The 57046-nt window shown below is 67.6% G+C and carries 53 protein-coding genes and 1 tRNA gene (1 of these 54 cut by a window edge); 27 read left to right on the top strand and 27 right to left on the bottom strand.

Features of this window, described 5'->3' with window-relative positions; all coding sequences use genetic code 11:
* Positions 1-807, top strand: partial view of an AMP-binding protein gene (locus AC1D1W_RS08725; protein WP_476943453.1) — the end only. It extends 1101 nt beyond the left edge of the window; 807 of the gene's 1908 nt are visible here — the last part of the coding sequence; its start codon lies off the left edge, out of view; its stop codon occupies positions 805-807.
* A gap of 18 nt (positions 808-825) precedes the next feature.
* Here AC1D1W_RS08725 and AC1D1W_RS08720 read toward each other — a convergent pair whose 3' ends face one another.
* Positions 826-1764: a LysR family transcriptional regulator gene (locus AC1D1W_RS08720; protein ID WP_459385980.1), complete on the bottom strand. Its 939-nt coding sequence runs from the start codon at positions 1762-1764 to the stop codon at positions 826-828.
* Positions 1765-2005: 241 nt separating this feature from the next.
* Here AC1D1W_RS08720 and AC1D1W_RS08715 point away from each other — a divergent pair, with 241 nt between their 5' ends.
* Together AC1D1W_RS08715 and AC1D1W_RS08710 are read left to right on the top strand one after the other, a co-directional pair.
* The gene (locus tag AC1D1W_RS08715; protein ID WP_243179566.1) at positions 2006-3124 is read left to right on the top strand and encodes a PrpF domain-containing protein; all 1119 of its coding nucleotides are present in this window, start codon (positions 2006-2008) and stop codon (positions 3122-3124) included.
* A 10-nt stretch (positions 3125-3134) separates the two neighbouring features.
* Positions 3135-4580, top strand: a complete 1446-nt coding sequence (locus AC1D1W_RS08710) for an SLC13 family permease (protein ID WP_476943449.1) — start codon at positions 3135-3137, stop codon at positions 4578-4580.
* A 337-nt stretch (positions 4581-4917) separates the two neighbouring features.
* Here AC1D1W_RS08710 and AC1D1W_RS08705 read toward each other — a convergent pair whose 3' ends face one another.
* Together AC1D1W_RS08705 and AC1D1W_RS08700 are read right to left on the bottom strand one after the other, a co-directional pair.
* A complete protein-coding gene (locus AC1D1W_RS08705) occupies positions 4918-5637 on the bottom strand; it encodes a response regulator (protein ID WP_476943448.1) in 720 nt (239 codons plus the stop codon).
* The gene (locus AC1D1W_RS08700; RefSeq protein ID WP_243179563.1) at positions 5634-7349 is read right to left on the bottom strand and encodes a sensor histidine kinase; all 1716 of its coding nucleotides are present in this window, start codon (positions 7347-7349) and stop codon (positions 5634-5636) included. Before AC1D1W_RS08700 ends, AC1D1W_RS08705 begins: the two co-directional genes overlap by 4 nt.
* A gap of 137 nt (positions 7350-7486) precedes the next feature.
* Here AC1D1W_RS08700 and AC1D1W_RS08695 point away from each other — a divergent pair, with 137 nt between their 5' ends.
* Entirely contained in the window at positions 7487-8854 is a 1368-nt protein-coding gene (locus tag AC1D1W_RS08695) for a cation:dicarboxylate symporter family transporter (protein WP_476943447.1), read from the top strand.
* Between the two features lie 137 nt (positions 8855-8991).
* Here the strand turns inward: AC1D1W_RS08695 and AC1D1W_RS08690 are convergent, their stop codons facing one another.
* The 3 genes from AC1D1W_RS08690 to AC1D1W_RS08680 are packed head-to-tail and all read right to left on the bottom strand — an operon-like array spanning position 8992 to position 11984.
* Complete coding sequence (locus AC1D1W_RS08690) at positions 8992-9741, bottom strand: ABC transporter ATP-binding protein (RefSeq protein ID WP_476943446.1); 750 nt, start codon at positions 9739-9741, stop codon at positions 8992-8994.
* Entirely contained in the window at positions 9734-10807 is a 1074-nt protein-coding gene (locus tag AC1D1W_RS08685) for a FecCD family ABC transporter permease (RefSeq protein ID WP_476943445.1), read from the bottom strand. Before AC1D1W_RS08685 ends, AC1D1W_RS08690 begins: the two co-directional genes overlap by 8 nt.
* Positions 10797-11984 carry an ABC transporter substrate-binding protein gene (locus AC1D1W_RS08680; RefSeq protein WP_476943444.1) on the bottom strand — a complete coding sequence of 396 codons (1188 nt, stop codon included), beginning with the start codon at positions 11982-11984 and terminating at the stop codon, positions 10797-10799. Before AC1D1W_RS08680 ends, AC1D1W_RS08685 begins: the two co-directional genes overlap by 11 nt.
* Positions 11985-12179: 195 nt before the next feature.
* On the opposite strand from AC1D1W_RS08680, the gene AC1D1W_RS08675 reads away from it, so the two are divergent.
* Complete coding sequence (locus AC1D1W_RS08675; RefSeq protein ID WP_476943443.1) at positions 12180-12950, top strand: DUF6390 family protein; 771 nt, start codon at positions 12180-12182, stop codon at positions 12948-12950.
* Positions 12951-13019: 69 nt separating this feature from the next.
* On the opposite strand, the gene AC1D1W_RS08670 is transcribed toward AC1D1W_RS08675, so the two are convergent.
* The 11 genes from AC1D1W_RS08670 to AC1D1W_RS08620 are packed head-to-tail and all read right to left on the bottom strand — an operon-like array spanning position 13020 to position 22092.
* Positions 13020-13277 (bottom strand): HypC/HybG/HupF family hydrogenase formation chaperone, encoded by a 258-nt coding sequence (locus tag AC1D1W_RS08670; RefSeq protein WP_230008283.1) that lies wholly within the window; start codon positions 13275-13277, stop codon positions 13020-13022.
* A 13-nt stretch (positions 13278-13290) separates the two neighbouring features.
* Positions 13291-13863, bottom strand: a complete 573-nt coding sequence (locus tag AC1D1W_RS08665) for a hydrogenase maturation protease (protein ID WP_476943442.1) — start codon at positions 13861-13863, stop codon at positions 13291-13293.
* An 8-nt stretch (positions 13864-13871) separates the two neighbouring features.
* A complete protein-coding gene (locus AC1D1W_RS08660; protein WP_018772298.1) occupies positions 13872-13991 on the bottom strand; it encodes a DUF6893 family small protein in 120 nt (39 codons plus the stop codon).
* Positions 13988-15502, bottom strand: coding sequence for a hypothetical protein (locus AC1D1W_RS08655; protein ID WP_476943441.1), 1515 nt, complete (start codon positions 15500-15502; stop codon positions 13988-13990). Before AC1D1W_RS08655 ends, AC1D1W_RS08660 begins: the two co-directional genes overlap by 4 nt.
* Positions 15499-16140, bottom strand: a complete 642-nt coding sequence (locus tag AC1D1W_RS08650; protein ID WP_476943440.1) for a DUF6084 family protein — start codon at positions 16138-16140, stop codon at positions 15499-15501. Before AC1D1W_RS08650 ends, AC1D1W_RS08655 begins: the two co-directional genes overlap by 4 nt.
* Entirely contained in the window at positions 16133-16912 is a 780-nt protein-coding gene (locus AC1D1W_RS08645) for a DUF5947 family protein (protein ID WP_476943439.1), read from the bottom strand. The genes AC1D1W_RS08650 and AC1D1W_RS08645 overlap by 8 nt, the downstream gene beginning before the upstream one ends.
* A gap of 1 nt (position 16913) precedes the next feature.
* Entirely contained in the window at positions 16914-17888 is a 975-nt protein-coding gene (locus tag AC1D1W_RS08640) for a NifU family protein (protein WP_476943438.1), read from the bottom strand.
* Positions 17889-17894: 6 nt separating this feature from the next.
* On the bottom strand, positions 17895-19688 hold the full coding sequence (locus AC1D1W_RS08635; protein ID WP_079553867.1) for a nickel-dependent hydrogenase large subunit: 1794 nt from the start codon (positions 19686-19688) through the stop codon (positions 17895-17897).
* A gap of 25 nt (positions 19689-19713) precedes the next feature.
* Positions 19714-20772 (bottom strand): NADH-quinone oxidoreductase subunit B family protein, encoded by a 1059-nt coding sequence (locus AC1D1W_RS08630; protein ID WP_026538777.1) that lies wholly within the window; start codon positions 20770-20772, stop codon positions 19714-19716.
* A gap of 55 nt (positions 20773-20827) precedes the next feature.
* Entirely contained in the window at positions 20828-21760 is a 933-nt protein-coding gene (gene hypB, locus AC1D1W_RS08625; RefSeq protein WP_476943437.1) for a hydrogenase nickel incorporation protein HypB, read from the bottom strand.
* A 2-nt stretch (positions 21761-21762) separates the two neighbouring features.
* Positions 21763-22092: a hydrogenase maturation nickel metallochaperone HypA/HybF gene (locus AC1D1W_RS08620; RefSeq protein WP_476943436.1), complete on the bottom strand. Its 330-nt coding sequence runs from the start codon at positions 22090-22092 to the stop codon at positions 21763-21765.
* Between the two features lie 307 nt (positions 22093-22399).
* On the opposite strand from AC1D1W_RS08620, the gene AC1D1W_RS08615 reads away from it, so the two are divergent.
* The 9 genes from AC1D1W_RS08615 to AC1D1W_RS08575 all read left to right on the top strand — a co-directional run bounded on the left by AC1D1W_RS08615 (position 22400) and on the right by AC1D1W_RS08575 (position 30707).
* Positions 22400-23299 (top strand): ParA family protein, encoded by a 900-nt coding sequence (locus AC1D1W_RS08615; RefSeq protein ID WP_018772307.1) that lies wholly within the window; start codon positions 22400-22402, stop codon positions 23297-23299.
* 44 nt (positions 23300-23343) lie between these two features.
* Entirely contained in the window at positions 23344-24222 is an 879-nt protein-coding gene (locus tag AC1D1W_RS08610; protein ID WP_476943435.1) for a segregation and condensation protein A, read from the top strand.
* Between the two features lie 86 nt (positions 24223-24308).
* Complete coding sequence (gene scpB, locus AC1D1W_RS08605; RefSeq protein ID WP_156945075.1) at positions 24309-24917, top strand: SMC-Scp complex subunit ScpB; 609 nt, start codon at positions 24309-24311, stop codon at positions 24915-24917.
* A 110-nt stretch (positions 24918-25027) separates the two neighbouring features.
* A complete protein-coding gene (locus AC1D1W_RS08600; RefSeq protein WP_476943434.1) occupies positions 25028-26326 on the top strand; it encodes a pseudouridine synthase in 1299 nt (432 codons plus the stop codon).
* Positions 26327-26328: 2 nt separating this feature from the next.
* Positions 26329-27438: a prephenate dehydrogenase gene (locus AC1D1W_RS08595; RefSeq protein WP_459384367.1), complete on the top strand. Its 1110-nt coding sequence runs from the start codon at positions 26329-26331 to the stop codon at positions 27436-27438.
* Positions 27438-28181: a (d)CMP kinase gene (gene cmk, locus AC1D1W_RS08590; RefSeq protein WP_028275911.1), complete on the top strand. Its 744-nt coding sequence runs from the start codon at positions 27438-27440 to the stop codon at positions 28179-28181. The genes AC1D1W_RS08595 and cmk overlap by 1 nt, the downstream gene beginning before the upstream one ends.
* Positions 28182-28254: 73 nt before the next feature.
* Positions 28255-28935 (top strand): lysophospholipid acyltransferase family protein, encoded by a 681-nt coding sequence (locus AC1D1W_RS08585; RefSeq protein WP_028275910.1) that lies wholly within the window; start codon positions 28255-28257, stop codon positions 28933-28935.
* Positions 28932-30482: a ribosome biogenesis GTPase Der gene (gene der / locus AC1D1W_RS08580; RefSeq protein ID WP_028275909.1), complete on the top strand. Its 1551-nt coding sequence runs from the start codon at positions 28932-28934 to the stop codon at positions 30480-30482. Before AC1D1W_RS08585 ends, der begins: the two co-directional genes overlap by 4 nt.
* Positions 30483-30630: 148 nt before the next feature.
* Positions 30631-30707, top strand: a tRNA-Pro gene (locus tag AC1D1W_RS08575).
* 101 nt (positions 30708-30808) lie between these two features.
* On the opposite strand, the gene AC1D1W_RS08570 is transcribed toward AC1D1W_RS08575, so the two are convergent.
* Entirely contained in the window at positions 30809-31678 is an 870-nt protein-coding gene (locus AC1D1W_RS08570) for an Fpg/Nei family DNA glycosylase (protein WP_243179545.1), read from the bottom strand.
* Between the two features lie 195 nt (positions 31679-31873).
* Between AC1D1W_RS08570 and gcvH the strand changes: the two genes are divergently transcribed.
* From gcvH to AC1D1W_RS08545, 5 genes are all read left to right on the top strand, one after another.
* Positions 31874-32260 (top strand): glycine cleavage system protein GcvH, encoded by a 387-nt coding sequence (gene gcvH / locus AC1D1W_RS08565; RefSeq protein ID WP_028275907.1) that lies wholly within the window; start codon positions 31874-31876, stop codon positions 32258-32260.
* Between the two features lie 160 nt (positions 32261-32420).
* Entirely contained in the window at positions 32421-32897 is a 477-nt protein-coding gene (locus tag AC1D1W_RS08560; RefSeq protein WP_028275906.1) for an FHA domain-containing protein, read from the top strand.
* Positions 32898-32914: 17 nt separating this feature from the next.
* Positions 32915-33637, top strand: a complete 723-nt coding sequence (ftsR, locus tag AC1D1W_RS08555) for a transcriptional regulator FtsR (protein WP_028275905.1) — start codon at positions 32915-32917, stop codon at positions 33635-33637.
* On the top strand, positions 33637-34140 hold the full coding sequence (locus AC1D1W_RS08550; protein ID WP_028275904.1) for a bifunctional nuclease family protein: 504 nt from the start codon (positions 33637-33639) through the stop codon (positions 34138-34140). Before ftsR ends, AC1D1W_RS08550 begins: the two co-directional genes overlap by 1 nt.
* Positions 34141-34491: 351 nt before the next feature.
* Positions 34492-35088, top strand: coding sequence for a MerR family transcriptional regulator (locus AC1D1W_RS08545; protein WP_028275903.1), 597 nt, complete (start codon positions 34492-34494; stop codon positions 35086-35088).
* Between the two features lie 118 nt (positions 35089-35206).
* Here AC1D1W_RS08545 and AC1D1W_RS08540 read toward each other — a convergent pair whose 3' ends face one another.
* On the bottom strand, positions 35207-36088 hold the full coding sequence (locus AC1D1W_RS08540; protein ID WP_476943433.1) for a ParA family protein: 882 nt from the start codon (positions 36086-36088) through the stop codon (positions 35207-35209).
* A 317-nt stretch (positions 36089-36405) separates the two neighbouring features.
* Between AC1D1W_RS08540 and AC1D1W_RS08535 the strand changes: the two genes are divergently transcribed.
* Positions 36406-39801, top strand: a complete 3396-nt coding sequence (locus AC1D1W_RS08535) for a pyruvate carboxylase (RefSeq protein WP_243179543.1) — start codon at positions 36406-36408, stop codon at positions 39799-39801.
* A gap of 212 nt (positions 39802-40013) precedes the next feature.
* Here the strand turns inward: AC1D1W_RS08535 and AC1D1W_RS08530 are convergent, their stop codons facing one another.
* Entirely contained in the window at positions 40014-41837 is a 1824-nt protein-coding gene (locus tag AC1D1W_RS08530) for an AMP-dependent synthetase/ligase (protein WP_028275900.1), read from the bottom strand.
* A gap of 223 nt (positions 41838-42060) precedes the next feature.
* Here AC1D1W_RS08530 and AC1D1W_RS08525 point away from each other — a divergent pair, with 223 nt between their 5' ends.
* On the top strand, positions 42061-43155 hold the full coding sequence (locus tag AC1D1W_RS08525; protein WP_476943432.1) for an ROK family glucokinase: 1095 nt from the start codon (positions 42061-42063) through the stop codon (positions 43153-43155).
* 57 nt (positions 43156-43212) lie between these two features.
* On the opposite strand, the gene AC1D1W_RS08520 is transcribed toward AC1D1W_RS08525, so the two are convergent.
* Genes AC1D1W_RS08520 through AC1D1W_RS08510 form a run of 3 tightly spaced genes read right to left on the bottom strand, consistent with a single transcriptional unit; the run spans position 43213 to position 45528 of the window.
* A complete protein-coding gene (locus AC1D1W_RS08520) occupies positions 43213-43935 on the bottom strand; it encodes a hypothetical protein (RefSeq protein WP_243179540.1) in 723 nt (240 codons plus the stop codon).
* Positions 43928-44731 (bottom strand): alpha/beta hydrolase, encoded by an 804-nt coding sequence (locus AC1D1W_RS08515; protein WP_476943431.1) that lies wholly within the window; start codon positions 44729-44731, stop codon positions 43928-43930. The genes AC1D1W_RS08520 and AC1D1W_RS08515 overlap by 8 nt, the downstream gene beginning before the upstream one ends.
* Positions 44728-45528: an alpha/beta hydrolase gene (locus AC1D1W_RS08510; protein WP_476943430.1), complete on the bottom strand. Its 801-nt coding sequence runs from the start codon at positions 45526-45528 to the stop codon at positions 44728-44730. Before AC1D1W_RS08510 ends, AC1D1W_RS08515 begins: the two co-directional genes overlap by 4 nt.
* Before the next feature lie 112 nt (positions 45529-45640).
* On the opposite strand from AC1D1W_RS08510, the gene AC1D1W_RS08505 reads away from it, so the two are divergent.
* Positions 45641-46483 carry a lysophospholipid acyltransferase family protein gene (locus AC1D1W_RS08505; RefSeq protein WP_476943429.1) on the top strand — a complete coding sequence of 281 codons (843 nt, stop codon included), beginning with the start codon at positions 45641-45643 and terminating at the stop codon, positions 46481-46483.
* 84 nt (positions 46484-46567) lie between these two features.
* Positions 46568-47962 (top strand): class II 3-deoxy-7-phosphoheptulonate synthase, encoded by a 1395-nt coding sequence (locus AC1D1W_RS08500; RefSeq protein WP_243179595.1) that lies wholly within the window; start codon positions 46568-46570, stop codon positions 47960-47962.
* 145 nt (positions 47963-48107) lie between these two features.
* Here the strand turns inward: AC1D1W_RS08500 and AC1D1W_RS08495 are convergent, their stop codons facing one another.
* Together AC1D1W_RS08495 and AC1D1W_RS08490 are read right to left on the bottom strand one after the other, a co-directional pair.
* Complete coding sequence (locus tag AC1D1W_RS08495) at positions 48108-50264, bottom strand: Stk1 family PASTA domain-containing Ser/Thr kinase (protein ID WP_476943428.1); 2157 nt, start codon at positions 50262-50264, stop codon at positions 48108-48110.
* 121 nt (positions 50265-50385) lie between these two features.
* Positions 50386-51780, bottom strand: a complete 1395-nt coding sequence (locus AC1D1W_RS08490) for a lytic transglycosylase (RefSeq protein ID WP_476943427.1) — start codon at positions 51778-51780, stop codon at positions 50386-50388.
* 307 nt (positions 51781-52087) lie between these two features.
* Here AC1D1W_RS08490 and AC1D1W_RS08485 point away from each other — a divergent pair, with 307 nt between their 5' ends.
* A complete protein-coding gene (locus AC1D1W_RS08485; protein WP_026266238.1) occupies positions 52088-52441 on the top strand; it encodes an Rv2175c family DNA-binding protein in 354 nt (117 codons plus the stop codon).
* 152 nt (positions 52442-52593) lie between these two features.
* Here the strand turns inward: AC1D1W_RS08485 and AC1D1W_RS08480 are convergent, their stop codons facing one another.
* Both AC1D1W_RS08480 and AC1D1W_RS08475 read right to left on the bottom strand, forming a co-directional pair.
* Entirely contained in the window at positions 52594-53688 is a 1095-nt protein-coding gene (locus tag AC1D1W_RS08480) for a polyprenyl synthetase family protein (protein WP_476943426.1), read from the bottom strand.
* Positions 53685-54212, bottom strand: coding sequence for a RodZ family helix-turn-helix domain-containing protein (locus tag AC1D1W_RS08475; protein WP_028275890.1), 528 nt, complete (start codon positions 54210-54212; stop codon positions 53685-53687). Before AC1D1W_RS08475 ends, AC1D1W_RS08480 begins: the two co-directional genes overlap by 4 nt.
* Positions 54213-54327: 115 nt before the next feature.
* Between AC1D1W_RS08475 and dinB the strand changes: the two genes are divergently transcribed.
* The 3 genes from dinB to mraZ form a co-directional block, all read left to right on the top strand.
* Positions 54328-55584: a DNA polymerase IV gene (dinB, locus tag AC1D1W_RS08470; RefSeq protein ID WP_476943425.1), complete on the top strand. Its 1257-nt coding sequence runs from the start codon at positions 54328-54330 to the stop codon at positions 55582-55584.
* Between the two features lie 293 nt (positions 55585-55877).
* Positions 55878-56249, top strand: coding sequence for a DUF3040 domain-containing protein (locus AC1D1W_RS08465; protein ID WP_243179532.1), 372 nt, complete (start codon positions 55878-55880; stop codon positions 56247-56249).
* A gap of 435 nt (positions 56250-56684) precedes the next feature.
* Positions 56685-57046, top strand: a 362-nt coding sequence (gene mraZ / locus AC1D1W_RS08460; protein WP_476943424.1) for a division/cell wall cluster transcriptional repressor MraZ, incomplete at its 3' end; no start/stop codon positions are given.

Raw genomic sequence — 57046 nt, 5'->3', positions numbered from 1 at the left:
ACCCTGTTCGCGGCCGGCGAGCGGCTGGACACCGATACCTTCCACTGGGCCTCCCGGGTGCTCGGTGTTCCGGTGGTCGACCACTGGTGGCAGACGGAGACCGGCTGGGCCATCTGCGCCAACCCCCGCGGCCTCGGCGGACTGCCGATCAAGGCCGGGTCGCCGAGCGTCCCGATGCCCGGCTTCCGGCTCAACGTCGTCGACGGCGCCGGCGGGGACGTCGAGGCCGGCATGGAAGGCAACATCGTCCTGGGCCTGCCGCTGCCGCCTGGCACCCTGACCACGCTCTGGCGCAACGACGACCGCTACATTTCCTCCTACCTCCAGGCGTTTGAGGGCTACTACGCCACCGGTGACTCCGGCTACCGGGACGAGGACGGCTACGTCTTCGTCATGGGCCGCACAGATGACATCATCAACGTCGCCGGACACCGGCTCTCCACCGGCGCCATGGAACAGGTGATCGGCCAGCACCCGGCAGTTGCCGAATGCGCCGTGATCGGCCTCGCCGACCCGCTCAAGGGCCAGCGGCCCAGCGGCTATGTGGTCCTCAAGTCCGGGGTTGACGTGCCCGAGGACGTCCTCGTCAAGGACCTGATCGCCCTGGTCCGGCGCGACATCGGGGCCGTGGCGGACTTCAAGCACGTCACCGTGGTGGACGCTCTGCCGAAGACCCGTTCGGGAAAGATCCTGCGCAAGACCATGCGCCAGATCGCCGACGGCGAGACCTACGTGGTGCCCTCCACGATCGAGGACGCCGGCGTGATCGACGCGCTGATCGACACCCTGCGCCCCGGCCCTGCGTGACCGGAGCAGCCTCGTGGTCTAGTGATAGTCGCCGGCCCGTTCGCGGGCGATTTCCAACAGGGTGGAGTGGAAGGCCACCTCGGCCGGGGCATAGACCTTGTCCTCCCGCTGCGCCAGCAGTATCCTCCGCAGCGGGGCAGCGGAWCCCAGGCTCAGCACCTTCACGTCGGGATGCTGAAGTGCTACGGCGGTCTTGGGCACCATGGCCACGCCCATTCCCACGCTGACCATGGCCTGGGCCTCCTGGTAGTCGTTGGCCAGGAAGGCAATCTCCGGTTCGAATCCGGCGTCGTGAGCGGAGCGCTGCAGCACCTCCACGACGGGGTGGGCCTCGGCGCGCACGATCCAGGACTCGTTGCGCAGGTCGTCCATGCTTACCTGCTCACGCTCGGCGAGCGGGTGGCTGCGGGCCACCAGGATGACGGTGCTCTCCCGGAAGACCTCGGTTACGCGGATGGAATCGTCCCGGAACGGGTTCCAGGGGTAATCCCAGAGCAGGCACAGACCCGTGACTCCGGACTGCAGATCTGCGACGAGTTCATCGAAGCGGGCGCTGCGCAACGAGAGGCTGATGGCCGGGTAGCGCTTTTTGAAGGTCCGGATGACGATGGGCAGGAAGGATCCGGCCAGGGTTGGGAACGTACCCACGGTCAGGGAACCGCGTCTTAGGCCCGCAATCTGGCCCAGGTCGGACCGGGCTGCCTGCATCTGCCAGACGATCTTGCGGGCGTGGCCGGCCAGAACCTGGCCGGCCTCGGTGGGCACCACCCCGCGGGAGCGACGGGTGAGCAGAGGCTGCCCCACCTCCTGCTCGAGCTTGCGCAGCTGCTGGGAGACGGCCGAGGGCGTGTACATCATCAACTCGGCCGCCGCGGTGATCGAGCCCTGCTCCACCACCTCCAGCAAAAGCGCCAGCCGCCTTATATCGAACAAATCCTGGCCTTCGTCCTTTAGCAACGCTTCACCCTTCTTCGCCTTTGGTTCATTCCCTGCCGGGACCGGGCCTCCCTTGAGGACTTCGAGCACTTTTCCTGGCAACGGACGCTTTGCAGCTGGGGAATAATCCTCCAGCGCTCTATGAGTTAAGCAATCCTACATCCCCCTGAAAAAATCCAACATTGTCTAAAGTTGTGATCTGGCTCAATCTCTTTTCAGGTCCTCATTCAAGTCTGAGGCACGAGGAGAAGCGGGAAAAACCATGAAGATCGAAGCCCAATGGATGCGCGGAGGCACCAGCAAGTGCTGGGTGTTCGAAGCGGAACATCTTCAGGCGGGCGGCACCAGCCTCGATGTGCTGCTGCCGCGGCTGTTCGGCAGCCCGGACCCGCGCCAGATCGACGGCGTCGGCGGCGCCACCTCGACCACCAGCAAGGCCGTGATCCTGCACCGGCCCGTCAGTGGGGACATCGACGTTGAGTACACTTTTGCCCAAGTGGGCGTCGAAGAGGCCGCGGTGGACTGGGGCAGCAACTGCGGGAACGGCTCGGCGGTGGTGGGTCTGTACGCCATCGAGAAGGGCTGGGTGCTCCCCAACGGAGACGTTACCCGGATCGTCACCCGCAACACCAACACCAACCAAATCATCGTCCAGCGCGTGGCCACCCCTGCCGGAGCCCTGGCCTCCGTTCCGGACGCCCGGATGCCAGGCGTACCCTTCCCCGGCTACGCTGTGGGGCTCGGCTTCCAGGACCCTGCCGGCAGGACCACCGGTGCGCTGCTGCCCACCGGAGCGGCCACTGACACCCTCACCGCCGGCGGAACCCGCTGGACTGTGTCGATGGTCGACGCCGGAGCGCCCGTGGTGATCGTCAACGCCGAAGAACTGGGCCTGGACCTGGCCAGGTACGACAGCTGGCGCGCCGGAGTGGAGTTGCAGCTGGATACCCTGGAGCAGATCCGGCGGCAGGCGGCGGTGCGGATGGGGCTGGTCCGCACAACAGCCGAAGCGGCCCGGGCCATCCCCAAGCTCGCCATCGTAGCCGCGCCCGCCCAGGCCGACCCCGGCTGCGACGCCAACGTCATGATGCTCTCCATGGGCAAGCCCCACCCGGCCCTGGCCATCACCGGCAGCATCGCCCTGACCCTGGCCGCCCGCACCCCCGGCACCGTGCTGCACACCATCACGGGCGACTCCCTGGGGAGCACGCTCCGGCTCCGCACCCCCGCCGGGGTCATCGAGACCTGGAGCGAGGAGCACGACGGGACGCTCCTCGTAGGCGTCGACCGCACGGCCCGCACCATCGCCACAACCATCATCCATCTCCCCGAGGTCCCCGGCAGCGCCGTCGCTGCCTCCCTCGCGGGAGCCACCCGCTGAGGAGACGATCATGACCAAGACTGAGCACCGCACCGCTGTCGCTGCGGACGAGACCCGGGACAACGATGCCCCGCGTCCAACCCGCCGCCGCCGAATCCTACTGGCGGCGGCCGCCGGGTTCGCGTTCCTGGCGTTGATTGCGCTCGTGCTGGGGGGTGATATCTTCAACCCTTCGGCCACCCCGCAACCGGAGCACTCCATGACCGCTGTCCAAATCATCCCGCTCGTCATCCTCGTCATAATGTTCATCGTCGCCACGAAATGGCCGCTGAACATCGGCGTGATGGGGCTGGTGGCCTCCTTCGGCGTCGGCTATTTCATGCTCGGAATGACGGACAAGCAGATCCTCGAAGAGTTCCCCGCCAGCATCGTCGTGACGATCATCGGAGTCACGTACTTCTTCAGCATGGCCCAGCGGAACGGCACCATCGACATCATCGTCCAGACCTGCGTACGCCTCGTCAGGGGCAAGACGATGCTGCTGCCCTGGGTGTTCTTCCTGATCGCTGCTGCGCTCACGTCACTGGGCACCTTCTCGCCGGCCGCCGTCGCGCTGCTGGCACCGGCGGCCATCGGCTTCGCCTACGAGTCCCGGATCCATCCCGTGCTGATGGGCGCATTCATCATCAACGGAGCCCACGCCGGCGGCTTTTCCCCGCTGTCCGTCGCCGGGGTGCTGGTGCACGACATCGCCCTGAAGAACGGATTTCCCGTTTCCCAGGGCGCACTCTTCATCGCCAGCTTCGCCATCAATCTCATTCTCTCCGTGCTCACCATCGTCCTGTTCGCCCTCCTGGGCAGGCTGCGGGACGGCGAAGGCGGCCAGCATGCCGACGTCGACACCGCCCGCACCAGCCGCCCTCACGGGCAGCAGATCCTCACGCTGGCACTGATCGCGGTGATGCTCGTGTGCACCCTGGGCTTCCACTTGCCGATCGGCTTTGTCGCGCTCTCTGCCGGACTCCTGCTGGCGCTGGTCAACATCAAAGAACACCAGACGTTCATCGGCGGCGTCTCCTGGTCCACCGTCCTGCTGGTAGCCGGCATGATCACCTATGTCTCCCTGCTCCAGCACGTTGGCGTCATCGACACCCTCGCTGAGCAGGCTCTGGCACTGGGCGCACCGCTGCTGGTGGCCCTGGTCCTCTGCTACGTCATTGGGGTCGGCTCAGCCTTCGCCTCATCCACGGCGTTGCTGACCGCGTTCATTCCCCTGGCCGGTCCGCTCCTGGCTACCAGCTCGCTGAGCGCCTCAGGAACGGTCGCGGCGCTGGCTATAGCTGCCACGGTGGTGGATGTCTCGCCCTTCTCCACCGACGGGGCGCTGGTGGTCGCCAACGCCCGCGCCAACGACAGGCAGCGAGTCTACCGGCAGCTGATGGCGTATGCCGGGGGAGTGGTGCTCGTAGCCCCGGCCCTCGCCTGGGTCCTGCTGGTTCCCACCGGCATCATGTAAAACGCACGGCCATCGGCGACGCGGCTCCCGATAGCCAGGCCGCCCCCGCCGCATGGAATGAAGTCTTCGGTTGCGGCAAGCAACCAGGAAGAAGGCCCGGACACACATAGTCCGTAGGCACCAGACCGCAGTGGGGCGGCGAATGATGATCACCCGGATCATCGCCTATTCGCAACGCGCGCCGCCCCACTGCCCTGAAACGTCAACAGCGGCCGCATGGCACCAAGCATTCGAGACCATCCCCGCAAGGAAACCGCCGGGACGGCATTTCGCGGCAGTGTTTCCCGGGACTACCGGCAAGTGCCCTCCCGGTGACGGGAACGGGGGAGCGGCAGGCCTACGTCCGCGGCCGGTTCCAGCGGTATTCGTTCTCCGGCCGGCCGGGGGCGCCGTAGCGGGCGGCGCGGGTGACCGTTCCGGCGTCGGCGAGGTACTCGAGGTAGCGCCGGGCAGTGACCCGGGACATCCCGAGCGCCTCCATGACCTCGCTGGCCGACACCGCCTCGGCCTGCTGCCTGATGTAGTCCTGGACGGATTCCAGCGTGGATACGGCCAAGCCCTTGGGCAGCGACAGCTCGGACGGGGCACGGAGGCTGGCGAAGGCCTGGTCCACATCGCTTTGGGACGCCCGGGCTCCGGCTTCCCCGGCCAGGGGCGCGGCCAGCTGCTCGCGGAACAGCCGGTAGCTGGCGAGCTTGTCCGCAAAGGTCGCGTAGGTGAACGGCTTGATCAGGTACTGGACCACGCCGGTAGCCACCGCGCTGCGGACAATGTTAAGTTCCCGCACCGCGGTGATGGCGATGATGTCCGCGAACAGTCCGGCCGCCCGCATCCGGCGTGCGATGTCCAGCCCGTGCAGGTCCGGGAGGTTCATGTCCAGCAGGACCAGCTCCACCGGATTGCCTGCCGCGGAGAATTCGGTGAGCAGGCGCAGGGCGGACTGGCCGTCGGGCGCGGAGCCCGCCAGGGTGAAACCGTCCAGCCTTTCTATGTAGGCGGCGTGCGCTGCGGCAGCGATGGGCTCGTCCTCGACGACGAGCACCCGGATCTCGCTCATGGTTGTCCCTCGGTAGTGACCGGCAGCGTAGTGGCCGGCGGTGTTGTGACGGGCAGAGTGACGCGGAACAGCGCCCCGGCCGGGCTGGTGATTGTCATGGTACCGCCCAGCCGCTGGACCGCCTGGCGCACCAGGGCCAGCCCAAGGCCGCGTCCGAACGGTCCCGGGGCCTTGGTGCTGAAACCGTGCCGGAAGACGTCCTCCACGGCCGCGGGATCGATCCCGGGGCCGCTGTCCTCCACGGTAATCTCCAGGGCGGAGCCGGTGGTCTCGACGGTCAGCTCCACGAGCCTGGGTGCCGGCGCCTCGGCCGCGGCGTCGATGGCATTGTCCAGCAGGTTCCCCAGGATGGCCACGAGGTCCTGCACGGCCAGTCCGGTCACGGCCGTCGAACCGATGGCATTGAGGGTCAGTTCGACGCCGCGTTCGTGTGCTTCGGCTGCCTTGCCCATGATCAGGGCGCCGAGCACGGGTTCCTCGATGGAGCTCACAATGTCATCCGTGAGCCGCTGGCTCAGTTCCAGGTCCTTGGTGGCAAAGTCCAGCGCCTCGGGGCCCCGGCCCAGTTCCATGAGCGAGACGATGGTGTGGAGCCGGTTGGCGTGCTCATGGGTCTGGGCGCGGAGCGCGTCCGAGAGCGTGCGCATGGTCTCGAGTTCACTGCCCAGGGATTCGATCTCGGTACGGTCCCGGATGGTGGCGACCGTTCCGTATACAGGAGTGCCAGCGCCGGACTTCGCTCCGTGCGGGCGGGCGCCGGCAGATTCGGGTCCCACCGCGGGGCCCTGGTTGACCACCAGGATCCGCGAGCCGGTCAGGTGGATCTCATCCAGGGCGGTCCGCCCCGATTCGAAGAGTTCCTTGAGGCTGGGGGCCAGCGGCAACTCCGCGAGGGAGGGCGCAGCCTGGCGCCCGCCCCCCGCAACGCCGCCGTCAGCGCCGGAGGTGGGACCGCCGTCGGCGGACTGTTTCCTCAGCCCGAGCAGTTCGGCGGCCTGGTCGTTGTACATCACCACTTTGCCCCTGGGGTCGATGAGGATCACGCCCTCACGCACCGAATGCAACACCGATTCGTAGTACGCGAAGAGCTGGCCCAGCTCTTCCGGGCCCCAGCCGCGGGTCACCCGGCGCAGGTACCGTCCCAGGAGCCAGGCCGCCGCCGACCCGCCGGCCAGCAGCGCCAGGCTGATGGCCAGCAGCGCCGGCAGCCGGCCGGAGAGTGCGACGTCCACCGTCCGGACCGTCACGCCCGCGGCCACGAGCGCCCGGACCTTGCCGTGGGCGTCCTTCACCGGGGCGATGGTGCGCACCGACGGGCCGAGGGTGCCGGCCACGACTTCCGTGAACACCTGGCCATGGAGGGCTGCGTCGATGGAGCCGATATACGGTTTGCCCAGTTCCTCATCGCGCGGGTGGGTCCAGCGTGTGCGGTCCGGGGCCATGATCGTGATGAAATCCGCGTCGGCGTCGTTCATGGTCTTCAGGGCATACGGCTGCAGCAGGGCCGTGGGATCGGCTGTGTCCGCCGCCGCCAGGACGAAGGGGGCGTCGGCGACGGCGGTGGCGATGCCGGCCATCCGGCGTCCGGCCTCGTCGTAGGCGTGATCGCGCGCGTCCACGAACACGGCCGTACCAACGATGGCCGTCAGGGCCACCACGAACAGCAGGTTGGCCGCAAACAGCCTGCGGGCGATGCTCCAGCGCCGGATCATCAACACCTTCCATGACCAATATGAACGCAAGGGTGATGCGCGTCACCTTCTCATCAATGATGGGGTTACACGCAAGAAGGACAAGAGCAGACCACAGCCAGGACCGCACCAAGTCCAGCCTATCCAAGGAGAACACCATGGCCTCTCAACGAGGAGAGTCAGCAGCACCGGCCGCCGCTCCGGCCAAGAAGCGCAAGGGACTGGACAAGTCCCACTACCTCTACATCGCAGTCATCGTCGCCGTGATCGCAGGTGCCGTTATTGGCCTGCTGTTCCCCGAGGTCGGCAAATCCCTCAAGCCGCTCGGCGACGGCTTCATCAAACTCATCAAGATGATGATTGCGCCCGTGATCTTCTGCACGATCGTGCTCGGCATCGGCTCCATCGCCAAGGCCGCGACGGTCGGCAAGGTCGGCGGCCTGGCGCTCGCCTACTTTGTGGTCATGTCCACCTTCGCCCTGGCGATCGGCCTCGTGGTCGGCAACCTGATCCACCCGGGCGAGGGCCTCAAGCTCGCCCCCTATGATCCGAACAAGAAGGCGGCAGTCGACAGCACCGTTGACTTCCTGCTGGGCATCATCCCGGGCGACATTCCTGTGTTGCCGACTCTCCTCGCCGCGATCCTGGTCGGCTTCGCGCTGCAGAAGATGGGCCCCCAGGGAGCCCCGATCCTCAAGGCCGTCGGGTACGGCCAGGCCCTCGTGTTCCGCATCCTCATCATGATCATGTGGCTGGCCCCGGTCGGAGCCTTCGGCGCGATCGCCGCGGTGGTCGGCGCCACCGGCTTCCAGGCCATCATCAGCATGGCGACCCTGATGGGCGCCTTCTACATCACCTGCGCCCTGTTCATCGTCGTGGTCCTCGGCGGTTTGCTCAAGGCGGTCGCGGGCGTCAGCATCTTCAAGCTCATGAAATACCTCGGCCGCGAATACCTGCTGATCTTCTCGACCTCCTCCTCCGAAGCCGCGCTGCCCCGCCTGATCGCGAAGATGGAACACCTCGGCGTGTCCAAGCCCGTCGTGGGCGTCACGGTCCCCACCGGCTACTCCTTCAACCTGGACGGGACCGCCATCTACCTGACCATGGCGGCACTCTTCGTCGCCAACGCCATGGGCACGCCGCTGGACCTTGGCGCCCAGGTTTCCCTGCTGGTCTTCATGATCATCGCCTCCAAGGGTGCCGCCGGCGTCACCGGCGCCGGCCTGGCCACGCTGGCCGCCGGACTCCAGGCGCACGCACCCCAGCTGCTGGGCGGCGTGGGCATGATCGTCGGCATCGACCGGTTCATGTCCGAGGCGCGCGCCCTGACCAACTTCACCGGCAACGCCGTCGCCACGGTGCTGATCGGCACTTGGGTCAAGGAGATCGACGGCGGACGCGTGGACCGTGTCCTGGCCGGTGCCGAGCCGTTCGACGAAGAGACGATGCTGGCCGGCCACTCCGGCGCACCGGATGCCGCCGAACAGCCCGCACAGCCGGCACAACCGGTCCTGGCACACGCCTGAACCGACGCCTGCACCGTCCTGACCCGCGCCGGAACCGGCCTGAGCCGCACCCCGGCCCTAAACTGACCGGAAGCACTACCGCTCGATGACGCCCCAAGCGCCCGGCAGCCCAGCTGCCGGGCGCTTGGGCGTTCGGTTCAGCCCTCGTCGGCGCCGAAGGGGGTGACCACGGTGCGGCGGGGCGTCCCTTCGTCGTCGTAGTTCAGGGTGCTGACGCGTACGCCGTACAGCGCCGAAAGCTGCGCATCGGCGAGGAGCGGCCCGGCAGGCCCGGTCACCACACCCGCGGCGCCCATCAGGACCACCGAGTCCGCGAGGAACAGGGCGTGGTCCGGGTGATGGGTGCTCACGAGCAGCGACATCCCGGTCCGCACGAGTTCCCTCAGCAGCTGGAGGACCCGGACCTGGTTCTTCAGGTCCAGCCCGGTGGACGGCTCGTCCAGGACGAGGAGCCGCGAACCGCCCGCGATAGCCCGTGCAATCAGGACCAGCTGCTGCTCGCCCCCGCTCAGCGTCGGAAACAGCCGGCCGGCCAGGGCGGCGATCCCGACCTGGTCCATGGCGCGGAGCGCGGCGGCCCTGTCCCGGCTGCCGGGGGAGCGGAAGACGCCGATGTGGCGGGCACGGCCCATGACCACCATGTCCAGGGCCGGGTAGCCGAACGTGCTGCCGCGCGCCTGGGGAACATAGCCCGCCGTCTCGGACCTGCGCACCGCACCCTCCTGTACGGCCAGCATGCCGGCCGCGCAGCGCACCAGGGTCGTCTTGCCGCTGCCGTTGGGCCCCAGGACCGCGGTCACGGTGCCCGGCGGCACCGAGAAGCTGAGATCCTTGAACACCCAGTTCTGCGGTGAATAGCCGAACCCGGCCCCGCGCAGCTCAAGCACCGTCCCAGATCCTCTCCCGGTTCCGGCGCAAGAGCACGAAGAAGACCGGTGCGCCGATCAGGGCGGTCAGGACGCCCAACGGGATTTCCCCGGCCGTGGCGGTGCGCGCGATGGTGTCGATGGCGATCAGGTAGGCCCCGCCCAGCAGGAAGGAGACCGGCAGCAGCACGCGGTGGTCCGGTCCCACCCACATGCGTGCGAGGTGGGGGATGACCAGCCCCACCCAGCTGATGACGCCGCTGACGGCGACGGCCCCGGCGACCATGAGGGCCACGGCGGCGAGGACCGCCCAGCGCAGGGGGCGGGGCCGGAGCCCCAGGGCGGTGGCGTCGTCGTCGCCGAGCGAGAGCACATTGATCCGCCACCGCAGGGCCAGCAGGACGACGCCGCCGGCAGCGATAGGGATGAGGGCCACCAGCACTTTCGCCCAGGTGGCGGTGGAGACACTGCCAAGCAGCCAGAAAACGATGGCGGGCAAGGTGGTGAACGGGTCCGCCAGATACGTCACCAGGGCCACCAGGGCGGAGAAGAACGAGGCCGTGACGATTCCGCCGAGGACCACCATGAGGATGTGGGCGCCGCCCCGCCCGGACGTGATGAGGAAGACGATTCCCAGTGCCAGCAGCCCGAAGCCGAACGATCCGCCCACGAGGGCGACGGGGCCCAGGCCCAGCAGCAGGGCCAGGGCACCGCCGAAGGAGGCGCCCGAGGAGACGCCGATGACCTCCGGGCTGACCAGGGGATTGCGGAACACGGCCTGCAGGGCCGCGCCACCGATTGCGAGGGCGCCACCGACCAGCAGGGCCAGCAGGACCCTGGGCAACCTGACCAGCAGCACCACGTTTTCCTCGGCCGCGGGAAGGCCCGGGCCGAAGGGAACTATTCGCGAGGCCAGGATCTGCACGACATGGTCCAGGGGCACGCTGTAGCGGCCGCTGGCGAGTGCAACCGCGGACACGGCCGCCAGGACTGCTCCGGAGAGCAGGCATGGACCGATGACCTGGCGCAGCCCCGGTCCGCGGCCGCCGGGGGGTCCCGTGGTCAGAGGCTGGGCCTCACGAAGCATCGAACTGCCGGTAGTTGGCCGAGGTGCCGTTGGCTTCGGTCCAGAGGATCTTGTCCAGCTCGGGCGCCGATGGCCGGTGGCGGTACAGGAAGTCGAAGTAGTCGTTTGTCTCGTCCCTCAGCGTGGAGCGGTTGCCGGAGGGGAAACTGACATCTGTGAGCCAGCGCCACATCAGTGGCGATTCCTGGCCGGGGGGATCCCAGCGGTAGCCGCCCAGCGGGACCTTGTAGACGCGGCGGGAGCGCACGGCGGAGACGCTTTGCCACACCGGGTTGGCGTAGATGTCGGCGGGCATCGCGCCGTCGAAGTTCCCGAGCAGGATGATTTCCGGATCCCAGGCCAGGACCTGTTCGACGTCCACGCCCACCATGCCCTTGCCCTGAAGGCCCTGCGGGCCGGTGGCGGGGTTGTGTGCCCCGATGAGCTTGATGTAGAAGTCGTTGTAGCTGCCGTTTCCGGCCACCTTGAGGCCGCCGCTGAACCTGTTGAAATAGACGATGCCCGGGCCGCCGGTGCCGCGGGCGGCGGCCTCGGCCCGGATGGCCTTCTGTTGCCCGTCGCTGCGCGCCTTCATCTGCACGGCCCGGTCCGGGCGGCCCAGCATCGTTGCGAAGAGCGCGGCCCACGTATCCACGTCCTGCTGCGTGCCGGTGTTCGTGATGCCCAGGACCTTCATCCCGGCCTGTTCCAGCGGTGCCGTCAGTTGCGCATCGCTCCACTGGACCACGACGTCGGGGTTCAGCGCCCGGATGCTTTCGACATTGGGCGTGAAGTCCGTCGTGGCGATGTCGTGCGGGATGTTCAGGGCCTCCGGGTACATGGCGCCCATGGCGCCGTCGCGCATCGCGACCCAGGAGGCGTTGTGCATCCCGGCGAGATGGCTGGCGCCCTGGTCGACGGCGGCCAGCAGGGAGGCGGCGGGCATGGGAATGGTCACCACGCGGGTGACCGGGTGGTCGAAACTCAGGACGGTCCCGCGCTGGTCCGTCACCTGGATCCCGGCCGGGTCGGAGGCGGAACCCGGGGGCGCTGTACCGGCAGTCCCTGCCGGCGGCGTTGACTGCGGCGACGACTGTGGCGCCGTGCCGGCCGCGGCGCAGGATGCGAGGAACAGCGCCCCTCCGCCGTAGAGGGCCGCTGCCAGTACAGATCGTCGGTTGGCTTCGGGGATGCTCATCGGCCTACCTCCCGGGAAGGACCGCGCGCCACGGCCTTTCGCTCCGCGCCGGCCACAGCAATGGTCCCGGTGCGGCATTTCCTCACAGCATCCGCCGAATGCGCAGGGGTGTCAATGCCGGTCACACCGGGCATTGTTCGCCGGTGGGCGCCGGTGCTAGCCTCGCTGATATCCCCTGTGAAACGAGGCCACGGGATGGAAATCAACGGCGCCCAACTGTTTGTCCGCTACGCGTATCCGCCGAATTCGCGGGGCAGCTGCGGGCCGCCTGACAGCGACGCGCTGCTGCACTATGGCCAGTCCGGGGTGACCGACGCGGGCCTGCGCGAACTGGCGAAGGGGTTCGCCGGCGCCTGGCCGTACCTGGAGCTCATCGCCGGTGCCACCGGCAACCCGGACCCGCTGGACTACGCGGTGGTGGAGGCCTACTGGGTGGGAAACACGTTGCTGGACTCCGTGGGTGTACGCAGCATCGGCAATTCCATGGAGGACCGGTTCCGCGCACGGACCGGGCATCAGTTCCCGCACCTGATGGAAGGGGTCCTGGCCGGCGGCGTCCCGCATCACAGCTTCCACGTCCTGGAAATCTATCCGTGGACGGGACTCCTGCGCGATGACCGGCGCTCATCCACGGCCCTGAACGTCCTTGACCAATGCCGCATCCGGTGGGGCGAGGTGGTGGCCATCGAAGGGGACAGCGCCCTCGTGCGCTCGCGGCCCCTGGCGTGGGACGGGATGGCGCTGTCGCTGGGGGAACCGGTGATCGAGACGGCCAAGTACGCCGTGGCCGGGTCCGGCTTCATTGCTGACCTCACGCCCGGGGACATGGTGTCCCTCCACTGGGACTGGGTGTGCGACCGGCTCTCGCCCGCCCAGCTCCACCGGCTCCGGCACTACTTTGCGCGCCACCTCAAGATCGCGAATTCCGGCGTGGAGCACCGCGGCGCCGCGATCGCCCTCGAATAGCGGGCGCCTTGCAGTTCCGTCAGTGGAGAGTTCCTTCAGTGGGGGAGTCCAGCCAGTGGGGAGTGAAGGCTACGGGACCGTGTCGGTGGGGTCCGGGCCCCGTCCCATGAGCTCAAGTCCCGTCATCGCACGGTCGGCACCTTCCTGGTCCACGCGTTCCAGGGCGAAGCCCATGTGGATCAGGACCCACGTGCCGCTCTCCACAGGGCCGTCATCGAGGAGGCCAATGTTGATTTTGCGCTCCACTCCGGCCACATCCACCAGGGCGAGTTGCCCGTTGTAGCCGTCGATCACTTCGATGATCCGGCCCGGTATTCCCAGACACATCCGTGGTTCCTCCTCAGCCTGCTTCATCCGGAGCCGCGCTCGCGGGCGCTGCGTCTGCGTTCGTGATGCGGGCTGCCACCAGGGTGCGGACTGCTTCCACGGCTGCCGGAACGGCGCGGGACACGTCCTCGGACAGTCCCATGCCCTCGTCCGTTCGCCCCGCGATGCAGCCGACCAGGTAGGTTTCCGGCAGCGATCCGCCCAAAACACGCAGACGGCGGAGGACAGCCAGCGGGTCCATACCATGCGGATCGAAGGCCGGATCGGCCCGCAGGCCGGCCGGCGTCAGCGGACCGCCGCTTTCCAGGTCCTCCACCCGGATCTTCAGGATCCGGAGCGTCCCTGCGCTTGTGCTCCCGTCGGCCGGGGCCGGGAGCACATCCACGAGCACCAGCGCATCCACCCCGTCCAGGAGATCGTAGGCGAGGTGCAGCCCGCGGATCCCGTAGTCCCGCACCTGGACCTCCTCCGGCGCCCAGCCGGGCAGGCCGGACTGCTCCTCGGCCAGCCGGCGGGCGACGGCCGGCCCAAATCCGTCGTCGCGAAGGAACACGTTCCCCACGCCCGCCACCAGGACCCCGCTCACACCGGGCCTCACATGCTCCGCATTCGCACGTAGCGCTTGATGTCCGGAATTGAACGCAGGCCGACGACGGCTGCTGCCAGGCCCGCGGCCAGCAAGAGCACGACTGTCATGATGCCAAGAGCTTTCATGGTGATGGTTCCTTTCCGTTGTCCGGGGCCGGCGCCGCGGTGAGCGGGACGAGTTCCTCGGGGGCGAAATACAGATACCGTCCGTACCACTCCTGCAGTTCGGCGGCGGGGTCCGCCTCGAGGACCACCGCGACGTGCGTTCCGCCGTCGACGTCGAAGTGGACTCCGGTGACACGCCCCGACTTGCCGGCGAAGAAGAGGTCCTGGGCGTCGGCGCGGCGCAGCGGGACAACCCGCACCCTGCTGCCGCGTGAGACCGGGACGCCGTCGATGAAGACGGTGTCCGATCCCGGATCCACGGCCGCGTCCCGGGCCGGATCCCACCACGGCGTGCCGGCGCCGGTGTCCGCGTCGGAGGCGCCCGGAACCGAGAATTCCGGAACTGAGAACTCCGGATAGGCCGGGACCGCGGGGCCGGGGAAGCCGTCGCCTCCGATGCTCCCGGGTCCACGGGGCGCACCGGCGTGCGGGTTCCGCAGGACGCCGTGCAACTGCTGGAGCTCCTCTGCCGTCATGTTTTCGCAGCGCTCGATGATCGCGGCGGCCCGGGCATCGGTTGACCGGGCCTCCGCCTTTTCCGCATCGGTCAGGGTGAGCACCCGCAAGGTCAGGATTTCATCGATCTCCGTCGCGTCGAACAATTCCACGGTGCTTTCCGGTGCTACCGCCGGATGGTCATAGAGGATGATCGGGGACAGGAGCAGGACATCGCGCTGCCCCTCGGGGCCGGCGAGCACCGGCCAGCAGCGGTGCTGGCTGCACGAAGCCGCCGCCGCTGCTGCCCATCCCGGCGGATCGATCACCGACAGGAAATCGGCGTCGTGGACGGCGAGCAGGACATGGGCTCCGATGAACGAGTACTCGATGGCGGTACGCGTGTCGGTGGCCGCTGCCGCCGCGTTCTCCACCGTGACCCTGAGCCGCCACAGCGGCCCGTGCGCCTGCCCGCCCGGGGCGCCGGCCTGGGCGGCCTGCCCCGGCGCCACCACTTGCGCCGCCAGCAGGCGCACCTCGCCACGAAGCTCCCGCCGCCGGCGCACAAGCCGGCCGGCAATGGCGCCGGCGGGATCCAGCACGGGCTCGATGTCCTCGTTCGCCGGCACGTTCACCGGCGCGCACACGCCCGCGGCAAGCTGGCCGAGGCTGTACGGCCCGAGGGTGATCTCCTGATCCGTTGCCTCGTCCCAGCTAAGCCACCGGGAGGCGCCGACGGTGAGTTCGTCGACGGGCGTGAAACCGCCGGCATCCGCGCGTTCGGCGGAACGGCTCTGGAGGTGCAGGAAGCGCAGGTGCACGTCGACCCGGGCCGCGGGTCCCGGCTCGAGGAGGCAATCCGCTGCCATGTCCGGCTGTTCGCCGGCACCGGATTCAGCCGCGCCCGGCGGCCCGAGCACGCCGAACTGCCAGCGGGCCTGGTTCTTGGCGGACGAGGCGCGGTAGGGGTACAGGAGGTACCCCTCGTAGAGGACGGCGTCGGCGACGGCGCGGGCCAGGCTGAGTCCGGTGTTCACGGCACCGGGTCACCCGCCCCGGCCAGCAGCCCCTCGATGGCGGCCTCCCAGGAAATCAAGCCGTGGACCGCCTTGTACCTGGCCAGGGCCGCGAGGACGTCGCGGTCCAGGCGGATCCATCCCTGGTTCGGGAAGAATGCGTCCATCAGCGACCGCCAGGCCGCCACGGGCAGGGCGTACCGCGTTTCCCGGTCCCAGGGAATCTGCTCGACGCCGAAGCCCGCCGCGCCGCGCGTGAAGACCGTCCCGGAGAAGAGGAACTCCAGCGGGACCGTCCCGTCCCGCAGGGAGTTCAGGTATTTTGCCGCTGCGACGTCGAAGTCGAACGTGCAGGGCAGCGGCAGGTCAACGTCGGCACTGTCCGCAAATCCCTGGACCAGGATGCCGCTGTGCATCCAGATGAAGGGCTTGAGCGTGGTGGGCCACCGTCCGCGGGTGCCGAAGAGTTCCAGCAGCCCGGTTTCCTCGTCGGCGTCGTAGCCGCGGCGCTGGGCCAGGATCCGCACCTGGCACCGGAGGGCCATGGCATGGACGGCGGCGCCGCTTTTCTCCTGGATCCGCAGGCGGGCGGTCAGCTGGGGTGCGRCCGCGTAGGGCTCCGGGGCGATGTCCAGCACACTGAAATCGAGCTCAACCATGGCGTCCCTCCAGATCTGCCGCGGGGGCGCCCGGCCTGCTGCGGCGGCTGATCCGGTCGAAGAATCCCGCGAGCTCCTGGCGGGACTCCTGGCCGCCGTCGAAGCCCTTCCATACCCGCCGCAGGCGGCCCACCAGCTCGTAGCACGCATCGATGGGGACAAGGTGGCAGTCCGCCCGGCCCCGGTCGGGGCCGGGGGCGCGGATCAGCAGGGCTTCCGTGTCGGGGGCGAGCGCGGTGATGGCCGGGTTGGCCGCCTCGACCGACGCCCAGGCAGCCAGGGGAAGTTCGGACTCCGTGGCGCCCGCGGGGCTCGGGTAGAAAGCGGCCGTCCGGCCAAGAGCCGAGTTGAAGAAGAAGAATGCCAGCCCCACCGGGATTTCCAGCTCGTCCCACTGGGCCTGGCCGAGCTCGAAGGGCTCGAACGAGAGGTAGCGGTCAGGGACGGAGCGGTAACGCAGATGGGCCGACGAGTCCGTGAACAGCAGATAGCAGGGCCGGCACGTGCACAGCAGGGAGCGGTTCTCCAGATCCACCACGTGCTGGTGGGCGTCCGGGATGGGCTCCGCGCACATCTCGCAGCGCTCGCCGGCAGGCTGGGCCGGGCGGGTGGACGCTATCCGGCGGAGCACGGCGAGCGCCGACGCGCTGTTTCCGGCGCTGTTGTTTCCGGCGCTGTTGTTTCCGGCGCTGCCGGCCGGCTGACTTCCGGTTCCCGGCGTCGCCGTCATGCCCTGCTCCGTTCCCGTGCCGCGGAATTCATGTGCCTGCATCTCACAGCGGGTCCGCGGTGGTGGGGACGGCCACGGAGGGAACCCCGTCGCGGAGCAGCAGCGGGAGGGGATCAAGATGCAGCGCCTTGTCCTCCAGACAGGCCCCGGCCTTCCGGACGTCGAAGTGGCTGCGGCAGTGCGGGCAGCGCAACAGCCCCCCGCCCACCGGGGCAGCCAGCGCCCGCTGCAGCGAGGCGCCCGGCATGGAGTGGGTGCACCGCGGGCACCGGTCCACAAACGCGTAGACGTCCGGGCCGATCCGGCACGTAAGTACCTCCACGCCCGCCACCAGGAAGCCGGCCACGGCTCCGGACTCCAGCTCAGCGAGGGCCGGGACCGCCCGCCACGTGCCTGAGGCCGGCGTGCCGGAGTCGGGGACCGCCCAGTCCGGCGCGGCACTGTGAGTGCCGCCGTCGGGCGGGCCGCCCAGCCCGTCCAGCCGCGAGCGCAGGGCGCCGACCGGGATGAGGGCAGGAACGGCGGCGGGAGCCGCCTCCTCCACTTCGATGCCGGTCACCTCGGGCGCCGCAGATTCGATCGCGTCCTCGACGGCGAGCTTGAGCGTCACCGACGACGACGGACAGCCCTGGCAGCTGCCCAGCAGCCTCAGCCGGACGACGCCTTCTTCGCTGATACCGAGCAGTTCCACATCCCCGCCGTGCGAGCCGAGGTAGGGCCGGACCGAGTCCAGGGCGCCGGCGACCCTGCCGGGCAGGTCCACGGGGTGCAGCCCGTGGATCAGGAGCAGGCCTGACACCAACGGGTCGGAGGTGAGGGCGGACACCGTTCCCGGGCCGAGCGCACCCTGCGAATCGAGCACGTGCAGGATCCGCTCCAGCCCGGCACCGTAAAGTTCCGTCACCTGCCGGACCAGTTCCTCCGCCCGGTCCCGGGCCACCGGACCGCCAGAGCCCAGTGCGTCCAGGAGGGAACTGATCCGTTCACCGGCCGAGCCCAACAGATTCTCCCGGTCCATGGCGGGCTACTCACCGGTGAGCGACTGTGTGGGGGAGTGCAGCAAGTCCAGCGTCTGCCCGTCGCCGAGATACATGTGGACGCCGCACGGCAGGCAGGGGTCGAAGCTGCGGACGGTGCGCATGATGTCGATGCCCTTGAAATGATCGCGGTCGTTCTCCTCGAAGATGGGCTGGCCCTGCACCGCGTCCTCATACGGGCCCGGTGTTCCCTCGGAGTCGCGCGGGCTGGCGTTCCAGGGCGTCGGCGGATAGGGATGGTAGTTGGCGATCTTGCCGTCGCGGATCACCATGTGGTGCGAGAGCACGCCGCGGACGGCTTCGGTGAAGCCGCAGCTGATGGCTTCCTCCGGCACCTCGAAGGACTCCCACGTCTTGGTGCGGCCGGCCCGGATTTCCTCGAGCGCCTTTTCGGCGAAGTGCAGGGCGGCGGCCGCCGCGTAGGCCTGGAAATAGGTCCGGGCGCGGTTCCGCTCCAGCGTGTTGCTCCACTGCGGGATCTTCCATTCCAGGGTCACCGGGCCCTTCAGCGCAGTCTTGGGGAGCTCGATCTGGACGCTGCTGCCCGTTGACTTGAGGTAGCCGGTGTCGACGAAGCCGGCAAGGGCGGTCGACCAGAGCCGGGCCAGCGGGCCGCCGCCGGTATCCAGCGCCAGGTTGCTTTCGCCGTCATTCCACCGCGGTGACATCACCCAGCTGTACTTGTCCTCGAGGTCGCGCTTCTGCGGCCGCGGGTTGGTGTGCTGGTTCCAGGGGTGCCGGCGGTCCACCGGGTTGCCCAGCGGATCGCGGGTGACGAACATTTCCTGGTCGCCCCAGTCCTCGTAGTAGGACGAGCCCAGCATGATCCGGATCCCCAGGTTGATGCGCACCAAGTCCGTGGTCACGAGTTTGCCGTCCACCACGACGCCGGGGGTGACGAACATCTTCCGGCCCCACTCCGTCATGTCCTTGTAGGCGAAATTGCAGAACTCCGGGTCCTGGAAGGACCCCCAGCAGCCCAGCAGGGTGCGCCGCAGCCCCACCTGCTCGTACCCGGGCAGGGCCGCATAGAAGAAGTCGAAGAGGTCATCGTGCATCGGCACGACCTTCTTCATGAACTCCACGTACCGCATGAGCCTGGTGATGTAGTCCGTCATCAGCTGGATCGTCGCCACGGTGCCCACGCCGCCGGGGTAAAGCGTGGAGGGATGGACATGCCGGCCCTCCATCAGGCAGAACATTTCCCGGGTCATTCGGCTCACTTGCAGCGCCTCGCGGTAGAACTCCCCGGTAAACGGGTTCAGCGAGCGCATGATGTCCGCGATGGTGCGGTAGCCGTGCTCAGCGGCGTGCGGGGCCGGCGTGTTCTCGGCTTTGGCCAGCACCGACGGGTTGGTTTCGGAGACCATCTTCTCGCAGTAGTCCACGCCGACCAGGTTCTCCTGGAAGATGTTGTGGTCGAACATGTACTCGGCGGCCTCGCCCAGGTTGACGATCCATTCGCCCAGGTGGGGCGGCTTCACGCCGTAGGCCATGTTCTGYGCGTAACAGGAACAGGTGGCGTGGTTGTCGCCACAGATTCCGCAGATCCGGCTCGTGATGAAGTGCGCATCCCGGGGGTCCTTGCCGCGCATGAAGATGGAATAGCCGCGGAAAATCGAGGACGTGCTGTGGCATTCCACCACTTGGTTGTTCTTGAAATCGACCTTGGTGTAGATGCCGAGGCTGCCGACGATCCTTGTGATCGGGTCCCAGGCCATCTCCACCAGGTTCTCGCCCGCGGTACCGTCCGCCGGGGGCATCGGAATCGTCGAAGTCATTGCATTGCCTCTCTGCCTAGCGTCCCTACCAGGTCCGCTTGGCGCCGGTCAGCAGATCATTACCGGGTTTGCGCCAGCGGGGTTCCTGGTCCAGCGTGTGCTTCGTGATGTTCCGCAGTGTCCTGATGGTCTTGCCGTACGGCATGACCGACGCGGTCGACAGCTTGCCGCCGGGAGGTTCGTCCATGAACGGCATGAATTTGTCCGGGAAGCCCGGCATTGTGCAGCCGATGCAGATGCCGCCTACGTTGGGGCAGCCGCCGATTCCGTTCATCCAGCCGCGTTTGGGCACGTTGCACTTGACCACCGGTCCCCAGCAGCCGAGCTTGACGATGCACTTCGGGGACCCGTATTCGGTGGCGAAGTCGCCCTGTTCGTAGTACCCGGCGCGGTCGCATCCCTCGTGCACCGTCTGGCCAAACAGCCAGGTCGGCCGGAGCGCCTCATCCAGGGGAATCATGGGGGCCTGTCCGGTGGCCTGATACAGCAGGTACGTCATGGTTTCGGAAAGGTTGTCCGGCTGGATGGGGCAGCCCGGGACGCACACGATCGGGATCCCGGCTTTGGAGCGCCAGTCATACCCGAGATAGTCGGGCACCCCCATGGCGCCGGTGGGGTTTCCGGCCATGGCATGGATGCCGCCGTAGGTCGCACAGGTGCCGGCGGCGATGATCGCCGTCGCCTTGGGCGCCAGCCGGTCCAGCCACTCGCTGGTGGTGATCGGCTGTCCGGTGTCGAGGTTGTTGCCGAAGGCCGCCCAGTAGCCGCCCGCGGCGTGCAGCTTTTCATTCGGGATGGACCCCTCCACCACCAGCACAAACGGCTCCAGCTCGCCGCGGTCCGCCTTGCGGAACCACTCGAGGAAGTCGTCGGCGCCTTGCTGCGGGCCGCATTCGAAGTCGATCAGCGGCCAGTGCATGGCAATCTTGGGTAGTCCGGGAAGCGCCCCAAGGGCTATCTCCTCGACGCTTGGCTGGGTTGCCGCCGTCAGGGCCACGGAGTCACCGTCGCAACTGAGTCCGGCATTGATCCACAGGACGTGGATCAAGGTTTCTTCCGCTTTCAATGCAGTAGCTGTAGGCATCGTTGCCTCCTTCGGAGCCCGCCCTGTGGCCGCGGCTCGAATGTTGCGTCAACGGTCAAACGCGTAGTCCGCCAGAGCGCGGCGCACTCCCGGCGGCAGCCGCCGCCGGGTGGGGATTCTTCCGGATCCACTCCAGCCAGCCGTCCATGCCGTCGCCGGTGGTAGCTGACAGGGTCAGGACGTCGACGCCGGGATTGAGCAGGCGCGCCTGGCGCACGCAACGTTCGACGTCGAACTCCACATAGGGGAGCAGGTCTGCTTTGTTGATGATCACCAGGTCGGCAGCCAGGAACATGTGGGGGTATTTCTGCGGTTTGTCATCGCCCTCCGTAACTGAGATCACGACGACCCGGGCCGATTCGCCGAGGTCAAACAATGCCGGGCACACCAGGTTGCCCACGTTTTCGATGAAGAGTGTCGATCCGGGGACCGGATCCAGCGCGCCCAGCGCCCGCTGCAGCATCCCGGCATCCAGGTGGCAGCCCGCCCCGGTGTTGATTTGGATCACCGGCCGCCCGGTGGAGCGGATCCGGTCGGCGTCCAGCGAGGTCTCCTGGTCCCCTTCGATCACACCAATGACCAGCTCACCGGCAAGTTCCCTGATGGTCCGGACCAGGAGCGTGGTCTTGCCCGCCCCTGGGGAACTCATGACATTGAAGGCCTGGATGCCGCGTCCTTCCAGCCAACCCCGGTTCCGTGCGGCCAGGAGGTCGTTCTTGGCGAGCAGGTTCTCCTCCAGGGAGATGAGGGTCCGTCCCTCCGCCGCGGGGCTGTGCCCGGCGTCGGCTGTCCCGGGGGATTGGGGACGCGGATGGCCGTGATCGTGCTCGTGATCGTGGGGATGGCCGTGATCGTGCGGATGCTCGTGCGGATGCGGGTGCGGATGTTCGTGCGGGGCCGCAGCAGGGGGCAAGATGTCGTGCACAGTGCCGTCGAGGTCCGAAACCCTGGTGCCGGCGTCGTCGCCGCATCCGCACGTCGCACACATGTCTACGCAACCTCCACCGAGGTGACCAGGAGCTCCCGGCCACTGACGACTTCGACATCGGCACTGCCGCAGGGGCAGAGCAGAAACATGTCCTCAAGGACGAACTCGTCGCGGCAGCTGCGGCATCTGGCCCGGCCCTCGGATTCATCGATCGTCAGGGTTGCCCCGGCCAGCGGCGTGTCAGCTGAAACGACTTCGAAGCAAAAGCGCATGGCGTCCGGGAGGACGCCGCTCAAGGGTCCGATCCGCAGGTTGACGCCCGTCACGGAGCGTCCACCGGTCCGGTCCAGGACCGCCTCCACAAGACTTTGCGTGATCGAAAGTTCGTGCATGAGCCGCTGCCACCTCGTCGTTTCAATGTAGGCCTGCGGGGTACAAACTTCAATATCTCCGGGGTCGCCGGAGCGCCCTTGGCGTCCCCCGGGCGTGCCTGCCGGCACGCCCGGGCCGCCGTGACAGCCCGGTAGCAACCTTCGACTTCAACCCGAACGTCAAGGCACAGCCTCCGGCGCAGTGTCAAGGTCCGGCGAATACCGTGTCGGGCGCTGTAACCTTGGGAGGAACGCGCTGGGCTCCGGGAGCCCGGAAGCGGCAAAATGAAGCACGACAATCACCGTCATCGAAAGTGTGGATAGATACGTGAGCAGCGAACAGGGTTCAGCAACTCTGGAAGGCACCGAACTCGATCTGGAAGACGCCGTCATGGGCCCCACCGGGCGGCCCCAACGCGACTTTCCGGAGCCCGCGCCGCTGTCCTCCCACGGTCCTGCGCGGGTCATCGCCATGGTGAACCAGAAGGGCGGGGTCGGCAAAACCACGTCCACGATCAACCTCGCCGCAGCCCTGGCCGAATACGGCCGCCGCGTGCTCCTGGTCGACTTCGATCCGCAGGGCGCCCTGTCCGCCGGCCTGGGCACCAACCCGCACGAGCTCGACCTCACCGTGTACAACGTGCTGATGGACCGCAAGGTGGACATCCGCGACGCCATCCAGAAGACCGGCGTGGAAAACGTAGATCTGCTCCCGGCCAACATCGACCTCTCCGCCGCCGAGGTACAGCTGGTCAACGAAGTGGCCCGCGAACAGGTGCTGGACCGGGCCCTGAAAAAGGTCGAGGACGACTACGACGTCGTCCTGATCGATTGCCAGCCCTCGCTCGGCCTGCTCACCGTCAACGCGCTGACCGCCGCCCATGGCGTCATCATCCCGCTGATCTGTGAATTCTTTGCCCTGCGCGCCGTGGCGTTGCTCGTGGAAACCATCGACAAGGTCCAGGACCGCCTCAACCCGCGCCTGCAGGTCGACGGCGTGCTCGCCACGATGTACGACGCCCGGACCCTGCACGGCCGCGAGGTGATTGCCCGCCTGGTGGAGGCCTTTGGCGACAAGGTCTTCGAAACCGTCATCAAGCGCTCGATCAAATTTGCCGACGCCACGGTCGCGGCCGAGCCCATCACTACCTACGCGGGCAACCACGTCGGTGCCGACGCCTACCGCCGCCTGGCCAAAGAGCTGATCTCGCGCGGCGGCGCGCCCTAGCCAGGGTCGTGGCAGGCGCCTTTTCTCCGCCAGCGAATCTCGACATGCCTGCGGAGCTCGACACGCGCGCGGAATCCGCGCGGGCCGCGGGGCCGGAGGGCCCAGCAGAACCGCGCGTCAAAAAGCCCGGATTCGAAGTGCGGCTGGCCAACTTCACCGGCCCGTTCGACCTCCTGCTCGGCCTGATCTCCAAGCACCAGCTGGACATCACCGAGGTGGCGCTGTCCACGGTCACTGACGAATTCATCAAGTACATCAGGGGCCTGCAGCAGCTGGGGGAGGAGTGGGCCCTGGATGAGGCCAGCGAATTCCTGGTGATTGCGGCCACCCTCCTGGACCTCAAAGCGGCCCGGCTGCTGCCCGCGGGCGAGGTTGAGGACGATGAGGACATTGCCCTGCTGGAGGCCCGGGACCTCCTGTTCGCCCGGCTGCTGCAGTACAAGGCCTTCAAGCAGGTGGCCGGCATGATCGGCTCCACGCTCGAGCTTGAGGCCCGGCGCTATCCCCGGCAGGTTGCCCTTGAGGGGCACTTCGCTGCCCTGCTTCCGGAACTGCTGTGGCGGCACACCCCTGCCCAGTTCGCCTCCCTGGCCGAGGCGGCCCTCAAACCCAAGGAGGCAGCCCCCACCGAAGTAGGCCTCGCGCACCTGCACGGCGCGCCCGTCAGCGTCAAGGACCAGGCCGAGCTGCTGGGGAACCGGCTGCGGCTGGGCACGCCACTGAGCTTCCGGGCCCTGATCGCCGACGCCGAATCCACGCTGGTGGTGGTGGCGCGGTTCCTGGCGTTGCTGGAGCTGTTCCGCGACCGGGCAGTGGGCTTTGACCAGCTGCTGCCGCTGGGGGAACTGACGGTGCACTGGACGGCCGATACCCAGGGGTGGAGCAGCGAAAACCTGAGTGAAGAATACGAGGACCAACCGTGAACGAACGACTCCCTGACGCTGCCCGCGAGGCCGGGCCGGACGCCGGGCCGGACGCTGCCCGCGAGGCCGGGCCGGACGTCGCGAGCCTGCCAGGGGGCGCCCGCGCGGCCCTCGAAGCGGTCCTGATGGTGATCGACGAACCGGCCACGGCCCAGGCCCTGGCAGCCGGACTGAACCTGACGGTCGACGTCGTCGAGACCCTGCTGGCTGAACTGCAGCGGGAGTATAACGGTTATACTGTTAATGCCCCGGATGTGGACGATGCCAGTTTGAACGGCTTCAGCGCCACCGCCCGGGGTTTTGAATTGCGGAATATCGCCGGAGGCTGGCGGATCTATTCCCGCGCTGAATTCGCCGAGATCGTCGGCGAATTCGTGCTGGAAGGCCAGACAGCCAGGCTGACGCAGGCGGCGCTCGAAACGCTCGCCGTCATCGCTTACCGCCAGCCCGTATCTAGGGCGCGGGTGTCTGCAATTCGAGGAGTCAACGTTGACTCTGTCGTGCGGACGCTGACGCAGCGGGGGCTGATCGAGGACTCGGGAACCGATCCCGAATCCGGAGCAATCCTGTACCGCACGACGTCGTATTTCCTGGAGCGAATGGGAATCGGCTCGGTGGCGGAATTGCCACAGCTTTCGCCCCACCTTCCGGGGCTTGAAGGCATCGAAGAGTTTTACGACGCTGGAAGAATGTAGGCAGGAACAACTGCCTGCGCACGAGTATCCACTAGGGCAGAATCATTTTGCCCAGTCGGCGGGTGTTGTCGGGAGACAGCGGCCGACGGCCAACAAACGAAGGACGGGTCATGACACAGGCGGGACGCCAGGGTTCACCACGTAACAGTTCGGGACGTAACAGTGCCGGACAAAGCAGTGCCGGACAAAGCAGAGGTCAGGGCTCGGGCCGCGGCGCACAGGGCGGTTCGGGCCGCAGCGGCGGAGCCGACTACAAGGGCGGCGCAGGCCGCAGCTCCCAAGGCGGCGCCGGCCGCAGCGGCGGAGCCGGCTACAAGGGCGGCGGAGACCGCCCCTTCAAGCACCCCAAGCCTCGCGAAGAGGCCTTTATCGATCCGGACCTGCAGGGTCCCGACGGGGCGCCGTCGACTGCCCGCCCGGCTTCCGCTGACTGGAAGTCGAAAGCGCCCTCCGGCAAGGAGGCAGCCCGCAAGGCAGCCGCCCGCAAGCCCGGCTTCGGCAAGGCTCCCGGCACTCCCGGCGCCCTCAAGCCCAAGCCGCGCGTCGGAGCCGGAGCGGCCAAGGCCACCGGTTTCCGCGCCTTCGGCAGTGAACGCTTCGGCCAGAACCTCGGGCCCGTGCGCAAGCCGGCCCGCAAGCGCGGACCCCGCGCCGAGGTGCCGCAGTCTGAGCTGCACGACGCCGACGGCACCCGCCTCCAGAAGGTCATGGCTTCCGCCGGCGTCGCCTCACGGCGGGTCTGCGAGGAAATGATCGCCGAGGGCCGCGTCGAGGTCGACGGCCAGGTGGTCACCGAACTCGGCGTGCGCGTCGACCCGAAGACGGCAGTGATCCACGTCGACGGACTGCGCATCCAGCTGGACGAGAACATGGTCTACATGGTCTTCAACAAGCCCAAGGGCGTTGTCTCCACCATGGAGGACCCGGACGGCCGCCCGTGCATCAGCGACTTTGTCCGCAACCACCACGGCGAACGCCTCTTCCACGTGGGTCGGCTTGACGTCGCCACCGAAGGGCTGCTGCTGCTGACCAACGACGGCGAGCTCGCCAACCGCCTGACGCACCCGTCCTATGAAGTGCCCAAGACCTACCTCGTGCAGGTCCGCGGGCCCTTCCCACAGGGCGTGGGCGCCGAACTCAAGGGCGGCGTCGAACTCGAGGACGGCATCGCCTCGGTGGACTCCTTCAAGCTCGTCGACTCGACCCCCGGCCACGTGCTGATCGAGGTCGTGCTGCACTCGGGCAAGAACCGGATCGTCCGGCGCATGTTCGACGCCGTCGGCTTCCCCGTGCTGCGCCTGGTGCGCGTCAAGGTCGGCCCCATCGGGCTCGGCGACCAGCGCCAGGGCAGCATCCGCAACCTCGGCAAGCAGGAAGTCGGCCACCTGCTGGCCTCCGTGGGGCTGTAAGCATGTCCGCCTTCCGCACGCACGGCCGCGGCCACCTGAACGGCCCGGTGCTCGTCCTGGGCTCCGGGCTTCTGGGCACCAGCATCGGGCTGGGGCTGCGGGGGCGGGGCGTTCCCGTGTTCCTCTCGGATCCCTCGCCGACCAACCAGGCCGTCGCCGTCGACATCGGCGCCGGCCTGCCGCTGGCGCGCCTCGAGGGGGAGGCTCCGGAGCTCGTCGTCGTGGCCGCGCCGCCGGATGTCACGGCGGACGTCGTGGCCAAGGCGCTCCAGGACTACCCGCACGCCGTCGTGGTGGACATCGCGAGCGTGAAGGCGCAGATCCTGGCCGATCTCCGCAGCCGCGGCGCGGACCTGGGCCGCTACGTGGGGACCCACCCCATGGCCGGGCGCGAGAAATCGGGCCCGGTCGCGGCCCGGGGCGAGCTGTTCACCTCCATGCCGTGGGTCGTGTGCCCGGCGGAGGAGACACTGCCGGAGTCTCTGCGGGTGGCGCGTGCGCTGGCCGGCGATCTCGGCGCCGTCGTGTCCGAATTCGCTGCCGACGAGCACGATGCAGCCGTGGCGCTCGTCTCACACCTGCCGCAGGTGATGTCCTCGCTCGTGGCCAGCCGCCTGCAGGGCACGCCCCTGCACGCCCTGTCCCTGGCCGGCAACGGGCTGCGCGATGTCACCCGGATCGCCGCAAGCGATCCCACGCTCTGGGTCCAGATCCTGGGCGCGAACGCGGAAAAAGTGGTGGAAATCCTGCACGGAGTCCGCGAGGACCTCAACCGGCTGATCGGCACCCTGGAGGCACCGGCCGCTCCCGGCGCCCGGCTGGACCTTGCCCAGCTGATCAGCGAAGGCAATGCCGGCCAGTCCCGGATCCCGGGCAAGCACGGCGGACCCCCGCAGGCATACTCGTGGCTGACGGTGCTGGTGGATGACACACCCGGGCAGATCGCCAAGCTGCTGACCGAGATTGGCGAGATCGGCGTCAACGTCGAAGACCTCCGCCTCGACCACTCTTCGGGGCAGAATGTGGGCATGGTGGAAATTTCCGTCCTGCCCAACAAGCACGACCTTTTGATAGCAGCCCTCAACGACCGTGGATGGCGGGTACTCCAGTAATGACCCAGGAACTCATCGAGACAGTGGACGTAGTCCGCCCCGGAAAAAGCCTTGTGGTTGCCATCGACGGCCCCTCCGGCTCCGGCAAATCCAGCGTGAGTAAAGAGGTGGCCCGCCGGCTGAAACTGGCCTACCTCGACACCGGCGCGATGTACCGCGCCCTGACGTGGTTCTGCCTGCAGAGCGGCACGGACCTGGACGACGGGGCCGCCGTCGAGACCGCCGCAGAGACCCTGCCGCTGGAAATCAGCACGAGCCCGCAGGAAGAGTACGTCCGCGTCGGCGGGCACGATGTCACTCTCGCCATCCGTGAACCCGCCATTTCCGCGGCAGTCAGCGCCGTCGCCACCACGCTGGGCGCGCGGACTGAACTGATCCGCCGGCAGCGCGAGCTGATCGAAAAGCACCACCGCCGCATGGTGGTCGAGGGCCGGGACATCACCACCGTCGTCGCGCCCCATGCCGAGGTGCGGATGTTGCTGACCGCCAGCGAGGAAGCCCGGCTGCGCCGCCGCGGCATCCAGTTGGGCGGCAGCCAGAATGCCGAGCAGCTGGCAGCCCAGGTCACGCACCGCGATGCCAAGGACTCCACCGTAGTGAACTTCACCACGGCCGCCGACGGCGTCGTGACCCTGGACTCCTCCGACCTGGACTTTGACGAGACGGTCCAGGCCGCACTCGACATCGTGGACACCGTGGTCAACCATTCTCCTGTTCCGCTCCGGGCCGTCCACGGTGACTGAGGGGCGCGCCGGACTGCCGGGGACAGCGCCCGCCGCCCTGCCCGGCCAGTGGACGACGGCGTGGAGCCGGCCCGTGGGATGGCTCCTGGACCACCTCGTCTACCGCACCTCGGTCAGCGGACGCTCCAACGTCCCGGCGGCCGGTCCCGTGATTTTCGCGGGAAACCACATCAGCTTCCTGGATGGGCCCGTCATGTTCGGAGCCTCGCCCCGGCCCATGCACATCCTCGTCAAGCAGGAGATGTTCACCGGGTTCCTCGGCCGCGTCCTGGCGGCGTCGGGCCAGTTGCCCGTCGACCGCCGTGGTGGCCGTGCGGCGCTGGCCACGGCCCGGAGCCTGCTCGACGCCGGACGGTGCGTCGGGATTCTTCCCGAAGGCACGCGGGGGAGCGGTGAGGCCGCCGCGATCAACAACGGCGTCGCCTGGCTGGCGCTTAACTCCCGCGCCACCGTGGTTCCCGTGGCCATCCTGGGCACAAGAATCGGCGGCGAACACCTGGATACGGTGCCCGCACCGCGCCGGCGCCTGCATGTCAGCTTCGGCGGGGCCATCAACGTCAGCCGCAGGCCGGGCGAGAGCGGGCGTGTTTCAATGGACAGGGCGGGAACCGAAATCCGGGCCGCATTAGCGCGCCATGTCCAGGACTCAGTACTAAGAACCGGGCAGCCCCTGCCCCACGCGGAATCACCGCATGAACGTCATGAAGCAGTAGCCGGGACGCCGGCAGATCACCACCTAAGGAAAGTGCAATGAGCGATACGACTCAAACCTCCGGCAATTTTGGCGCCGGCGAAGACGAATACACGCCCACCGGCACCGACCAGGTGGCTGAAAACCTTGCCGCCCTGGACGATGACGAAGCGGAACTCCGCGCGGCCTCGCTGCGTGCCGGGCTGGACGACTACGAGCTCGACGAAGACGACGCCGCCCTCCTGAGCGGCCACTTCGACGATGAGGACTTTGACGGCCCGGTCAAGCTGGACCCGGTCCTGGCCATCATCGGACGGCCCAACGTGGGCAAATCCACCCTGGTCAACAGGATCCTGGGCCGCCGCGAGGCAGTGGTCGAGGATACCCCCGGCGTCACCCGCGACCGTGTCATGTACTCGGCAAACTGGAACGGCCGCAACTTCACCGTGGTGGACACCGGCGGGTGGGAGCACGATGCCCGTGGCATCCACGCCCGTGTGGCGGAGCAGGCCGAGATGGCCGTGGAACTTGCCGACGCCGTCCTGTTCGTCGTCGACTCCGCCGTGGGTGCGACCGCGACCGACGAAGGCGTCATGAAGATGCTGCGCAAGTCGAAGAAGCCGGTCATCATGGTGGCCAACAAGGTGGACGACTTCGCCCAGGAAGCCGACTCGGCCACCCTCTGGGGCCTGGGCTTCGGCGAACCGTACCCCGTCTCGGCCCTGCACGGCCGCGGCGTGGCGGACCTCCTGGACCACGTCATGGACACCCTCCCGGAGTACTCCCTGATTGAAGGCCTCGAGCGCTCCGGCGGCCCCCGCCGCATCGCCCTGATCGGCCGCCCGAACGTCGGCAAGTCCTCGCTGCTGAACAAGCTCGCCGGTTCCGAGCGTGTGGTGGTGGACAACACCGCCGGCACCACCCGCGACCCGGTCGATGAATTCATCGAACTCGGCGGACGCACGTGGCGCTTCGTGGACACCGCCGGCATCCGGCGCCGCCAGCACATGGCCCAAGGCGCGGACTTCTACGCCTCCCTGCGCACGCAGAGCGCGCTCGAAAAGGCCGAGGTCGCCGTCGTGCTCCTGGCCGTGGACGAGGTGCTCAGCGAGCAGGACGTCCGCATCCTGCAGCTCGCCGTTGAATCCGGCCGCGCCCTGGTGCTGGCCTTCAACAAATGGGACCTCCTCGACGACGAGCGCCGCCGCTACCTGGAACGCGAAATCGAGCAGGACCTGGCACACGTGGCCTGGGCGCCGCGCGTGAACATCTCGGCTAAAACCGGCTGGCACAAGGACCGGCTCGTCCCGGCCCTGGACACCGCCCTGGAAAGCTGGGACAAGCGCATCCCCACTGGACGCCTCAACGCGTTCCTGGGCGAACTTGTCGCAGCGCACCCGCACCCGGTCCGCGGCGGCAAGCAGCCCCGCATCCTGTTCGGCACCCAGGCCTCGAGCCGGCCGCCGAAGTTCGTGCTCTTCACCACCGGATTCCTGGATCCGGGATACCGCCGCTTCATCACCCGACGCCTCCGGGAGACCTTCGGCTTCGAGGGCACGCCCATCGAGGTCAACATGCGCGTGCGCGAAAAGCGTGGCAAGAAACGTTAATTCCGACACACCTTGCCGTGACAGCCTGAAATTGTCACAGGCACCCTCCCGGATCGTGTAAGCTTTTGGAGGTGGTTCGGCCGGACTGCTTGGAAGAAAACCTGGAGCGAATCCGGGAGGACTTCCGAGCGGAGAACGGTGGAACCAGCGGGCTGTAGCGCAGCTTGGTAGCGCACTTGACTGGGGGTCAAGGGGTCGCAGGTTCAAATCCTGTCAGCCCGACCAACAGCTGAAACCCCGCCATTCCTGATGAAGGAATGGCGGGGTTTTCTGTTTCCCGGACACATCCGCTCCGCGGTGTTCCCCGGAAGGTCCGCGGTGATCCGCTATTTCAAAAAGCGCGACGTCCGGCGGTCGGCCAGGATCTTTCCTTTCGTCTGGCACGTCGGGCAGTACTGCAGGGCGGAATCGGCAAAGGAAACCTCCCGGACTGTGTCCCCGCACACCGGACACGGTTCGCCGGTCCGGCCATGGACCCGCATGTGGCTCCGCTTGGTGTCCTTGAGCTCGTTGGGCGGCTTGCCCTTGGCCTCCGCCACCGCTGTTCCCAGAATGGTGTGGATGGCGTCGTAGAGGCGCTGCACGTCCGTCCGGTCCAGCGACTTGGCGATCGCGAACGGCGAAGTCCTGGCGGCGTGCAGGATCTCGTCACTGTAGGCATTCCCAATGCCCGCGATGATGCCCTGGCTCCTCAGGACGCCCTTGATCTGCTGGGAACTGGAGCCGAGAATCCCGGCCAGTGCATCGACGTCGAAGTCCGGACTGAACGGATCCGGTCCGAGCGCCGCGATGCCGGGCACGTCGTGCGGATCACGGACCACATAGACCGCCAGGCTCTTTTTCGTGCCCGCCTCCGTCAGATCCATGCCCACCGGGCCGGAATCGCCCGAGAACGTCAGCCGCAGCGCGATGTGGCCCTTCCCCATTTTCAGCTGGGCGTCGGTAGGGGAGTCCGTGAAGCGGACCCAGCCGGCCCGGGCGAGGTGGAAGACAAAATGCAGCCCGTCCGCTTCCACACTGACAAACTTGCCGAACCTTTGCACGCCGCTGACGGCCTTGCCCTGGAGATCGGAGTAGGGAGGGTCTGCCGTCTTGAGCACGGCGAAGGAGACCGGCTGGATTTTCCGCACCATTGCTCCGCGCAGGTGCTCGTCCAGAAAGTCCGTCAGGGCCGCAACTTCAGGAAGCTCAGGCATGGCCTAGACCTGGCGTGTCCGGACGGTCCCGGCGCCCCGGTTGTGCACATTCCCGCCCTTCAGCGGAGCATGTTCTGCCATGGCACCATCTTCGCAGATCCCTCCCCGGCCCCTGCCCGATATGCCTATACTTTCAGCGGCGGCTAGAACAAACGACTGCCGCCGCCAGGTGATTGACCCGATGAAAGGCCCGTCATGAGCATCATTCCCGAAGACCTGTCCTACACCGCAGAACACGAATGGGTTTCGGCCCCCAACGCCGACGGGGTTGTGCGCGTGGGCATTACTGATTTTGCCCAGGACGCCCTCGGGGATGTCGTCTACGCCCAGATGCCCGAGGTCGGGACCACCATCAAGGCCAACGACGTCGTCGGAGAGGTCGAATCCACCAAGAGCGTCAGCGACATTTACGCCCCGGTGACGGGCGAGGTGGTCGCCAGGAACGAGTCGCTGGACACCGATTCCGCCCTGATCAACTCCGATCCGTACGGTGAAGGCTGGCTGATCGAAATCAGGCTCGCGGAAGCCGACGCGGTCGAGTCCTTGCTCAGTGCATCCGAGTATGAACAGCAGGTAGGCTAAAGACAGAGGTCATTCGGGCCGGGGCCGCCGGCGAGTGTTGTTGGGATAGCAAAACAAAGCCGCGCCCCGCCGAAGGGCCTCATTACCGGGACTGCAAGGCTTTTCCGGACGGCATGCGTTGTTTGCAGGGGGGACACCTGCAACGAATGAGGAGGACTCAATGTTTGGGCACGAACGGAACGACACCGGTGACGGTTACGGCACGGGTGGAGTGAAGGCTTCGGAGACCACGTCGATCAACCTCACTCCGGTGCGCGACGAACCCAATTTCACGCCGAAGCTTTCGACTGAGGAACGGGCAGCGGTTGAGGCCCTTCCCTTCGGATCGGCCCTGCTCGTGGCGCACAGCGGCCCCAACGCCGGTGCGCGGTTCCTGCTGGACTCCGACGTCACCACGGCGGGCCGCCACCCGGACGCCGACATCTTCCTCGACGACGTCACTGTCTCGCGCAGGCACGTTGAATTCCGCCGCACTGCGCGCAGCTTCGAGGTTGTGGACACCGGGAGCCTGAATGGCACCTACGTCAACCACGACCGCGTGGACTCGGTGGAACTGAAGTCCGGCAACGAGGTCCAGATCGGCAAATTCCGCCTCACCTTCTACCTCAGCCCTGCCCGCGCAGCAGGCAACGTCTGATTCCGGGGTAGTTGCCTGTGGCCACGGCACATGCGGATCGGCGCGGACCCCAGGTTCTGAACATCGGGGAAGTCCTGGCTCAACTGAGCGACGACTTCCCCAGCATGACTGCGTCAAAAATCCGGTTCCTTGAAGAAAAGGGACTCATCAACCCGCAGCGGACACCTGCCGGCTACCGTCAGTACTCCGAGAACGACGTCGAACGGCTGCGCTTCGTCCTCTCACTCCAGCGTGACCAGTACCTGCCGCTGAAGGTCATCAAGGACTACCTTGATGCGATCGACCGGGGCGAACGGCCGGAGAACCTGCCGGCAGGCGTCACGCTGTCCCCGCGGATCGTCTCCGAGGAGCTCGCCTCCGAGCTGCACAGCCGGGCACGCAGGCTCAGCGAGGAGCAGCTGCGCGCCGAATCCGGGGCGAGCGTCCCGCTGCTGGAATCGCTCCTGAGCTACGGCCTGATCGGGCACGTCAACGGCAAATTCGACGAACACGCGCTGCAAGTCGCGCGGGCCTGCGTCCAGCTTGAGAGCCATGGCCTGGAACCCCGCCACCTGCGGCCCTTCCAGGCCGCTGCCGACCGCGAATTCGGGCTCGTGGAGCGTGCTGTGGCCACCCTGACCTCCCGCAAGGACGCAGCCTCCCACGCCCGGGCCGCCGAGGCGGCCCGGGAAATCAGCGACCTCTGCCTGTCCTTGCACCAGGCGCTGGTCCACGACCGCATCTCAAGGATGGACATCTGATGATTGAGGTGGAGATTGTCGGCGTGCGGATCGAGTTGCCGTCCAACCAGCCGCTTGTCCTGCTCAAGGAAATCCATGGTGAGCGCCACGTGCCCATCTGGATCGGGACCCCGGAGGCCAGCGCCATCGCCTTGGCCCAGCAGGGGGTCATCCCGCCCCGGCCGATGACCCACGACCTCCTGGTGGACGTTGTCGAGGCCCTGGGCCACACGATCGTCAGCGTCAACATCGTGGCGGTGGAGGACAACATCTTCTACGGGCAGCTGCAGTTCGAGAACGGCACCACCGTGAGCTCCCGGGCCTCCGATGGGTTGGCCGTTGCCCTGCGCGCCAAGTGCCGGATCTGGTGCGCCGACGCCGTCATGGACGAGGCCGGCGTCCGGATCACCGAACACGACGAGGGCGAGGACACGCACCCCGGACCCGCCGTGGACGAGGAAGGCGAACTGCGGCGCTTCCGCGAGTTCCTCGACGACGTCGAACCCGAAGACTTCGGCGGCTGAGCCGGCCCAGGCAACAGGCGCCAGGGAACCTGCCGGGGTTGCCTGCGTGCCTGTGACTGCTGGTGTTTCTGATACGTGCGTGACAGCTGTGGCGGCACTGAACGTTAAAGTCAAGGATGAAACTTTCGACACGCCCCTGGAATAGCCCCAACGTCTTTGACCTTGGGCCCCGGCAGGCCTAACGTCGGAGGTACAAGTTCCCATTGCATACGGTAGCCGCGCAAGTCACACTGGAAGGTGCAGCCCGGCTGAATTACACGGATGGAGTATTCATCCGGTGTCATGCAGCTGTTCACATCTATTGCTGCCGATGCAACAAACCCAGGGGAACCCACGACAAGGAGGGTCCACGTGAGTCCGAAAGGCGAAGCAGGCGAGCTGAAGCAGGCCTCAACGGCCGGCGTTGCTGTGCCCGCCAGCGGTGCCCAGGGCCTGCTGTTCACCGAGGATCTCCCCGTTCTGGACGAGGACGCGGGCTACCGCGGACCCACCGCCTGCAAGGCGGCCGGCATTACCTACCGCCAACTCGATTATTGGGCGCGCACCGGACTCGTTGAGCCCGCCGTCCGCGGCGCGGCCGGCTCCGGCTCGCAGCGGCTCTACGGCTTCCGCGACATTCTGGTTCTCAAGGTGGTCAAACGGCTCCTGGACACGGGCGTCTCCCTGCAACAGATCCGCACCGCCGTGGAACACCTGCGTGAGCGCGGCGTCGAGGACCTCGCCCAAATCACGCTCATGAGCGACGGCGCCAGCGTCTACGAGTGCACATCGGCAGATGAAGTCATCGATCTCGTCCAGGGCGGCCAGGGGGTGTTCGGCATCGCCGTCGGCCGCGTATGGCGCGAAGTTGAAGGAAGCCTCGCAGCCCTTCCCAGCGAACACGCCGCGGACCAGTCCTTTCCCGACGACGAGCTGAGCAAGCGCCGGGCGGCCCGCAAGATCGGCTAGCGCCCACAGCTGCAGACATGACTGAGCACAGAAACGACTGAGCACAGAAACGACTGAGGCCGCCTCCCGGACAGGGAAGGCGGCCTCATTCTGTTGCGCTGTGTACGGCAGCCCGGGGCTACCGTAGGCTGCGGTCGCGGACAGCGCCGGCCGGGGCCACGCTGCCCTGGTTCAGCAGGTTCTGCAGCAGGGCATCGAAGAGCCCGGCCGCATTCTTGGCCGAGTCGCCGGGCCAGTGGTGGATGGAGTGGGCCGCGCCCTGGATCTGCTGCCAGTTGGCCTGCTCCGGGATATGCGGGCTCAACAGCAGCTGGCCGAACATGGATTCCATCTCCGAGAGCCGGAACGTGTGCTCGGCCGAACTGCTGCGCACCCGGTTGGCCACGATGCCCGCGGGGGACAGCTTGGGGGCGAATTCCTGCCGGAACAACTGGATGGCGCGCATGGTGCGTTCTGTGCCGGCCACCGAGAAAAGCCCGGGCTCGGCCACCAGGGTCACCTTGTCGCTTGCGGACCACGCCATCCGGGTCAGGCCGTTCAGTGACGGGGGACAGTCGACCAGGACGAGTTCGTAGTTCGTGGCGCCGGCCAGGACCGTGGAAAGCCGGCGAAGGTCGCGGCGGCCCAGGTCGGGGCGGTCGTAGATGCCGGTATAGGCGGAGCCGACGGCCACGTCCAGGACGGAGGTCGCCGCGCCGGACTGGATCCTGCCGTTCGCACTGCCGTTGGCGTTGCCGCGGCCGTTGATCCGGGCGTGATCCACCCAGCCGCTGGGGACCACGTTGTCCGCCAGATGTGCCCGCCGCGGCGACCTCAGCATCCTGCCGATATCGAGCTGATCGTCCGGACTCACGCCCAGGGCCGTGCTGGCGTCAGCATGCGGATCAAGGTCGACGACGAGGGTGGGGATGCCGGCGGCCAATGCCGCCGACGCCAGTCCGGTGGTCACGGATGTCTTGCCGACACCGCCTTTGAGGCTGCTGATGCTCACTACTTGCACTTGAAAAACCAATACCTAACGCCGGTTGCCGAGACGGGGTCGTGCCGGCTCCTGCGTTCTTCGGAGCCGGGGCGTGCATGCGCCACCCACCCACTCATCATATGTTGATGCTCCGGCGAAACCCGTTTCATCCGGCGTGGGGCGCCAGAACCTCGCCAATCGGACGGACGGGGAAAGCTCTAAGGCCAAGGCCCTGCCCATCGCGGCGTCCGTGACGGATAATGCTGTGACAGTCGCCACAATGATTTGTGTTTGCCCGCACAGGTCCTAGACACTGTGAGCACTTACCGATACGCCCGCGATGAAGCAGGAGAAGTATGTTTTCTAAGATTCTGGTGGCCAACCGCGGCGAAATCGCGATTCGCGCCTTCCGCGCGAGCTACGAGCTGGGTGCCAAGACTGTCGCTGTGTTTCCCCATGAGGACCGCAACTCCATTCACCGCCAGAAGGCCGATGAGGCGTATCTGATCGGCGAGGAGGGGCACCCGGTCCGGGCCTACCTGGACGTTGATGAGGTGGTGCGCGTCGCCAAGGAGTCCGGGGCGGACGCCATTTACCCCGGTTACGGTTTCCTCTCCGAGAACCCGCGCCTGGCGCGGGCCGCGAAGGAGGCCGGCATCACCTTCGTCGGGCCGCCGGCAGAGGTCCTGGAACTCGCCGGTAATAAGGTTGCCGCCCTCGAGGCCGCGCGCAAGGCCGGCGTCCCGGTCCTCAAGTCCAGCCAGCCGTCGAAGGACCTGGACGAACTGATCGCCGCCGCGGATGAAATCGGCTTCCCCATCTTCGCCAAGGCCGTCGCCGGCGGCGGCGGGCGCGGCATGCGCCGCGTGGACACCCGCGAGGCGCTCCCGGAGGCCCTGCAGGCCGCCATGCGCGAAGCCGACGCCGCGTTCGGCGACCCCACCATGTTCCTGGAGCAGGCCGTCCTGCGCCCGCGCCACATCGAGGTCCAGATCCTGGCTGACGCGGAGGGCAACGTGATGCACCTCTTCGAGCGTGACTGTTCCATCCAGCGCCGCCACCAGAAGGTCATCGAGATCGCCCCGGCACCGAACCTCGACGAAGGCATCCGGCAGGCGCTGTACCGCGACGCCGTGAAGTTCGCGAAGGCGCTGAACTACGTCAACGCCGGCACCGTCGAATTCCTCGTCGACACCGTGGGCGAGCGGGCCGGCCAGCACGTCTTCATCGAAATGAACCCGCGGATCCAGGTCGAGCACACGGTCACCGAGGAAGTCACCGACGTCGACCTCGTCCAGGCGCAGCTGCGCATCGCCGCCGGTGAGAGCCTCGCGGACCTGGGCCTGTCCCAGGAGAGCGTCCAGCTCAAGGGTGCCGCCCTGCAGTGCCGCATCACCACGGAGGACCCGGCCAACGGCTTCCGGCCCGACGTCGGCAAGATCACCGGCTACCGCTCGGCCGGCGGCGCCGGCGTCCGGCTCGACGGCGGCACCGTCTACTCGGGCGCGGAGATCAGCCCGCACTTCGACTCCATGCTGGTCAAGCTGACCTGCCGCGGACGCAACTACCCGGCCGCCGTCGCCCGGGCCCGCCGCGCCCTCGCCGAGTTCCGCATCCGCGGCGTGTCCACCAATATCTCCTTCCTGCAGGCTGTCCTGGACGATCCCGACTTCGTCGCCGGGGATGTGGCCACCTCGTTCATTGACGAACGGCCCCAGCTGCTGAAGGCACGGGTCTCGGCCGACCGCGGCACCAAGTTGCTGACCTGGCTTGCCGACGTCACGGTCAACAAGCCCAACGGCGAACTCAAGGTCCACACGGACCCGGCGGACAAGCTTCCGGCCCTGGATGACGCCGCGGCCCGGCCAGGGTCCCGCCAGCGTCTCCAGGAACTCGGCCCGGAAGGGTTTGCCCGTGCCTTGCGGGCGCAGGACGCCGTGGCCGTCACAGACACCACGTTCCGCGACGCGCACCAGTCCCTGCTCGCCACCCGGGTGCGCACCCGGGACCTCGTGGCGGCCGGTCCCGCAGAATCCAAGCTGCTCCCCGAGCTGCTCTCGGTCGAGGCCTGGGGCGGGGCGACCTACGACGTCGCCCTGCGCTTCCTCGGCGAAGACCCCTGGGACCGGCTTGCCGCCCTGCGCAAGGCCATGCCGAACCTGTGCCTGCAGATGCTGCTCCGCGGCCGCAACACCGTCGGCTACACGCCCTACCCGGAAGAGGTCACGGTGGCGTTCGTCAACGAGGCCGCCGCCACGGGCATCGACATTTTCCGGATCTTCGACGCCCTCAACGACGTCAACCAGATGGCTCCGGCCATCCGGGCCGTCCGCGAGACCGGTACCGCCGTCGCCGAGGTTGCCCTCTGCTACACCGCGGACATGCTGGACCCGGAGGAAACGCTCTACACCCTGGATTACTACCTGGAGCTGGCGCAGAAAATCGTCGACGCCGGGGCGCACATTTTGGCGATCAAGGACATGGCCGGACTGCTGCGTCCGGCTGCCGCGGCGCGCCTGGTCTCGGCGCTGCGGGAGCGGTTCGACCTCCCCGTCCACCTGCACACCCACGACACCGCCGGCGGCCAGCTGGCCACGCTCCTCGCGGCCGTGGATGCCGGCGTGGACGCCGTGGACGTGGCCTCGGCCTCACTGGCGGGAACCACCAGCCAGCCCTCGGCCTCGGCCCTCGTCGCCGCGCTGGCCCACACGGCGCGCGATACCGGCCTCAGCCTGGCGAACGTCTGCGCCCTCGAGCCTTACTGGGAAGCCGTCCGCCGGGTCTACGCGCCGTTCGAGTCCGGACTGCCGGGCCCCACAGGCCGGGTCTACCAGCACGAAATTCCGGGCGGCCAGCTCTCCAACCTGCGCCAGCAGGCAATGGCGCTGGGCCTGGGCGAGCGTTTCGAGGCGATCGAGGACATGTACACCGCGGCGGACCGGATCCTCGGCCGCCTGGTCAAGGTGACCCCGTCGTCCAAGGTGGTGGGCGACCTCGCCCTGCACCTGGTGGGCCTCAACGCCGACCCGGAAGACTTCAACGAGAACCCGCAAAAGTACGACGTCCCGGATTCCGTGATCGGCTTCCTCTCCGGCGAGCTCGGTGACCCGCCCGGAGGCTGGCCCGAGCCCTTCCGGACCAAAGCGCTGCAGGGCCGCACCGTCAAGGTCCGCGACGTCGAGATCAGCGCCGAGGACAGCGCCGCGCTCAACGGCGATTCCAAGACCCGGCGGGGCACGCTCAACCGCCTGCTCTTCGCCGGTCCCACCAAGGACTACCAGAAGAGCGTGGAATCCTACGGCAACCTTTCCGTGCTGGACACGCGGGACTACCTCTTCGGGCTGCAGCGCGGCGCGGAGCACGAGATCGAGCTCGAGAAGGGCGTCCGCCTGATCGCCTCGCTCGAGGCCGTCTCCGAGCCGGACGAGAAGGGCATGCGCACGGTCATGTGCACGCTCAACGGCCAGTCCCGGCCCGTGGTGGTCCGCGACCGTTCAGTGGTGAGCAACGTCAAGGCCGCCGAACGCGCCGACACCTCCCAGCCCGGCCAGGTCGCCTCGCCGTTCGCCGGTGCCGTCACGCTGACCGTCAAGGCCGGGGATACCGTCAAGGCCGGCGATACGGTGGCCACGATCGAGGCCATGAAGATGGAGGCGTCCATCACGACGCCGGTGGCCGGCACCGTCGCGCGGCTCGCCGTCGCCGGGATCGAACAGGTCCAGGGCGGGGATCTGCTGCTCGTCGTCGAATAGCGGCAGCGCGGCAACACCGCACCCATCAAAAACACAAGGGTCCTTCCGGCTTCCGCCGGAAGGACCCTTCTGTTTCTGCCGAGCACTGCCTCCCAAACGAAAGCAACGCGGGGCCAGATACGGCCCATCAGGGGGCGCCGGATGGGCCGTATCTGACCCCGCGTTGCTCTGGTGCGGGAGTTGCTCTGGTGCGGGGCGGTCGCGGTTGCAGCCTAGGCGAGGGTGGGTCGCTTGGCGCTGTACATTTCCTCGATCACGTTCTCGAAGTCCTTGAGCACCTGGGCCCGCTTGACCTTCATGGAGGGGGTCAGATGTCCGGAGGCCTCGGTGAAGTCGGCCGGCACGATCCGGAAAGACTTGATCGCCTCGGCCTGGGACACGGACTGGTTGGCGTGGTTGATGAGCTCCTGGACCGCGGCCTTGACGGCGGGGTTGACGGCAGCTTCGGCGAGAGAGGTCGAGGCCGGGAGCCCGTGGCGGCCCAGCCAGCCGGGGAGGGCCTCCTCGTCCAGGGTCACCAGGGCGCCGATGAACGGGCGGTTGTCGCCCACCACGAGCACCTGCGAGACGAGCGCGTCCGCCCGGATCTGGTCTTCCAGCAGGGCAGGGACCACGTTCTTGCCGCCCGCCGTGACAATGATTTCCTTCTTGCGCCCGGTGATGGTCAGGAATCCAGCCTCGTCCAGCTGGCCGATGTCTCCCGTGCGGAACCAGCCGTCGTCGTCAAAGGTCGCGGCGGACAGGTCATCGCGCTTGTAGTAGCCGCGCATGACGCACACGCCCTTGGCGAGGATCTCGCCGTCGTCCGCGATCCTGACGGAGTTGCCCGGAATCGGGGCGCCGACGGTGCCAATCTTGATCAGGTCGGGGGTGTTGACGGTGACCGGGGCCGTGGTTTCAGTCAGCCCGTACCCTTCCAGGATCTGCATGCCGATGCCCTGGAAGAAGTGGCCCAGCCGTTCACCGAGCGGGCCGCCGCCGGAAACGGCATGGGAGACGTTCCCGCCCATTGCAGCCCGGAGCTTGCTGTACACGAGCTTGTCGAACACGGCGTGCTTGAGCTTCAGTACGAGCCCGACCTTGCCGGCCTGCCGGGCCCGGGAGAATTCGATGGCGGTGTCCGCGGCGCGGTGGAAGATGGCGCCCTTGCCGCCGTCCTCGGCCTTGGTCAGGGCTGAGTTGTAGACCTTCTCGAAAACGCGCGGGACGGCGAGGATAAAGGTCGGTTTGTAGCTCTGCAGATCCGGAAGCAGGTTCTTGATATCCGGGGTGTGCGCCACCGTGACGCCGGCCGCGACTGCCAGCACAGAGATGAAGCGTGCGAAGACGTGGGCCATGGGCAGGAACATGATGGTCCGTGCCTGCTCGTGGACGATCGTGCCCAGCGACGTGACCAGCGCGTTCTCGGACAGTTCCACGAAGTTGCCGTGCGTCAGCTCGCAGCCCTTGGGCCGGCCGGTGGTGCCCGAGGTGTAGATGATCGTGGCGACATCGTTCAGGGACGCCTGGCTGCGGCGTGCTTCAAGCTCGGCGTCGCTGACGCCGGCTCCGGCCGCACGGACCTCGTCCAGGCTGTCGCCCTCGAGCTGCCAGACATGCCCCAGGGCGGTGAGGCCCTCGGAGGTGGCCGCCTGCCGGATGATGTCCTCGTGGTGCGCCGATTCGCCGAACGCGGCCACGGCGCCGGAGTCGCCAAGGTTCCAGGCCACCTGGGAGGGGGAGGAGGTTTCATAGATCGGGACCGAGACGGCGCCGGCGAACCAGATGGCGAAGTCGATCAGGGCCCATTCATACCGGGTGCGGGACATGATGCCCACCCGGTCGCCGGCGGCCACACCGCTGGCCATGAGGCCCTTGGCGAGGGCCGAGACGTCGGCCAGGAATTCGGTGGCGCGGACGTCCTGCCACTGGCCGGCTGCGTCGAGCCGCGAGAACAGCGCAGGGTTGGAAGCCTTGGCCGCCTGGCGCACCACGAGATCGGTGACATTGGTGTCCGGATCGACATTCACCAGGGGCGGGACAATGATTTCTCGCACGACAGCTCCTTTGGTATCCATAGGCCCGCAAGGGGTACCGCTAAGCCTAGTATGCGGCCCCCCGAAGGTGTGTTCTGCGACACCTACTGGCCAGTAACTTTACGGTCGGGACCGCCGTTCCGCCAGTCGGGGATGCTGCGGGCACGTGCGCGGCGCTCTGCTGCCGCGTCATGCGGCCGGGCCTTCGCTGCCGTTGCGGCCCCGGCGAATAGAATGGGGCACCATGCAGACACCAACACCCGGCCGGCAGCCCGGCCTGCGCCGCCGGACCGCCGCCTGGCGAAGCAGGACCCTGGCCGGCGCCGCGGCCGCCACGGCCGGGCATGACCTCCGCTCACACCTGCGGCTGGGCCGCAAGGGCCTGGCGATCGGCGTCGACATCGGGGGAACCAAGGTTGCTGCCGGCGTGGTGGACGCCGAGGGCAGGATCCTCAGCCAGGCCAAACGCTCCACCCCGGGCAACGACCCGCGCGCCGTGGAACAGGTCATTGTCGAACTCGTCGGAGAGCTGGGCGCCGGACACCGGATCTGGTCGGTCGGAATCGGCGCTGCCGGCTGGATGGACCTCGACGGCGGCACTGTCCTCTTCAGCCCGCACCTGGCCTGGCGCAATGAACCGCTGCGCGAGAACCTGCAGCGGCTGCTGCGCCGCCCCGTCCTGCTGACCAACGACGCCGACGCCGCCGCCTGGGCGGAATGGCGCTTCGGCGCCGGACAGGGACAGGACCGTCTGGTCTGCATCACCCTGGGAACCGGAATCGGCGGGGCCATGGTCATGGACGGACGGCTCGAACGCGGCCGCTTCGGTGTGGCGGGGGAGTTCGGCCACCAAATCATCATGCCGGGCGGGCACCGCTGCGAGTGCGGCAACCGCGGCTGCTGGGAACAATACGCCTCGGGCAATGCGCTCGGCCGCGAGGCCAGGGAACTGGCCGCCGCGAATTCCCCGGTTGCCCAGGAACTGCTCAAGGCCGTGGACGGCGACGTGGAACGCATTACGGGCGTGATCGTGACGGAGCTGGCCAAGGCCGGGGACCAGACCTCCCGCGAACTCCTCGAGGACGTCGGGGAATGGCTGGGCCTTGGCCTGGCGAACCTCGCAGCGGCACTGGACCCAGGCAAGTTCGTGATCGGCGGCGGACTCTGCGACGCCGGCGAGCTGCTCGTCGCGCCCGCCCGGAAGGCCTTCGCGCGGAACCTCACCGGCCGCGGCTTCCGCCCCGCGGCGGAGATCGAACTGGCCGCCCTGGGACCCAACGCCGGACTGATCGGCGCCGCCGACCTCTCCCGGGTCAGCAGCCGCATGCACACCCAGTAGCGTGCCTTCCTGGGCCCTGAACCAACCAGCGCGGTGGCTGGCGCCCTGACCGGTGGACTAGATGCGAGCCCCGTCGTCGTGCTCGTCCTTCTCGCCCGGCAGCTTCATGATCAGGAACACCACGGAGGCCGCGAACGCGGCCACCATGCCCACGATCGCCAGCGTCGGGGCCGACCGCCAGAACATCGCCGAGAACACGAGCGCAATCGGGCCGCCCACCGCGCCAATCCAGGCAAGGACGGTCATCGGATCTGCACCGGCCAGGCTGGGCGGCTCCTCCGGGACGAACACGCCATCATCGTCGTCGGCCTCGTAGTCCCGGGGGCCGGATGCGGTGTCCGGTGCCTCATTGCTGCCCGCGGCCGGGTTGCCCGGGGCGGAGGCGAGCCGCTCCCTGGCGGAAAGTTCGATCGGCGCGACGCCGGCGAGGCCCAGCGGGTCGAAATCGCTGAACGACCTGTTCGCACCGGTGCCGGCGCCGGAGCGAGCGCCGGTGCCGGCGGCGCTGTCCGTTCCGCCGGCCGGGCCGTCAGTTCCCCCAACTGCCTCGTCCCCGCCTTGCCCGACCCCTTCCAGCCTGGCGACGAGATCCAGCCACACGGCGTCGTCATCGGCAAGCGGTGCGGCCGCGGCGGCCGGGTCCTGCGCCTCAGGGGGCGGGGTGGTGCCCGGGCGCTGGAGGCCGGATGCGTCAGCGCCAGGCGACCTGTCGTTTTCTGGGTCAGGGATCTCGGGGTCAGGGGTCTCGGGGTCAGGGACGCCGGGGTCCGGTTTAGTCATTGGCCGTGTCCTTCCGGCTGGCGCGGGCGGCGCCCGGACCGGCTGCGGCTGCAACATACCGGACAAATTCGGCCGTGCCACGGAAGATCTCGGGCGCGTCGTTGTCCATGGTAGCGACGTGGTAGCTGTTTTTCAGCCGGACCACCTCGAGCGGGGCGTTGGTCAACCCGCGGCGCAGGGCCTCCATGCTGGATTCGGACACCACATGGTCCACCGTGGAACGGTAGACCCGGACCGGAGCCGTGACGCGGGGCAGCAGCCGCACGGTGTCCTTGAACATCTTGTTGAGCTCGTGCGCGGCGGCCACCGGAGTGCGCGGGTAGGCGCACTCGTCCATGCCCGGTTTGAGGATGTCATTGGCGATCGCAGGGGTGCTCTTGAGGACAAACTTCAAGACGCCCGCCAGCGGGGCGCGGGGATCATCGATAACCAGGCCGGGGTTGACCACCACCACCCCCGCCACGGGGCGGGTGGCCGCGATCCGCAACGCGAGGGCGCCGCCCATGGACAGCCCCGCCACGACCACGATGTCGCATTCTTCCGCAAGCTCCAGGTATGCCGCGTCCAAGGCAGCATGCCAGTCCTGCCACCGGGTCTTGGCCAGCTCCTGCCAGCTCGTTCCGTGCCCCGGCAGCAGGGGCAGCCGGACGGCGAACCCGGCACCGGCCAGGGACAACGCCCAGTCCCGCACACCGTGCGGGCTGCCGGTGAAGCCGTGCGAGACCACGACGCCGGTCCGGGGGATGGTTCCCGTGAACGGGCTGCTGAACGGCGAGTGGTCCGGGAGGATGCTCATGGGGTCTCCGAGGGGGCGCGGGGCGGCGAAATGGCGTGGGCGTGCTGCAGGAAGAAACGCACTGATTCTTCAAAGAGTAGCGGCGCATCGGCGTCCAGGGTGGCAACGTGCCCGCTGTGCGGGAGGGGAACCACCGTGAGTTCCCGGGACCCGAGCCGCCTGCGCAGCAGCGCCAGGGATGACGGCGGGACCACGGCGTCGGTGTCCGACTTGAACACCAGGGCAGGGGCGGAGACGGACGGCAGGTCCCGGAGGGTCGCGGCGAACAGCCGGCGCAACTGGTGGACGGCGGCCAGCGGGGTCACGGAGTAGTCACCGTCGTCGGTGGTGGCCGCCGTGGAATTCTCCTCCTGGATGGGCGTAGTGGTGCGCTGGAAGTACTTGAGCAGTCCCACGATCCGGACCCTGCGGTCATAGAAGCTCAGGCCGGGGTTGACGGCGGCCACGCCGGCCACGCCGTGGCGGGCCGCGGTACGCAGGGCGATCGTGCCGCCCATGGACAGTCCCGCGACGTAGCAGTCATCAGTCCGGCCGGCCAGGTCCAGGTACGCCGTTTCAAAGCTCCTGTACCAGTCCTGCCAGCCCTGCCGGGCGAGGTCCCGCCAGTGGGTGCCGTGCCCGGGCAGAAGCGGTACCGATACGGCGAAGCCCTGGGCGGCGAGGTGGCGGGCCCACGGCAGGACGCTGAGCGGGCTGCCTGTGAAGCCGTGGCAGATGGCCACACCGGTCCGGGCGTTGGGGCCGTGGCCGGGGTAGCTGAAAGCGGCGGGCGCAGGGGGAGTGCTGCTTTCAGTCATGAGCCCATCGTGTCACCCTTAGCGCCAAAACTCACTAGAGTAAGGTGTCCATTGAAGCCTGGCCGGACCCGGTTCGGGCCGCAGGCCAGACGCCTTCCGGAGAGGTTACCGAGTGTTTTATTGGTTCATGAAGACGTTTGTCCTGGGGCCGGTGCTCAGGCTGCTGTTCCGGCCCTGGGTCAAGGGCCTTGACAACGTCCCTGCTGAGGGCGCCGCGATCCTTGCCTCGAACCACCTCTCCTTCTCGGATTCCATCTTCATGCCGGTCATGGTGCCGCGGCCGGTGGCGTTCCTGGCGAAATCCGAATACTTCACCGGCACCGGGATCAAGGGCAGGCTGACCGCAGCCTTCTTCCGGCTCACCAACCAGCTCCCCATGGACCGGTCCGGGGGCGCTGCGTCCGCGCAGTCGCTGAACGCCGGCATGGACGTGCTCAAGAAGGGTTCCCTCCTGGGCATCTACCCCGAGGGGACCCGGAGCCCCGACGGGCGCCTCTACCGCGGCAAGGTGGGGGTTGCGCGCCTTGCGCTGCAGGCCCGTGTTCCGGTCGTCCCGGTGGCAATGATCGGAACGGACAAAGTCCAGCCGATCGGCAAGCGCGTGCCCAACATCCGCCGCATCGGCATGATCTTTGGCGAACCGCTCGACTTCAGCCGCTACTACGGCATGGAGGATGACCGGCTGATCCAGCGTTCAGTGACCGACGAGATCATGTACGAACTCATGCGCCTCTCCGGCCAGGAATACGTGGATGAGTACGCCGCCGTCGTAAAGCTCCGCCTGGCGGGCAAAGCGCAGGACGCGGCCCCGGACAGAACCCTTGCGGGCCCTGACGCGGTGCAGGATGCGGCCGCCGGCAATACCCCGAACGAAGCCCCAAACACGGCCCCACCGGAAACCCCGAATGAAACCGCTGCCGGGGACGCGGGGCCGGAGGTTCCCGGCCCCGCATGAGCGGGCCACGGGCGCCATATGACGGCAGCCGGGCTGTCAATGACAGGCAGGGCCCCCGAACCTTGATGGGACTACTATCCTTAGATAGTGACCGAGCTATCTGAGAAACCAGTTTCCCCGCTGACCAGCACCGCCCAGAGCGGAGCCGCCAACTATCCCGGACTGGACAACTGGCGGGAGCTCCCGGCCTCGCAGCAGCCCACCTGGTCGGACCCGGCTGTGTTCGAGGCGTCCGTCAAGGAACTTTCCGTCCTCCCGCCCCTCGTGTTCGCCGGCGAAGTGGACATCCTTCGCGAACGGCTCGCCGCCGCCGCGCAGGGCAAGGCGTTCCTGCTCCAGGGCGGCGACTGCGCCGAGACCTTCGAAGCCGCGACGGCGGACAAGATCAGCGCCCGCGTCCGGACCATCCTGCAGATGGCCGTTGTCCTGACCTACGGCGCGGCCATGCCCGTCATCAAGATGGGCCGCATGGCTGGCCAGTTCGCCAAGCCCCGCTCCTCCAACGATGAAACGCGCGAGGGCGTCACCCTCCCGGCCTACCGGGGCGACATCGTCAACGGCTACGATTTCACGCCCGAGTCCCGCGCCCACGACGCCGGCCGGATGCTCAAGGCCTACCACACCTCCGCTTCGACGCTGAACCTGATCCGCGCCTTCACCCAGGGCGGTTTCGCGGACCTGCGCCTGGTGCACCAGTGGAACAAGGGCTTCACCGAGAACCCGGCCCACGCCCGCTACGAGTCCCTGGCCCGGGACATCGACCGCGCCATCAAGTTCATGGCCTCCTGCGGTGCCGATTTCGAGGCCCTGAAGCGGGTGGAATTCTACGCGAGCCACGAGGCCCTGCTGCTGGACTACGAGCGCGCCCTGACCCGCATCGACTCGCGCACGGGGCTGCCCTACGACACCTCCGCGCACTTCCTCTGGATCGGGGAGCGGACCCGCGAGCTGGACCACGCACACGTCGACTTCCTCTCCCGGGTCCGCAACCCGATCGGCGTCAAGCTCGGCCCGTCGACCAGCGGCGACGACGCCCTGCGCCTGATCGACAAGCTGGATCCGAACCGGGAGCCCGGCCGGCTCACCTTCATCACCCGCATGGGTGCGGGCAACATCCGCGAGAAGCTGCCGGCGATCGTCGAACGCGTCACCGCCTCCGGGGCCCAGGTCCTTTGGGTCACCGACCCCATGCACGGGAACACGGTCACCTCGCCCAACGGCTACAAGACCCGCAATTTCGACGACGTCATTGATGAAGTGCGCGGATTCTTCGAAGTCCACCACGCGCTCGGCACCGTTCCCGGCGGCCTGCACGTGGAGATGACGGGTGACGACGTCGCCGAGTGCCTCGGCGGAGCAGACCCGATCGACCAGGAAGCCTTCCTGGACCGCTACGAGTCCGTCTGCGATCCGCGCCTGAACCACATGCAGTCGCTCGAGATGGCGTTCCTGGTGGCCGGAGCGCTCTCCAAGCGCTGACGCACTGATGGACAGAACGCGTCTGGCGGAACGCATTCCGACAGAACGTTTCCCACAGAACGCGTTCTGACAAAGAGCTCCGCCCGGCTACAGCAGCCGGGCGGAGCTTTCTTGTGCGACGGCAGGGGCCGGAGCGGGGTGCCGGTCAGACGACGGTGAGCGTGACGGTCGAGCCTTCCGGGGCCTTCGTGTCCACGGGATTCTGGTCCCGGACCGTGCCGAAGAAACCGCCGAGGATGTTATCGACCTGGACCTTGAAGCCGAGTTTCTCAAGGGCTTCCTGGGCCTCCGAGGCCTGCTTGCCGATGAAGCTGGGCACCTCGACGAGCTTCGGGCCCTTCGAGATGGTCAAGGTGACGGTGCCGCCCTTGGTCAGGTTGCCGGAGGCCGGGTCCTGCGCCAGCACCGCGCCCTCGGGGACATTCCTGTCATTGACTGCTTCCGGGGCCACCACGGCCTTCAGGCCTGCATCTTCAAGGGCCTTTACAGCGGTGTCCTGCGCCTGCCCGCGGACATCCGGGACCGGGATGGGCTGGGGGCCCTTCGAGACGGTCAGGCCCACGGGCGTCCCGTGCCTGACCGGGTTGCCGCTGCGCGGAGCCTGGGCAAGGACGGTTCCGGCCGGCGCCTTCTCGTCGAAGGTCTCGGTGATCGGGCCCAGAGCCATCTGGGCGCCGTTGAGCGTGGTCTTGGCCTCGCCCAGGCTCTTGCCGGCCAGTTCCGGCAGCGGGAACAGCTCCGGGCCCTTGGAGACGGCCAGCGACACCGGCTGGAACTTGCGGATGACCTCTCCGGCGGTCGGCTCCGAGCCGACCACGAGCCCGGGCGAGACGTCGTCGTCGAAGACATCCTTCACGGTGGATTGGAAGCCGGCGGTGCGGAGCAGGTCCTGGGCCTCGGCAACGGTCTTGTTCGCCACCGGGGGAATCGTTCCCGGCGACCCGGGACCCATGCCGAAGAACCAGCCGGCGACGGCGGCGAGCAGCGCCGCGACGACGAGCAGGACGATCCACAGCAAGCCGCGGCGCCGGGGGTTGCCCTCGTGCAGGGTCCTGGTGGGCGTGGCGGCGGCGCGCTGGCGCGCCTTCTCCTCGTCCCGGTCCAGCTTGCGCTGGGCGCGTTTGCTGGGGGCAACCGCGCTCTCCGCCGGGCCGTCATACCCGGCGCCGTCGTAGGCCGCCTCGTCCGGGGTGGACAACGGTCCGTAGGCCGGACGCCGCGGGGCACCGGACATCACGGTGGTCGGGTTGCCGCTGGTGCGGGAAATCATCTCGGTGGGCCGGGCGAGGCTGCCGTATACCTCAGTCTGCAATTCCGTGGGCATTCCGGTGGGCGGCAGCACGTGGGCCGTTGCCTGCGCGTCCGACGCCGGACCGGTACCGCCTGGCGGCCGGGTTGGCGGTGCTGCCACGGCCGGCAGGGTGCTGCGGGCCGCGGGCGGCTGGAGGTCGAGTTCGGCGTCGCTGAGGTTGGTCCTGATGTGCCGGAGCTCGGACAACAGGGCGCTGCCGTCGACGGGGCGCTTGTCCGGGTCCCGGTCCGTGCACCACTGGACGAGTTCGTCGATCTCCTCAGCCAGCCCGGGCACCTCCAGCGAAGGCGCTGCGACGGTGGAATTGACGTGCTGGTAGGCGACCTGGATGGGCACGTCGCCTTCGAACGGCTGCCGGCCCGTGATCATTTCGTAGAGCATGATCCCGACCGAATAGATGTCGCTGCGGGCATCTGCCTGTTTGCCCAGGACAAGTTCGGGGGAGATGTAGGCGACAGTCCCGATCAGGGCGCCCGTGCTGGTGGACGTCGAGATAGCGCGTGCCAGGCCGAAGTCGCCAAGCTTGATCCGCCCGTCGTCGGCGATCAGGACATTTTCGGGCTTGATGTCCCGGTGGATCATTCCGGCGGCGTGCGCGGCGCCGAGGCCTTCGACGACCGGATCGATCAGCGCCAGGGCCAGCCGCGGCGACAGGGCGCCCTTGTCATTGAGGACATCCCGCAGCGTGTGGCCCTTGATGAATTCCATCACCAGATAGGCGAGCCGGCCGTCTTCGCCCTGGTCCAGGACGCCCACGACGTGCGGGTGGGAGAGCCGGGCGGCAGCCTTGGCTTCGCGGCCCAGCCGATCGAGGAACTGCGGGTCGTCGGCCAGATGGGGATGGAGCACCTTCAGCGCGACATCACGCTCAAGGCGCTGGTCCGTGGCGAGGTACACGGTGGACATCCCGCCGCGGGCAAGCCTGGATTGAACCTGGTAGCGGTTGTCCACCAGGTTCCCTACGAGAGCATCCGACACGTATTCCTGCACCTTACAATCGTAGTCGCTGGACAGAAACGGGCCCGAATCAACATGCGATCCGGGCCCGTAGCGTCACGCTCCGCCGAAAGGGAGCCTGTGCTGGAGTCTGTAGTTGGCCGAACGGCCGGGGTTAGCCGAACAGCTGCCGGTTGGCCTTGATGGCGGCGACGTAGCCCTTGGTGTCCTCGAACATGCCGTTCTGGCTCACCGAGTACTGGCCCTGGTAGTAGCCGGCGATTGCGGTGTCCACATCCGGGCTCGTGCGGACCAACTGGCGGATGATCGCGATGCCTGCCGTGGCGTTGTCGTACGGATCGAGCAGGTTCAGCTTGCGTCCCACCAGATCGGAAGCCCATTCGCCGGAGGACGGGATGACCTGCATGGTGCCGATCGCATTGGCCGGTGACACGGCACGCTGGTCGAACCCGGATTCCTGGAAGGCAAAAGCCAGTGCAAGACTGGCGTCCACGCCCATGCGCCGGGCCGTGTCCGCCACGATCGACTTCATCTGCTGGCGGGTGGGCACCGGGGAGGCGTTGAGCAGCGCCTTGTTCTGGTTGGCCGAGCTGACCACCGCGGCCGGGTAGCTGAACCCGAGGAACGTGCTGGGCACGAGGGGCGTGGTGGTGGCAGGCGTGCTCGATGCCGGTGCGATGGTCGACGCGCCGGGGATGACGAGCTTCTGGCCGGGGTAGATGATGCTCGACATTGTCAGCCGGTTGGCCGACAGGACGTCCGAGAGCCTGACACCGTTGCGGGCCGCGATGCCGGAGAGGGTGTCGCCGGCCTTGATGGTGTAGGAGCCGGAACTGGCCGGCGCGGGCGCCGACGGCTTGGGTGCGGCGGCCGTCACCGGCGCGGAAGAGACCGGCGTGCTGGAACCGCCGCCGACCTTGACCTTCTGGCCGGGATAGATCACGGAGCTCATCCCGAGCCCGTTCCACTTGAAGATCTCGGAAAGCCCAACGCCGTGGCGGCTGGCGATGGCGCTCAGGGTGTCGCCGGACTTGACGACGTACACGCTGCCGCCGCCCGAGGCGGGCGTTGCCGGCGTCGATTTCGCCGGTGCGGACGGTTTGGGCGCTGCCGGCGCCGGCGTCGAGCCCGTGAGCTTGATCTTCTGCCCCGGGTAGATGATCGTGTTCGCCTGCAGGTTGTTCAGCTTGAGCACGGCAAACGTGTCCAGGCCGTAGCGGCCGGCAATGGCACTGATGGTGTCGCCGCGGGCGATCGTGTAGGCGGCCGGAGCCGCCGCCTGCGCGGGCCGCAAGGCGCTCGGCAGCGTCACCGGGACGGAGGCGGCCGGGATCACTGCCGTCTTCAGGGATGTCGCCGCGTCAGCCTTCGCCTGGGCACGCATGGCGGCCGCGAGCGTTGCCGGGACCGAGCGCACCCGCGATTCGGCTGCGGCAGGCTGGGCGATCGCCAGGGAGGAAAGCACGACGGCGGGAAGCGCCGCCGTCGTCGCCGCGATGAGCGGCAGGCTGCGCCCCGGACGGAGCTGTGGCGAACGTGAGGTTGTCATTGGAAAGATCCTCTTCTCAGCGGCAACGCTGCGGTCAGGCCGGTAGAACTGGTGTTACCAGTGTGACAAAAGTTATTTCTGTTACAAATGTGATCTATGTGAATCTCTCATGAATTGGCAATTAGCACAAGAACCGTTTGACATTCCGCAAACCAGTTTCCGGTGGAGTGTCGCCCGAAAGTCGTTCCACGGGAGTCCCTGGTGAAGCCTGGCGGCATTCCGGCGCGGCGGGACCGGCCATGGCCGCAGCGTGAATTCTGCGGATGCCGACTAGGCGGCGGGGCACCGCCCGTGGCAATCTTTATGCGTGAGTAATGTAGAAAGCCTCGTGGGCGAATGGCTGCCCCTGCCCGATGTCGCACAGCTTCTGAACGTATCTATCACCAAGGTCCATGCATTGCTGGACGAGCGTGCGCTGGCGGCCGTGAGAATCGGCGACCGGCGCATCCGGTCCGTGCCTGCGGCTTTCATCCAGGACGGGCATGCGGTGGAGAGCCTGAAAGGCACCATTGTTGTTCTCTCAGACGCCGGATACTCGGATGAGGAACTGATCAACTGGCTCTTTACGCCGGACGATTCCCTCCGCGGCCGGCCCATTGACGCCCTGCGGGAAGGTCGCAAGACCGAAATTCGCCGCAGGGCACAATCACTGGCCTGGTAAAAGCACACCGGCAGCAACTGCGCCGGCAGCATCCCCCGGACGTGCCATCACGGGCCGTGCACAGCGCAAGCGCWGTGCACGGCCCGCCGCGTTTCAAGGCACCTCTTAAAAGGCGTTACCGGTTAAAAGGCGTTACCGGCGTGAGGGCAGGGTTAAGCCGCGCGGCTGACCGTGGCTTCTGCCAGCCTGCGGAGCGCGGTTTTGGGCAGCTCCTGAAGCGGCAACAGGTCCAGGGCAGCGAAGGCGGCCTTGCCGAACTCCTCGATGAGCACTTCCGTGGCCTGGAGCGCGCCGCAGTCCACGATGATCCGCCGGATCTCCTCGATGTCCGCATCCCCGAGATCGGGGCTGCCCAGCTTGGCGTCGATGAACTCTGATTCGGCCGCCGAGGCCTGGTCCAGGGCGAAGGCCACCAGGACCGTGCGCTTGCCCTCACGGAGATCGTCCCCGGCAGGTTTGCCGGTGGTGACGGGGTCACCGAAGACGCCAAGGACATCGTCCCGCAGTTGGAACGCCTCGCCGAGCGGCAGGGCGAAGGCGGAATAGCCGCGCAGCAGCTCGTCGCCGGCGCCGGCCAGGGCGCCGCCGAGGGCGAGCGGGTGTTCAGTGGAGTATTTGGCCGACTTGAACCGGATGATGGACTGGGCCCGGCTGACGGCCCCCGCACGGTCCCGCCGGGGCCCGGCGACCTCTTCCAGGATGTCGAGGTACTGCCCGGCCATGACTTCTGCGCGCATGAGGTTGAAGATCAGCCGTGCCGGGCTGCCGGAGGCGGCACGGTGTCCGATCTCCGTGAACGATTCCTCGCTGAAGGACAGGCAGAGATCCCCGGTCAGGATCGCTGCCGCATGGCCGAACCGCTCGCTGTCCAGCGCCCAGCCCTGGGCCTCGTGCAATTCAATGAACCTGCGGTGGACGCTGGGTCCGCCCCGGCGGGTGTCCGAGCGGTCAATGATGTCATCGTGGATCAGGGCCGCGGCCTGGAACAGCTCCAGGGCCGAGCCGGCCGTGACCACCTCCGACGCGCCGGCTTCTCCGCCGGCGCCGCGCCATCCCCAGTAGCACATGAGCGCCCGCAGGCGCTTTCCGCCCGTGACCAGGTTTGAGATCGAGCCCATGAGCGGATCGATGTCCTGGGAGATCGAGGCCATGATGGCCTGGCGGCTGGTCAGGAACTCGGTGAGCTTGCCGGCGACGGCGGCCACGTAATCCGCCTGCTCGAGCCGCAGCTGTTCGGCGAGACTCACTTGACGGACTCGGCAGCGACGTTCGCACCGATCGTGAACGTGGACACCCCTGTTGTCTGCATGACGGAGATGTTCACGGTTTCGTTGTCCCCGCGCAGGAAGTCCTTGGACGGCAGGGCGCCGACGGTTTCCCCGGGTACGGGCTTGAAGCCCTGCGCCTGCAGCCCCTTGGCGTAGAAAGCCAGGACATCGGCGGCCGGGGCGGTGATGCTGCCGACCAGTGCCGCGGTTGCCGGCACCGTGGTTTTGTCGAAGCTGCTGGAGACCACCTGGGCTCCGGGCATCAGCGGCAGGAGTTTCTGCGGGAAGCCGGGCACGAGGGCGCCGACCGTGGCTGACGTGCCGGGCTCCGCGGAAGGGCTGGGGGGAGCCGTGGTGGAGGACTGCGCAGAGGCGTCCGGGGTCGACGCCGGCGACGCCGCCGGGCTCCCGGTGCCGGCAGGCGTGCATGCGGCCAAGGCCAATAGCGCGCCAGCCGCCGCAATGGCGGCTGCGGCACGTTTGCGCTGTCCAAATACCTTCACAGGGACTTTCCTCCTGGGGTTGAAGCGGAATCAGCCTCCAGTTTAGTCAGTCCCCGGGCATAGGATTGAAGACGTGGGGCCGGACGCAGAGAATCAGCAGGGAGCGCAGAGGAATATGCACCCCAACGGGCCCTCGAATGCGCAGCCCCAGATCCAGCCCGCCGGCAGCCTGGGCGGGGAGTCCCTGCTGGAACTGCGGCGCAGCAGCATCATGCACGTGGACATGGACGCCTTCTTTGTCTCCGTGGAGTTGCGCAGCCGGCCTGAGCTGAAGGGAAAGCCCGTGATCGTGGGCTACCCCGCGGACCGCTCCGTGGTGCTCTCCGCGTCCTATGAGGCCCGCGCCTTCGGCGTCAGATCGGCGATGCCCATGGTGGTGGCGGCGCGGATGTGCCCCTCGGCTGTCATCATCGAGCCCCGCCACAAGCTGTACTACGAAGTGTCCGGCCAGATCATGGCAATCTTTGGTTCCATCACCGACCTCGTCGAGCCGCTCAGCGTGGATGAGGCGTTCCTGGACGTCGGGGGAGCCATCCGGAGGCTCGGGCCGCCACGGGAGATTGGCGAACTCATCCGGGCCTGCGTGTTCCGGGAGCTGGGCATCACGGCATCAGTGGGCATCGCCGCCAGCAAGTTTGTGGCCAAGATCGCGTCCACCCGCTGCAAACCGGACGGACTGCTGCTGATCCGGCCGGAGGAAACCGTCCCCTACCTGCACAGCCTTCCTGTCAGTGCGCTCTGGGGAGTCGGCGGCAAGACCGTGGAGGTGCTGGCCCGCCGGGGCATCAGGACGGTGGCGGACGTCGCCGCGTCGCCGCTGCCCTCGCTGCGCAAGCTGCTGGGCGCATCGGGGGAGCATGTCTACCGGCTCTCCTGGGGCATCGATCCACGGCCCGTGACGCCGGTCCGCCTGGAAAAGAGCATTGGTGCCGAGGAGACGTTCGCCACTGACACCGCGGATGACGCGCTGCTTCACAGGGAGCTGCTGCGCCTTTCGCACCGGACGGCGGAGCGCCTCCGCAGTGCCGGCATGCACGCCCGTACCGTGGCGCTCAAGCTGCGCTACGCCGACTTTTCCACTATTACCCGCAGCCGCACCGTGAGCACACCGATCGACAGCGCCCAACTCCTGTACGCGGTGGCAGTGCAGCTCCTGGAATCGGTGGGTGAGCGGCCCATGACGGTCCGGCTGGTCGGCATCCGCGCCGAGCAGCTGGAAGAGGCCGCCGATGCCCCGCTTCAGCTCAGTCTTGACCGCCGGGACGACAACTGGCGGGCCGCCGAACAAGCCCTCGATGCTGTCACCCGGAAGTTCGGTAACAAGTCAGTCCTTCCGGCCCGGCTCCTGGATTCCGGGGGCGCCACCGAGTAAGCCCGGCAGGAACCCCGGCGGGCCGCCCGTTCCCAAGGGTTCCGGCGGCGAAAGGGCCTTAAGACTGTCTTTCAGAACAGGCCGCAACAATCTATCCTTATTAATACCTAGGTTTAGGACTACTGGATCGACCGTTCGGGCGACCTGGCCAGCTGAGACCGGCGCGGGAGAGCTGAATTGACCCCTTTTCACCAATGGCGGTGACGGGGGAACCACTTCGGAATCCCGGGCGTTAGGGAATTAGGGCAATGGCCACGTCATGCCCGGACGTTGGCAGACTTGAGGAGGTCGTGATGCCGCTCTCGGAACACGAACAGAAGTTGCTGGAGCAACTTGAGAAGCAGCTGCATGAGGACGACCCAAAGTTTGCAAGCTCAATGGGATCGGTCCCCGGACGCTCATGGTCCACCCGCCACCTTGTCATCGGCGTGCTCGCGACTCTCGCGGGCGTGCTGCTGTTATTGGTCGGGGTGTCGATGCAAAACATCTTTATCGGGGTCCTCGGCTTTGTTGTGATGGGCGCCGGCGTCTATTTCGCCACGATGCGCAGTTCTGCGGTCGGCAAGGCCAGGGCAGCCGGCGGACGCAAGCAGGGCAAGCCCAGGAGTTCGTTCATGAGCAACCTCGAGCAGCGCTGGGACGAACGGCACGGGGGCGAGTCCTAAACCGCTCAGTGACGGCCCCGTAAAGTCCTCCACTTCCCGCCACCGGTCCGCCGGGGAGCGGCGCGAGACCCGCTTCGGCGGGTCTTTCGCCATTTAACGCGGTTATTTCCGGCGCCTTTGCTGCAGCCTTGCTGGAATTTGGCTTCGACGGCGCCGCAAAAGGGACAACCGCACCGAATTATTCGCTCCCGCGCCGGTGCGCCCCGTCAATCGGTGCGGGGCGGGAGGCAAGCAGGCAAAAATCGCTCCACTTTCCCCCACCAGTCCCGATTCCCTGCAAATGCTGGGAAGAAGGGGGATAAACATCCGCAGAATTGTCTAAACATCCCGGGCGTGTCGTTGACTGTGGAGCGATGTGGAGTAATGTGGAGGACGTAAGAGGGTAGTGGCAGCACAGGGGACGTTGGACTTCCTAAGACAGACAGGCGGTGGGCCGTGTTTCTCGGCACACATTCGCCGCGTCTGGATGAAAAAGGTCGAATTATCCTCCCCGCGAAGTTCCGAGAGGAACTTGCCAGCGGGCTGGTTCTCACAAGGGGCCAGGAGCGTTGCATCTACGTCTTCAGTGAGGCGGAATTCGGACGGGTTCACGAGCAGATGCGGGAGGCTCCAATTTCCTCCAAGCAGGCACGTGACTACATCCGTGTTTTCCTCTCTGGAGCCTCGGACGAGGTACCTGACAAGCAGGGGCGCGTGACGATTCCGCCGGCGCTCCGGGAGTATGCAGGTCTTGGCCGGGAACTCGCCGTCATTGGCGCAGGATCCCGGGCAGAGATCTGGGACGCCCAGGCCTGGAA

It is taken from the genome of Arthrobacter sp. P1_B4, from assembly GCF_056406555.1.
Note: the sequence above shows the minus strand (reverse complement) of the source record. Positions and strands in the feature narration are given on the sequence as shown.

Coding starts and splice junctions, on each gene's coding strand:
- AC1D1W_RS08715 (WP_243179566.1), top strand. CDS start 2,006: ATGAAGATCGAAGCCCAATGGATGCGCGGAGGCACCAGCAAGTGCTGG.
- AC1D1W_RS08710 (WP_476943449.1), top strand. CDS start 3,135: ATGACCAAGACTGAGCACCGCACCGCTGTCGCTGCGGACGAGACCCGG.
- AC1D1W_RS08705 (WP_476943448.1), bottom strand. CDS start 5,637: ATGAGCGAGATCCGGGTGCTCGTCGTCGAGGACGAGCCCATCGCTGCC.
- AC1D1W_RS08700 (WP_243179563.1), bottom strand. CDS start 7,349: ATGATCCGGCGCTGGAGCATCGCCCGCAGGCTGTTTGCGGCCAACCTG.
- AC1D1W_RS08695 (WP_476943447.1), top strand. CDS start 7,487: ATGGCCTCTCAACGAGGAGAGTCAGCAGCACCGGCCGCCGCTCCGGCC.
- AC1D1W_RS08685 (WP_476943445.1), bottom strand. CDS start 10,807: ATGCTTCGTGAGGCCCAGCCTCTGACCACGGGACCCCCCGGCGGCCGC.
- AC1D1W_RS08680 (WP_476943444.1), bottom strand. CDS start 11,984: ATGAGCATCCCCGAAGCCAACCGACGATCTGTACTGGCAGCGGCCCTC.
- AC1D1W_RS08675 (WP_476943443.1), top strand. CDS start 12,180: ATGGAAATCAACGGCGCCCAACTGTTTGTCCGCTACGCGTATCCGCCG.
- AC1D1W_RS08670 (WP_230008283.1), bottom strand. CDS start 13,277: ATGTGTCTGGGAATACCGGGCCGGATCATCGAAGTGATCGACGGCTAC.
- AC1D1W_RS08660 (WP_018772298.1), bottom strand. CDS start 13,991: ATGAAAGCTCTTGGCATCATGACAGTCGTGCTCTTGCTGGCCGCGGGC.
- AC1D1W_RS08645 (WP_476943439.1), bottom strand. CDS start 16,912: ATGCAGGCACATGAATTCCGCGGCACGGGAACGGAGCAGGGCATGACG.
- AC1D1W_RS08640 (WP_476943438.1), bottom strand. CDS start 17,888: ATGGACCGGGAGAATCTGTTGGGCTCGGCCGGTGAACGGATCAGTTCC.
- AC1D1W_RS08630 (WP_026538777.1), bottom strand. CDS start 20,772: ATGCCTACAGCTACTGCATTGAAAGCGGAAGAAACCTTGATCCACGTC.
- hypB (WP_476943437.1), bottom strand. CDS start 21,760: ATGTGTGCGACGTGCGGATGCGGCGACGACGCCGGCACCAGGGTTTCG.
- AC1D1W_RS08620 (WP_476943436.1), bottom strand. CDS start 22,092: ATGCACGAACTTTCGATCACGCAAAGTCTTGTGGAGGCGGTCCTGGAC.
- AC1D1W_RS08610 (WP_476943435.1), top strand. CDS start 23,344: ATGCCTGCGGAGCTCGACACGCGCGCGGAATCCGCGCGGGCCGCGGGG.
- AC1D1W_RS08600 (WP_476943434.1), top strand. CDS start 25,028: ATGACACAGGCGGGACGCCAGGGTTCACCACGTAACAGTTCGGGACGT.
- AC1D1W_RS08595 (WP_459384367.1), top strand. CDS start 26,329: ATGTCCGCCTTCCGCACGCACGGCCGCGGCCACCTGAACGGCCCGGTG.
- cmk (WP_028275911.1), top strand. CDS start 27,438: ATGACCCAGGAACTCATCGAGACAGTGGACGTAGTCCGCCCCGGAAAA.
- der (WP_028275909.1), top strand. CDS start 28,932: ATGAGCGATACGACTCAAACCTCCGGCAATTTTGGCGCCGGCGAAGAC.
- AC1D1W_RS08570 (WP_243179545.1), bottom strand. CDS start 31,678: ATGCCTGAGCTTCCTGAAGTTGCGGCCCTGACGGACTTTCTGGACGAG.
- gcvH (WP_028275907.1), top strand. CDS start 31,874: ATGAGCATCATTCCCGAAGACCTGTCCTACACCGCAGAACACGAATGG.
- AC1D1W_RS08560 (WP_028275906.1), top strand. CDS start 32,421: ATGTTTGGGCACGAACGGAACGACACCGGTGACGGTTACGGCACGGGT.
- AC1D1W_RS08550 (WP_028275904.1), top strand. CDS start 33,637: ATGATTGAGGTGGAGATTGTCGGCGTGCGGATCGAGTTGCCGTCCAAC.
- AC1D1W_RS08535 (WP_243179543.1), top strand. CDS start 36,406: ATGTTTTCTAAGATTCTGGTGGCCAACCGCGGCGAAATCGCGATTCGC.
- AC1D1W_RS08525 (WP_476943432.1), top strand. CDS start 42,061: ATGCAGACACCAACACCCGGCCGGCAGCCCGGCCTGCGCCGCCGGACC.
- AC1D1W_RS08520 (WP_243179540.1), bottom strand. CDS start 43,935: ATGACTAAACCGGACCCCGGCGTCCCTGACCCCGAGACCCCTGACCCC.
- AC1D1W_RS08515 (WP_476943431.1), bottom strand. CDS start 44,731: ATGAGCATCCTCCCGGACCACTCGCCGTTCAGCAGCCCGTTCACGGGA.
- AC1D1W_RS08510 (WP_476943430.1), bottom strand. CDS start 45,528: ATGACTGAAAGCAGCACTCCCCCTGCGCCCGCCGCTTTCAGCTACCCC.
- AC1D1W_RS08490 (WP_476943427.1), bottom strand. CDS start 51,780: ATGACAACCTCACGTTCGCCACAGCTCCGTCCGGGGCGCAGCCTGCCG.
- dinB (WP_476943425.1), top strand. CDS start 54,328: ATGCACCCCAACGGGCCCTCGAATGCGCAGCCCCAGATCCAGCCCGCC.
- AC1D1W_RS08465 (WP_243179532.1), top strand. CDS start 55,878: ATGCCGCTCTCGGAACACGAACAGAAGTTGCTGGAGCAACTTGAGAAG.